Here is a 55,676-nt window from a genome sequence, read left to right on the forward strand (position 1 = left end):
TGCTGACACCCCCCGCGGAAAGCGCAAACATCTTCGCTAAAGCGCGACGCTTTGTGTTGCAGTTCTTGCCGCTGATCCTACCGCTTTTGGCCTATGCGTTCACCGCCATGGGCGAAGCTGTGGTGACAGCAATGTTCGGCGCGGGCCCTGTCATTGGTTTTGGTAAGCGGGTTTTCCTCTTCCTAGCTATCAGAGCGTTTGTCAAAGATATCCTGACCGATCCGTTCCTGCACCTTTTGGGCAAATTCGTTCTGATCCCTGTCGGCGCGCTTTACGCGCTCGGGATTCTTGACCCAGTCATCATTTTGCTTGGCGAAGCACGTGTTAGTATTGGGAATATCGGCTTCAGCGCCTTGGCACTGGTTCGTGGCGTAATCGCCGGATCGCTTTTATTCTGGCTTGGACACTGGTCGAACAGCCAGTCATCCGCGTTTCTGGATCGTCAGGAAATGCGTCCAGCGATCCGCCAACTGACCGTCAAAACCGCCGAATTCGTGATCTTTGGCATCGCATTTTTGCTGCTGATGAACATTATGGGGATCGACCTTGGCACGCTCGCCGTCTTGGGTGGTGCTATTGGTGTTGGTTTGGGTTTCGGCCTGCAAAAGATTGCATCGAATTTCATCTCTGGCGTAATTTTGTTGATCGAAGGTCAGGCGACTGTCGGCGACTATGTTGAACTCGACGGTGGCGAGGCGGGCACCATCATCAAGATGACTGCGCGCGCTACGATTCTTGAAACTTACGACGGCCGCTGGATCGTTGTTCCGAACGAAGATTTCATCACAACCCGCGTCGTCAATTATTCGGATAGCGGATCGGCCAACCGGTTGGAGGTTCCGTTTTCGGTGAGCTACGACACGGACATCAACCGTGTCCCCGACCTGATCGAAGCCGCCGTCGCCGCCCACCCGAACGTCCTGACAGCGCCTGAAAGACCTGATTGTGAATTGCGCGGTTTCGGCGATAGTGGCATCGATTTTGCGGTCGAATTCTGGGTTGAAGGGATTGATGACGGTGTCAACAAATACACCTCGGATGTCCTGTTTGTTGTTTGGAATACCCTGAAGGAAAACGGTATCGAGATCCCTTACCCGCACCGTGTCGTCGAAATCAAAGGTCAGATGCCTGCATGACTACCGCGCTTGTGATCGGGGCCGGACCTGCGGGTCTCATGGCCGCAGATGCGCTGTCGCAAGCGGAAATTGATGTAACGATTTGCGACGCAATGCCGTCGTTCGGACGCAAATTTCTGATGGCGGGAAAGTCGGGCCTGAACCTGACCAAAGACGAACCACTGGACGCATTCATCGCGCGTTTTGGTCCACTACATCCGACCATGGAAGCGGCTTTGCGCCGTTTCGGCCCCGTCGAAGTTATGGCGTGGGCAGAAGATCTTGAGCAATCAATTTTTACAGGGTCCACCGGACGGGTTTTTCCGACAGCCATGAAGGCGTCGCCGTTGTTGCGGGCTTGGCTGGCGCGGCTTCGGGCCGCGAATGTCGTGTTCAATTCCCGCTGGACATGGACCGGATTTCAGGACGGCCATAGTCAATTTGAAACGCCAGATGGGACGAAACCAATTGCCGCAGATATCACAATTCTCGCGATGGGCGGCGCAAGCTGGTCAAAACTTGGTTCAACCGGCGCGTGGGCTGAACACTTTGATGCTGTGGCCCCATTTAAGCCTGCCAATATGGGATTTCAGGTTGCGTGGTCGGATCATATGACCCCCTTCCTTGGAACCCCAATCAAAGCGACGGCGCTACATGCCGGTCGTACATCTAGCCGAGGCGAATGGGTCATATCGCGCAATGGTATCGAAGGCGGTGGCGTCTACGATTTATCGCGGAAAATACGCGATGGCGCACCGCTTCACGTCGATCTTTTCCCTGACCTGAGTCATCAAGATGTGCTCAGCAGGGTCAAAAAACGCCGCAGCAAACAGAGTTTCCCGCAATTTCTGAAGAAAACCGTACGGCTGTCCCCGATAAAAACCGCGCTGTTCTACGAATTCACGAAAGGTGAAGATCTGAATGAAGCGGGCAAAATCGCTGATTTACTCAAGGCTTTGCCCGTCCCGATCCTTGACCCGATGCCAATGGATGCAGCAATTTCGACAGCTGGTGGGCTGCGCATCTCTGCATTGGATTCCCATTTCATGTTGCGCGATCAGCCAGGTCGATTTGCTGCAGGCGAAATGCTGGACTGGGAAGCCCCGACCGGCGGCTATTTGATCAGCGGTTGCCTTGCGACAGGCGAAGCCGCCGCACGAGGCGCGCTTTCTTGGCTGAAATCAATTTAAGCTGATTCAAAGAATCACGGTTGCCCTAACAGATGCCGAGAAACGACGGGTTTGATCAGCCAAGAGATTCGCAAAATCGCGCCGGAATGCGCCTTTTACGGGGAAAAACGCCACTTTCCGACCAAATTTGTGGCATTTTCAGCCGCTTGCCCACGTCCCAATTGCGATAAACTGTTGCGCGACCGCATCGCTTTTTAGCTTTTACAACGGACAGTCGATACCGTTTCAAAACACTCCGACTGTGCGCGCTAACCATTTATTACAAACGTTACAACTCTGATTCACCAATAAAAATAGGCGTTCCAACGTCTGAACTGCTTTGAGTTGCGCCAAATCGGACAGCAAAAAACTAATCCGGACGGTTTTCCGCGCAAAAAGAAACCCTTGGGTCCCGCGCCGAAACCATTTAACCACTTGAGTTACACGAGCACGGTGGATAGAAAACCTGTGATCGTCCACAAAGTGCATTTAATTTGGAGTACCGACATGCGCCTCACAACTACTCTCGCTGCCGCAGCTGCTATCGCTGTTTCTGGTGTTGCTGCAAACGCTGGCGGCCTGGCCCCAGTAATCCCAGAAGCACCAGTTGTCATCGTTGACACACCTGCTCCTGCTGGTTCAATCAACTCTGGCTACATCGTGCTGGGCCTCTTGGCTGCACTCGTAGCAGCATCTGCTTCTTTCTAATCTGACGATTAGATTTGAGTTTAAAGGGCGAGCTACGGCTGGCCCTTTTTCATTTTAATATAGGAATAATGACATGCGCTCTTTGAAAGTTCTCGCCGCTGCTGCGGTTTTGGCAACAACTGCTGTAACAGCTAACGCTGGCGGTTTGGCTCCAGCTCCGGCTCCAACACCTGTTGTGATCCCACAAGCACCAGCACCTGCACCTGCTGGTTCAATCAACTCTGGCTACATCGTATTGGGCCTCTTGGCTGCCTTGGTTGCTGCATCTGCATCTTTCTAAACCTCGCTGTTTAGACTACGTAAAAAGGGCTGGCATTTGCTGGCCCTTTTTTGATTCTACGGGGATATATTTACATGAAACTTCTTAAGACTTCTCTTGCGGCGGCTTGCCTGCTTTCCATGACTGTCAGCACTGCACAGGCTGACAACGCTGCCGTGGTTATCAGCGACCAAATTGGTATTCCTGAAGTTGGCCCCGATGTCGTGACGCTTGCAGGTCTGGCAGCTCTTCTCGCTATTGCGAGCGCTGCATCTGCGACATCCACCACAAACTAATTCAACTGACGGAAACGTACGTTAAGGGCCGTCCAGATTGGGCGGCCCAACCTGTTTTACCGACGTGCCATCATTGCAAGTCGTATCAAAACCCGTTCCATCAATGCCCGGTCTGGCGTCGCGCCCGACGAACGCATTTGCAGATCAGTGTCTGTCAGTGCAGTCAGCGCACGTTCAAGCCGGTCACGCCCCCAATTGCTGGCTTGGCGCACAATCTTATCGCGACGCGGCCCAAAGACAGGTGGACGCAGGCGTCCAGCACCGGCAGCAGCACCGCCCGGGTCAGATGCAGCGGCATGCAATTGCCGAAAGTGGCGCATCGCGCCGATACAAAGGGTCACGGGGGCCACGCCTTGCGCATACAAGTCCCGCAGGATCGGTCCAAGTTTATCCGCCTGCCCAGATGCCACGACCTCAAGCACATCGTCCACATCTACTTCCGCTGATTGCGGCGCGTTCGCCATGACGTCTTCAACACTTATCGGTGTCGCATCACCACGTTTGTACAGGCCGACCTTTTCAATCGTCTGTCGAAAATCACCCGGCTCCAATGATCCGGCGAGCGCAAACAGGGCATCCATCACGTCCCTGCTTTGAACCTCAAGCCCGGCGTCCCGCAACGACTGTTCAATATCATCTCGACTAGGTGGATCGTCATATATCCCGACCGCAACCGCATTTCGGTGACCTTCAAACACCTTTCGCAAAGCAGACTTTGCAGTCAATTGGCCCGCTGTGACGATGACCTGCGCGTCCCCCGGCTGCCAATCCGCAAGTGCTGCATCAATAACTTTCGACACCCCGTCTGTCGCATCTTCCACAAACGCAACGCGATGGCCGGGGAAAAAACCTTGCGCCTTTATCGCATCATTCAGGATCGCAGGATCTTTGCGTAGTTCGGCCCCTGGGATACGGGTCAGCCGCATTTCTTCGTCACCATTCGGCCCGACAAGGGCAGCGATCACCTCTTGCCGTTTCCCCGCAACGCGCATGGGATCTGCGCCAAAAATAAGCAGTCCGGTATGGGTTTTGTCGGGGTTGCGAAAATACCCGTTTGCTGCGGCACCAGCCAGCTTCATCGCGGCACCTCTAACAGAGCCAAGCGTTGACGAATCAGGTCAGCCAATGCGACCGCAAGCCGGGCCTGCGCGTCGCTCTCGACCGCTTGGGTTGCCGCAGTTGATCCGGTCGCGGAGTAGCTTGTGAAAGTTTGCTCTAACCCTCCGCCGATTTTTTCTCCGGCTTGATCGACAAGCGTCCACGTCGCATTTCCTGTCAAATTAAAGCGCGTGCTATCACCATCGACCGCAATCGTTGCCGGAACAGGTTCGATCTGCGGGACCACTCTCAGGCGGTATTGCGCAGCCGTCGCAGAACCAAATGTCGCCTCCAGCCTTTCGGCCAAACGGAATCCAATGACGCTGTCCGGCGCATCAATCACGATAGTGTTCTGCCACCGCGCTGCAGCACCATTGGGAACATGCAAAGGCACCACCGCACAGCCGGCCATCGTGACAATGGCGGCCAGCAAACAGAGGCGACGCCTAGACCACAATGTTCACAATCCGACCTGGCACGACGATCACTTTCTTCGGGGTGGCCCCGTCTAGCGCACGGATTACGGTTTCGTTCGACATGGCAAGCGCTTCAACCGATGCTTTGTCGGCATCTGCCGCCACTGCGATTTCCGCTTTCCGTTTACCGTTTACCTGCACCGGCATCGTCACTGTGTCTTCGACCAACATGCTTTCATCCGCGACCGGCCAAGGGGCCGTTGCAATCAGGCCCTCGCCACCCAGCAGAGACCAGATTTCCTCAGACAAATGCGGTGTCATCGGCGACATCAACTGTGCAAGCGTCAGCGTTGCTTCACGTTTCGCCACTGCACTTGCTTTAGATTTCGCAAGCACGCCAGTAAAACCGTAAAGCTTTGCAATCGCTGCGTTAAAGCCAAAGCTTTCGACGCCGTTGGTTACGTCCATGATTGCTTTGTGCATTGCGCGCAGAAGATCAGCGTCTTGCGCCGTATCACCGCCTTCAAAAGCTGCGACATCATTTGCGATCCGCCAAACGCGGGACAGATGCTTGTGCGTCGCTTCGGCCCCAGACGCGGTCCATTCCACGTCACGCTCTGGCGGACTGTCGGACAACACAAACCACCGTGCCGTATCAGCGCCGTAGGTCGCGAGGATATCATCGGGATCAACCACGTTCTTCTTAGACTTCGACATTTTCGCGGAAGGGATGATTTCAACATCGGTTCCATCAGCGAGCTTGCCGTCGGTCACATCCGTCGGGAAATGATAGACAGGGCGTCCATCAGCGCCTTTGGTTTGGTAAATCTCGTGGGTCACCATGCCTTGCGTAAACAGCGCGTCAAACGGTTCTTCGCTACCTTGTGGCAAGTGGCCGGTCATCCGCATGGCCCGCGCGAAGAAACGGGAATAAAGCAGGTGCAGAATCGCGTGTTCGATACCGCCGATGTATTGATCGACGTTCATCCAATACGCAGCTTCTTCGATATCAACCGGCGTCGCGGCCCCCGGTGAGGTAAAGCGCGCGTAATACCAAGACGAATCGACGAATGTGTCCATGGTGTCAGTTTCGCGCTGCGCATCAGCCCCGCATTTCGGGCACTTACAATCCCGCCATGTTGGATGACGATCAAGCGGGTTGCCCGGAATATCAAAGCTAACATCATCAGGCAGCTTGATCGGCAGGTTTTCTTTCGCCTCGGGCACCGCCCCGCAGGATTCGCAGTGCACGATCGGGATCGGGCAGCCCCAGTAGCGTTGACGAGACAGGCCCCAGTCACGCAAGCGGAACTTGGTGACACCTTGACCCACGCCATTTGCCTCGCAGAAATCGACGGCCGCTTCGACAGCTTCGTCTCCATTCTGTTCGGTCTCGCCAGCAAACCCTTTCAGATAAGTGACTTTATCAGTTTTGCCCGGCACAAATGCCTCGGTCAGTGTGACGTCTTCTTTGCCCGGCTCCGCGAAAACAGGCGTGATCGGCAGGTCGTATTTCGTGGCGAATTCGAAGTCGCGTTGATCGTGGGCGGGACAGCCGAAAATAGCGCCCGTACCGTAATCCATCAGGATGAAGTTCGCGATATATACGGGCAATTCCCATGCGTTATCAAACGGATGACGCACGCGCAGACCAGTGTCATACCCCAGTTTTTCGGCCTTCTCGACCGCTTCGGCAGTGGTGCCGCCTTTACGGCATTCCGCGCAGAACGCTGCGATTTCGGAGTTATCCGCCTCCAGCTGCTTGGCCAGCGGATGATCTGGAGAGATACCAACGAAGGAAGCGCCGTTCAGCGTATCCGGACGGGTCGTGTAAACCTCGACCCGGTCGTGGCCATCAGGGCCGTCGATGACAGAGAAACCAAACTGCAAACCGCGCGATTTGCCGATCCAGTTCGACTGCATCAGTTTGACCTTCGCGGGCCAGTTGTCGAGCGTATCCAGAGCGGACAGCAATTCGTCTGAATAGTCGGAGATCTTAAAGAACCATTGCACCAATTCGCGGCGTTCAACCTCTGCGCCAGACCGCCAGCCTTTGCCGTCGATGACCTGTTCGTTGGCCAGAACTGTCATATCGATTGGGTCCCAGTTCACGACCGCTTTTTTGCGATAGATCAAATCTTTCTCAAGGAAATCAATGAACAAGGCCTGCTGCTGGCCGTAGTATTCAGGATCACATGTCGCAAATTCACGCGACCAATCCAGCGACAGGCCCAGCGGGCGCATCTGGGATTTCATGTGGTCGATGTTGCCGTAGGTGTATTCCTTGGGATGAATGCCCGTGGCCATCGCCGCGTTTTCCGCTGGCATCCCAAAGGCATCCCAGCCCATCGGGTGCAGGACGTTGTGACCTGTCGACAGTTTATAGCGCGCGATCACGTCGCCCATTGTGTAATTGCGGACGTGACCCATGTGCAGGTTCCCCGATGGGTATGGGAACATCTCCAACACGTAGTACTTCGGCTTATCGCCGCTGCGTACCGCCTTGAACGTTTCGGCATCCGTCCACGCGGCCTGCCATTTGGCTTCGATTTCTGAAGGGGAATACGTGGACATATGTCTGGTCTTTCAATGGAAACACGGGCTGTAAGCTTTGCATTTTCATAAAGGCCTATGGGCCGAAAGACTAGTGCGCCCAAAGACGTGTCCACAAAAAGAAAGAGCCGCCCAAAAGGGCGGCTCAATCTCAATTCATGTAAGACAACTTAGAATGTGAAGTCTACAGAAACTGTTACGCCTGGATCGTATTCACCAGCGCCGATTTCGTCGCCTTGGTCGCCATCTTCGTCAGCTGCGTATACGAAAGTAGCAGTTGCACCGCCACCGAGGTCGTATGTTGCGCCAGCGTAGTAGTCAACGTCGTCGCCTTCGTTTTCGTTCAACGCACCAGCAAGAACAGTCAAGCCATTGCCGAGGTCGTAAGAACCTTCAACTTTGTACTTAGTCACGCCTTGGTCGTCCTGGTAGTCAACAGAAGCAGCGATTGGGCCGCTTGTGTAAGCTACGTTCACGCCGAGGTTTGCGTCTGCGTCACCTTCGTCAACGTAGTAACCAGTCGCAACAACTGGACCGATAGGGTATGAAACCTTGATACCAGTGGACTGTGTGTCAGCTGTCATGTTGTCAGCGTATGCAAGTGTGATTGTTGCGTTAGCAACAGTTACAGCTGCAGATACACCCATAACTTCAGCTGCGCTGAAGTCGCCGTTGCCGTCAGCAAAAGTTGTGTCTTCCTGGTAAGCTGCTGTCAAAGTAGCGATACCGAAAGTTGCTGCTGCACCGAATGAAAGCTGCTCAGCTTCACCGTTTGCATCGTCAATGATGTAAGACAAAGACGCGTCAACACCACCGAAAGATACGTCGCCGCGCAGAACTGCGGAGTCTGTACCTGTTGTGAAGGCGTCTGATTCCATGTCGCCAGCTGCTACAAAGCGCTTAGTCGCGGCTGTACCAGTGTCACCAACGAACAAAGACGCTGTGTCTGATTCCAAAGACAGAACGAAGTCGGAAGAAGCAAGTGCTTGCCCGCCGTCTTCGGAAGCTGCATCGTTGTCTTCAGCAACAGTGACTTCGAAGTATGCGCCAGCTGTCAGACCGTTGTCCAAAGCAGCAGTTGCAGTTGTCTTCAGGTTACCTTCCCAGAAGAAACCGTCTTCGCCGATACCATCGACTTCATTGTTGTAACCAAGTGTACCACCCAAAGAGTGGCTTACAGAGGCGTGGCCGTCAGCTGCAGCGGCGCCAGCAAAGGCGACCAGGGCAGTAGAGGTAAGAAGGATGCTTTTCATGGATAATTCCCTCGTGTTTGCATTCCCAAGATGCCAGATCGTCTAGCATTGAGTGTGTAATTGCGCCCAAGTGGCTGCACACTCAAGTAATTTGGGCCAATGTTTGGCGGGTCTATGAAAAATGGTGCATCAAGGACACACACCGGTTTTGGCAGTTTGCGGAATGACAAGCACGCACAAACCCCCTATTTCGTTGCTTAGAACGAATATCAAAACAATAACAGGACCCTGTAATGTCGCTGATGGATATCAAAGAGCGCATCAACCGCGCCGAAACAAAGGCGAACCGGCCAAAAGGTGATGTCACGCTTATTGCGGTTTCTAAAGTGCAATCTAATGCACGCGTTGAGGCGATTCTTTCTGAAGGTCACCGCGTATTTGGCGAAAATAAGGTGCAGGAAGCGGCTGGTAAATGGCCTGCGTTCCGCGAAACATATAATGATGTCGATCTTCACCTGATTGGACCGCTGCAAACCAACAAGGCCCGTCAAGCGATGACACTTGCACAGGCGATCCACACGCTTGACCGACCAAAGCTTGCAACAACAATCGCACGCATCGCTCAAGAGATCGGAAGTTGCCCTGATCTGTTCATTCAGGTGAACACCGGCGAAGAACCGCAGAAAGCAGGTGTATTACCGTCCGATGCCGACACCTTTATCAAAGACGCGATCGCGCTTGATTTGCCGATCAAAGGGCTGATGTGCATTCCACCGGCGGAAGAAGAACCATCCTTACACTTCGCATTGCTCGCCAAAATCGCAGGCCGCAATGGATTGGCAGGCTTATCTATGGGCATGAGCGGAGATTTCGAAAGCGCGATTGCCTTAGGCGCGACACATGTCCGCGTTGGATCAGCTATCTTCGGCGACCGCGTTTATGACTGACACCTACAATCCGCCGCAAGATTCGCTCGTGATTCTGCACGACGACCACGAAGTTGTTCTTGTCAATAAGCCAAGCGGGCTTTTGTCAGTTCCGGGCAAGGGTGAACATCTGGCGGACTGCCTGATCACCCGTGTTCAAGCGGTATACCCACAGGCTTTGCTAGTTCATCGCTTAGATCGGGACACCTCTGGTGTCATGATTTTCGCGTTAACGCCACACGCCCAGCGCCACCTCGGCCTGCAGTTTGAAAAACGTCAGACGAAAAAGACCTATGTGGCCCGTGTTGCGGGACGTATCGCGGAAAAAACCGGTACAGTTGATCTGCCACTTATCGTCGACTGGCCCAATCGCCCAAAACAGATGGTTTGCCATGAAACCGGCAAACAAGCTGTGACGGATTGGCGGGTCATCCGCGGTAACGATGCAGAAACGCGGGTCCGCTTGATGCCCAAAACGGGCCGGTCCCACCAACTACGTGTGCATATGCTGGAGATGGGGCACCCTATTCTTGGTGATCCGTTCTATGCGACAGGCGACGCACTGAACCACCCCAGATTGATGCTGCATTCCGAGACATTCCAGTTTCGGCACCCCGACGGCGGACAAGGCACCCGCATCACGGCCAAAGCACCATTCTAGTTAATTCGGTGACCTGTCGGGGGTGCGCTCTGTCGTGCGCGTCCTTATATATCAATAAGAACCGCATGAAAGGATACCATTATGAGCTTGCGTATTAACGATACCATTCCAAACCTGACCGTCGAAACCGATCAAGGCAGCTTTGCTTTGCACGATTGGATCGGCGATAGCTGGGCGATCCTTTTCTCGCACCCCAAAGACTTTACGCCGGTTTGCACGACCGAATTTGGCGCAGTGGCGCAACTGGCCGACGAATGGGCCAAACGCGGCACAAAGGTGATTGGCGTGTCCGTCGACGGTGTCGAGGACCATAAGAAATGGAAAACTGACATCGAAACCGTTGGCGGCGCTGCAGCAGGTTTTCCAATTATCGCAGACACTGGACTTGAAGTGTCCAAGGCGTTCGACATGCTGCCAGCTGAGGCTTATTTGCCGGATGGCCGCACACCAGCGGACAGCGCAACAGTCCGTTCTGTGTTTATCATCGGCCCAGACAAACAGCTGAAATTGTCGATGACATACCCAATGACCGTCGGGCGCAATTTTGCCGAAGTTCTGCGTGCCCTTGATGGCCTGCAGACATCCACTGGCCGTGGTGTTGCAACACCAGCGAACTGGAATGTTGGGGACGACATCATCATTCCCGCCACATTGAGCGATGAAGACGCGAAAGCCAAATTCGGCGATTTTGAAAAAGTGCTGCCGTACTTGCGCAAGACAAAGCTCTAAACGGCGTTATCGCTGTTCGAACTGAAAGAGCCTCGCAAGTGATTGCGAGGCTCTTTTTCTTAGAAGATATAGACGCGCGTGTTCACAGGCACCTGATCGTAAAGTTCTTCAACATGCGGGTTGATCAACCGTACGCACCCTGACGAAAAGTTCTGACCAATCGTCCAAGGCTGTGGCGTACCATGAATGCGGTAATATGTGTCGCGGCCGCCTTCATATAGGTACAGCGCGCGCGCACCCATCGGGTTTTGCGGGTGACCACCGGGCAAACCACGGCGATAGGGCGCGTATAGCTCTGGTTCGAGGTTGATCATGTTTTGCGTCGGAATCCAGCTGGGCCATTCGGCCTTACGGCGGATCGTCAAAACCCCCGTATAGTTCCGACCCTGATTACCAAGCGCAATGCCGTAGCGACGGGCGCGGCCATTGCCAAGCGTCCAATACAGATAGAAATCTTCCTTAACGACATGAATTTCGCCCGCTGGCAATTCGGGGTTCACGTCTACTTCTTGGGGTCGAAAACGACGCGGAAGCTGGACGACGGTGGGTGTCGCTATCGCGGGCGTCGCGAGGATAGACGCCACTGCGCTTGCAGTGAATTGACGGCGTGTCAGCATTTGGGGTCCTGCTCAGGTCTATTGCTGTCTATTTTGACGCAATCATTAGGCCAAACAGATTACCGAACCAACAAAATGCAAAGTACCGGCCCAATTAGGGCCGGTACTGTAGGGTTCCTGCATCACTTTGTGGTGCTAGGCGTCACGCGGATACAGGTAAACTTTCGAACGCATCGGCGTGCGGTTGTACAGATCTACAACGAATTCATTCGTAAGGCGCGCGCATCCGTTTGATACCGCAGTGCCAATTGTGCGGGGCGCATTTGTACCGTGAATGCGGAGATACGTGTCGCCACGCCCCGGTTCGAATAGATAAAGCGCGCGCGCACCAAGCGGGTTGTCCGGCCCGCCTTCGAGCCCGTCTGCGTATTTTTCATACGCCTCTGGATCACGTTCAATCATTTCCGGTGTCGGCGTCCAGCTAGGCCATTCTTTCTTGGCGCCAACGTAGAAGCTACCCGGTTCGTACAATCCTGGACGACCAACACCGACGGCGTAGCGCATTGCCTGATCGCCACCCAGTGTCAGGTAAAGGCGGAATGTGTTTGGATCCATGTGGATTTCATTGGCGGCGACGGCGCCTGCCAAAGTAACCAAAGTTGGCGCAAGAGGATCAGCAGGTACAACTGGCACTTCTGGCGCTGGCGCGGCCGCCTCTTGTGCAAAAGCAGGGTGAGCGCCAAACGCGGTGATGGCAGCACCCGTGGCAATAAAATGACGTCTTGTCAGCATAAGGTTTTCCCCCGAAGAATCTGCGCTGGTTTGTTCGTATCTAGCGTCATCCCGACCGGAATTCAGATCAAATATGAGTGAACCGGTTTTGGTGATGCAAACCAACAACAGCCTTATCTGCTCACAATTATGCCGAGGAGGGGGAAAAATCACGAAGCGATATCAGAATCGATACCCCAATGAGAAGTTGATGTATGGATAAGCCGCGAAATTGGCCGCGTCAGCGCGGGCTTTTTGCACATCCGGATCGGCATCAATTGCGGCCTGAAGTTCAGCGCTGTCCCCAGTGATTTCGATGTCGAAACCACCCACAAAAACAGCCCCGATTTCACTGCTTAATACCCACTCATCATTAATCGGATAGTCGTACCCAACAGAAACCAATGGGGCGGCAGTTCGATTGAATTCCGCAATACTGGTTGCGGTGCCGCTATCAAAGCTTTGCCCGTCATATTCTATCGGGTTGCTGGCTGAACCTGATATCGTGGTTTCAATGTTCGTTCTGCTGAACACTAGGCCGCCTGAGATTCGCCAGTCCGCATCCATGGGAGAGTAGTCCGCGATCACAGTCATTGCGCCAAGCGCGGCATCGATATCGTAACTGTTCCCGTTTTCCGTTTGTGTTTCATTCAGCTGAAGGCCACCTATCCAGCCAGCCCGTGCGCGCCAATCGGGAGTCATCTGGTATCCCCCTTCGAAGGACAAACCAAATGTGGAAACTCCGCTCCATGCGGTGACATCACCTATGTTTTGGGCTTTCAGCGGCCCCGCCAGAATGCCCAATATCATGAGGATCCAAATTCTTATTCGCATCAAAAGCCCTTTCAAATTTAGGACAAACTAGCGGGAACAAGTAAACAAACAAAAAAGCCCCGATGAACACATCGGGGCTTTTTCAAATCTTTCAGAGAAGGATTACTCTTCAGCAGCTTCTTCTTTTGTGATCTCTTTACCAGTTTCCTGATCAACCATTTTCATAGCCAAACGGACTTTACCGCGATCATCAAAGCCGAGCAGTTTCACCCAAACTTCTTGACCTTCCTTCAGAACGTCAGATGGGTGGTTCAGGCGACGGTTTTCGATCTGAGAGACGTGCACAAGGCCGTCACGCTTACCAAAGAAGTTCACAAACGCGCCGAAATCGACGAGCTTCACAACTTTACCTTTGTAGATCACGCCTTCTTCTGGCTCAGCCACAATGGAATGGATCATGTCGTAGGCCTTTTTGATGGCCTCCGCATCGTTGGACGCCAGTTTGATGATACCGTCGTCGTTGATGTCCACTTTCGCGCCAGATGTCTCAACGATTTCACGGATCACTTTACCACCAGAACCGATCACTTCACGGATCTTGTCGGTTGGGATCTGCATCGTTTCGATCTTTGGTGCGTGTACGCCCAGATCTTTCGCGCCTGTCAGCGCTTTGCCCATCTCACCGAGAATGTGCAAACGGCCAGCTTTCGCCTGTGCCAGCGCCTTGGACATGATTTCCGGCGTGATACCTGCGATTTTAATGTCCATCTGCAAAGATGTGATACCGTTTTCAGTACCCGCCACTTTAAAGTCCATGTCGCCGAGGTGATCTTCATCACCCAAGATGTCGGACAGGATCGCGTAATCGCCATCGTCTTCCATCACCAGACCCATTGCAACACCAGCAACTGGTGCTTTCAATGGAACGCCTGCGTCCATCATGGACAAAGACCCACCACAAACGGACGCCATTGAAGACGACCCGTTGGATTCAGTGATCTCTGACACCAAACGGATAGTGTATGGGAAATCAGTTGCGGACGGCAGAACAGCCTGCAACGCACGCCAAGCCAATTTACCGTGGCCGATTTCACGACGACCCGGGCCACCAACACGACCAACTTCGCCAACAGAATACGGTGGGAAGTTATAATGAAGCATGAAGTTCGACTTATACATACCAGTCAATGAGTCGATCATCTGCTCATCGTCGCCAGTACCAAGCGTCGTCACAACAAGACCCTGTGTTTCACCGCGTGTGAACAAGGCAGAGCCGTGTGTCCGTGGCAGGATGCCTGTCTCGGAAACGATCGGGCGGATCGTGTCGAGAGCACGACCGTCGATGCGCTTGCCGTTTTTGACAACGTCACCGCGCAGAACCGCAGATTCCAGCTTCTTCAGGGCAGCGCCCAGATTGCCGTCTTCTTGCTGCTCTTCAGACAAAGATGCGATGATATCGTCCTTGGCGGCAGAAACTGCACCAGTCCGTTCTTGCTTGTCCGTGATCGCGTAAGCGGCACGCATTTTGTCTTCGCCAGCGGCTTTGACAGCGTTGAACAGGTCTGAATAGTCTTCAGGCTGGAAATCGAATGGCTCTTTTGCACATTCTTCGGCCAGATCGATGATCAGGTCGATAACAGGCTGAATGCTTTCGTGGGCGAATGTCACCGCGCCAAGCATTTCTTCTTCGGTCAATTCGTATGCTTCGGATTCAACCATCATCACGGCGTCTTTTGTGCCGGCAACAACGAGATCCAAACGCTGCTCTGGGTTCAGGCGCAGGTTGTGCATATCGTCGATTTCTGGGTTCAGGATGTATTCACCATCCTCAAAACCGACGCGACACGCAGCAATCGGGCCGCGGAATGGTGCACCGGAAATGGTAAGTGCCGCGGATGCCGCGATCATCGCAACCATGTCCGGGTCGTTAACCAGATCGTGGGACAGCACAGTACACATCACCAGAACTTCGTTTTTGAAGCCGGGGACGAACAACGGGCGAATTGGACGGTCGATCAAGCGGGATGTCAGCGTCTCTTTTTCAGTTGGACGCGCTTCACGCTTGAAGAAGCCACCAGGTACTTTACCGGCAGCATAGTATTTTTCTTGATAATGTACGGTCAGCGGAAAGAAATCCTGACCAGGCTTTTGCTTGCGTGCAAATGTGACGTTCGCCATCACAGATGTTTCGCCAAGCGTCGCAATGACAGAGCCGTCAGCCTGACGCGCAACCTTGCCGGTTTCGAGAGTGAGCGTTTCTTCGCCCCACTGCATCGATTTTTTTACTTCGTTAAACATATATGTTTTCCTTTTGGCCCGATGGGGCCTTTTGCGTAGGGGGCGTATTCCCCCTCAATCCGGTATCTTCTTTTGTCGGCGCTGGACTGCGGGCGCCGGTCTTCCAAGATGGGCGGGCCATACACTGGATTGACCCGATTGGGAAGCATTATGGGTTTTCAGACCATGAAAGAGATGCAACAACCCATCAACACACGCGCCAAACCCGCAAAATTGCCGATGATCTGTCCTTGGACCACATGGCGCTGCCGCGCAAAAATGCAGACACGGACCAGCAGGAACTGTTTTTGCGGCGCGGCGGGCATTGCCATGGTGACAGTAACGTCAAATTCCACCCCAGTGTCCGGCCGCTCGCGCGCGAACACGTCTTCGTCGGTGGGTTGGGGGGCGAAATCGGGCGGGCCTTTCTTTGGCGTGATACCGACACTGCCGATCTAAATGTTTCGACTGAATTGTTGGTAACACGCTTTGGCCTACGCAGGTCCGATAAAGCCGCTGCGGCGCTTAACGCTTGGTTGACGGAGTTCAAGACCGAAATCGGAACGAACGGTTTAGATATTCTAGACCTCGCATACATAGAAAATCGCATGGGACCTTGGGCGAATGTCCAATTCTGCGCGGACCCAACTGTTGTGCGCTAAGCTGCTATGTTCACCTATGAAACCTCGGCGTTGATGCGCGGCCTACCTGCCGACCGGAAACGAAGTGGGACTTTAGGGATCGCTATGATCCAACGGTTGTGGCCGGAGCTAAGCCAGTACCCCTACAATTCCCTCGGCCCAGTGCGCGACATTTGGGTGAAAATTCAACGGGTCATCGCCAATCCAGCCATGGTCGCCAAAAAACTACGACAACTGAAACGCTAAACCCCATAGCTTTGAACAAGTCCCATTGAAAGTAAGCTCCACCCGTCCGCCACAACAAAAAACGACAGTTTAAAGGGAAGCGAAACGATTGCGGGCGGCACCATCATCATCCCCATCGACATCAGAATGGCCGCAACGATGAGATCGATAATCAGGAAGGGCAGAAAGATAATGAACCCGACCAGAAATGCACGCGCAAGTTCGCTCAACATAAACGACGGGATCACGACGGACAGGTTGGACTGAACGATCGGCAACGTCGGGTCAACATCTGGTCGCAGCTCAGCCATACGTTCGAAGGTTTCAGGGTTAATCCGGCCCGCCATAAAAATCTTTAACGGCTCCATTGCGCGGAAAAAGCCGGTCTCAATGTCCATAACACCATCGACGACTGGACCGACCCCCTGTTCCCAAGACGCAATGAAAACGGGCTCCATAACAAAATAGGTCATGAATAACGCAAGGCTGACCATCATCATATTTGGGGGCGACTGCTGCAAACCAATCGCTTGTCGCAAAATGGCGAAGACGGTGACGAAGAATGGAAAGCAGGTCACCATAATTGCGATGCCCGGCACCAAACTGAGCACGGTGATCAAGACTAACAACTGGATCGACCGCGACGCCAGAGAGGTATCGTCGCCCAGTGTTATCGAAAAATCTTGCGCGACTGATGGCGACGCCCAAAAAGCGATACACAGTAACGTAATGCAAAAAAACCGCACGTTATTCCAACTCGTCGTTGTGAACGGCGACCTCTGTCAGCCGCACCGCAAGTTGCCCCGGTTCACCGCCCTCCAGTTCTTGCAGTTCTCCGCGGGCAATCAGTCGATCGCCGATATAAAGCTCTACGGGATCATCAACTTTGCGATCCAGCGGTAAAACCGCATTTTCCGTTAGGTTCATCAGATCAGAGATCAGCGGCGTAGCCTTGCCGACGGAAACCGATATCTCGATTGGGATGCGTTGCAGAGGATGTACCGACGCATGTCCAGTGGTCTGTTTTTCGACAACATCTTCCATCTTATGAAGCTTCCTTCGCTGGGGTAATCAAGATTTTCGAATGATGTTTGATGGCCTCGTGTAAGGCATCAAAATCAATGGACGTTTCGTGCCCGCCACACATGAAAAACGCCGCATGTTCTGTTAAGGCCGGATCAGCTTCAATCACGACTTCGGACAAATCGAGGTCACTAATGACCGCCTGAAACACGTCAATTTGATTCGGTGGCAAGCGAAGGACAAAGGGATGCGTGCTGTCGCGTTCAATTGCGTCCTGCAAGAGTTGGCGCACCTTCAGATTTAAAGCGGGCGCAAGCAACTCAGGCAAAACCTGTTCCAAAATAGCGGTAACGTAGTTCGCTGTGCCATTCGAAAAATGCGATTGCGCCTCTTCGTACCCAAACATGCCATCGACCAGTGATTCTGCGACTTTTGCGCGTAACTGCGATTGTTCGCTCTGATGCGCCAGATTTGCTGCCTCTTGCCCATCCCGGAATCCCTCATCGTAGGTCGCAATATTTTCTGGATGCTCAGTCTGGCTCAGATGCTGTCCATCAAAGCTTTCAAGACTTAAGGATGACACCATTTATGCAGGTTCCTTCCGCTCAGGATCGTCCATCCAATTTTCAAGAATTTGCAGCGTTTCAGTCTCCCGATCCGTGATCATTTCCTGCAATCTTGTGACTGGGTCATCTGCGGCGCGTCCACCCATGTCACCAAAACCTAAACCGTCGTCGCTTGGCCCTTCGATCGACATCATGTCCGGAAAGGCGGACATCATTTGTGGGCCATCGTCTTCAACGAAACTGGTACTTTCTGCCCCTTCATCAGGCGGTGGCAAGGCTGCCATGCCCGACTTTGGTGACAAAATTGGTTTCACGACAAACAACCCGAGGATCAGCGCAACTGCGGCCAAAACCCCGATTTGGATGAGTTGCATCATGTCTAACGAAGAAGACGAAGTACTGTCGGCAAATACTTCTGTCCCTAATTCAGGGATCGGCTCAAATGGCATCGATCGCAAAGTGATTTGGTCACCCCTTGCCTCATCAAAACCGACGGCGGACGTTACCAATTCTTGTAGATCAGCCAATTCTTCGTCCGACCGCGGTTCAACTGTTGTGGTTCCATCAGGGTTCTTGATCACCGCATCATTGATCAATACCGCTACAGTTAGGCGCTTAACCGCTCCCGGCAGTCGCCTGATTTCCCTTTGCGTTTCAGAGACTTCAAAATTTGTGAGCGCGCGTGTTTCGCTATTTTCATTATTGGCGGTTCCGCCGCCGGCGGCGTCACCGTCTGGAAGATTGGATGCAACTGTTACATCCCCACCGCGGGAATCTTCCGATTTTTCAGCGCTTTCCTGAACCTCTGTACTAATCGCTACGCGGCTGTCAGGATCCACCGTGCGCTCGGATATCGTCTCAGAATCAGTGACTGTTTCCATTGTGAGTTCGACAACCGCATTCCCTGCCCCCACCCTCGCCAACAATAGCCTTTCGGCTCGCGCACGAAGAATATCAGCTTGCTCATTATCCGCGGCGGCGCCGGGCAAATCATCGGCACCTGACAGAAGCCCCGCAGTAGCGTCAATAATTGCGACATTTTCAGGAACCAAGCCACTGACAGCAGAGGCAACGAGGTACTGAAGTGCCTTGACTTGATTGGCGGAAATTATCCCTGTGGATGACTGCACAGTCACTGCAGCGCTTGGTGGTTCCGATCGTTGAAATGATCGCGTCGACGCAGAGGAAATATGAACTCTCGCGCTACGGAAGCGCGGGTTCGCAACAATTGTACGCGCAAGTTCCCCTTCTTTTGCCCGCCAGTATGTCGCATCGAACATTTGGGACGTTGTCGAAAACCCGCTGAGATTGTCTAACAATTCGTACCCGTTGACTCCACTGACCGGTAAACCCTGCCCCGCCAGAACAAGTCTAAGCGAATCGCGCGCGGTCGTTTCGACATAGATCGCCCCACCGCGCACTTCGTATATGACACCTTGTTGGTCAAGCGCGGTTAGCACGTCACCTGCCGCGCTTGGTTCTAGGCCCCCGAACAACAGTGACATGTCTCGCGCGCCAGGGGATTGCACAAGAAACAAGACAACCAAGAACACACCGATACTCGAGCCAATCGCCGCGACCCGCTGCCCGATGCTCAACCGATTCCAAACGTCGAGTAAATTTTGCAAATCAGTTCTCCGATCAAACAGAGGCCTTCTGCCTCCAACAATCGATTGATTGCATGCAAACAATTAATAACGAGTTAGGGCTTCTTTGGTTAAATCGCGTCAAGAGACATTTAATGGAGTCGCAACATGACCGACGCTGCCGAACTAGAGGTGCCACCACCGCCCAAAAAAACGAAACTTCCGCTAATCCTAGGGTTTGTACTGTTGCTCGCGGGAGCGGGAGGGGGCTTCACCCTCGTAAAGATCGGCATCATCGGCGGAAAAACAATTGAGGCTGCCGGAGATTCTACAGAAACTTCGGATATTCCGCCCGAAAGCGAAGATGTGGCCTTCGTCCCATTAGACCCCATGGTAATTACACTATCCAGCGGGTCGGACAGGCAATTACTCCGTTTTACCGCCCAGCTAGATGTCAATCCAGCCGCAGTAGAGGAAATCGAGAAAATTAAGCCGCGAATTATCGACATCTTAAACGGTTATTTAAGAGCTTTAGAAGTAGAAGATATCGAAGCACCAGCTGCGCTGATCAAAATTCGCTCGCAGATGTTGCACCGCGTCAGAATCGTTGCCGGCGAAAACCGCGTCAATGACTTACTGGTAATGGAATTTGTACTTAATTAGGGGGCGCCAGAATGGCCTTCATATCAGATATACTATTGTCTGCAGGCGCATTTGGCGTTGCCATTTATTGCATGATCCTATCACGAAGGTTGCGCCGGTTCACAAGCCTTGAAAGCGACATCGGAAAAGCAATAAAAACGATGTCGGTCCAAATTAGTGAACTGAACCTATCGTTACGCCGGGCACAAGAGAATGGAAATCAATCAGTTCGGCGATTAAACGCAGGCAGTCAGAGGGCGGAAGAAGCCGCCAAGCATTTAGAATTACTTGTTGCATCGCTTCACAGTTTGCCATCGGCGGAGAAGCATCAACAAGCGTCAAATCCATTCTTCGCACGGCGCGAACCGCAACCTGCGAGCGACGAATGAGCATTCTAAATCGAAAAAAGCACTATAGTAGTTCGCTTGGCGCACTCGCAACAATACTAATAGTATCCGGAATCGTTCGCTCCTCGGAACAGCAGTTTTTTGCATTTGCTCAAGACGCAGATATTTCCAATTTAGCTGCATCATCTAGCACAACCGAGATCATCGGTATTCCATTTAACAGCGAAGCGATTGAAACAATTCTCGCTGCCTTCGAAGTTCGTGAAGCGGATTTATTGGAACGCGAAGCAGAATTAAGAATACTAAAGGATGATCTAAGCCAATCGGAACTACGTATTTCCGAAAAAATATCAGAACTCACAATCATTGAGCAAAAACTCGCTAGCACCTTAGCACTAGCAGACACAGCTGCCGAAAATGATTTGGCGCGATTAGCGACAGTTTACGAAAACATGAAGCCAAAAGATACTGCCGCCTTGTTTTCAGAAATGGCACCCGGCTTTGCTGCTGGTTTCCTCGGGCTAATGCAAGCCGAAGCCGCGGCGGCCGTAATGACGGAACTAGAACCGGAAAATGCGCACACCATTAGCGTCATGCTTGCAGGCCGAAATGCTAATGCGTTCAATTTTGAATGACTGCCCATAACTGTAATAATGTGAGAATCTTATGATAGGACTAGTTGGCATTGTCATCATTTTCGTAATGGTGTTCGGCGGTTATCTCCTCGCAGGTGGTAAAATGGGCATTATCCTCAAATCCCTGCCATTCGAGATGATAATGATTGTGGGGGCAGCAGTTGGTGCGTTTGTCATCAGCAACGATACAGCTGGCATTAAGCATACAGCGAAAGATGTCGGAAAAGTTTTCAAAGGTCCAACCTGGAAAACAAGCGACTACCGCGATCTTCTTTGCCTTCTATTTGAGCTGCTTCGCATCGCAAGGGCAAACCCAGTTGAACTTGAAGCGCATATTGAAGATCCGACCAGTTCGGAAATTTTTGAACGGTATCCAAAGATCGCAGCTGACAAAGAAGCTATTGGCCTGATCTGCGATACCCTTCGGTCAGGGTCAATGAATTACGACGATCCTCATCAGGTCGAAGAGGTCTTGGAAAAACGCATCGATGCGACCCACCATCACAATATGCATTCGACACATGCATTACAGAGCATCGCTGACGGGCTACCTGCCCTAGGAATTGTCGCTGCTGTTTTGGGAATCATCAAAACAATGGGCTCAATTGATCAACCTCCAGAAGTCCTCGGGAAATTGATCGGTGGGGCACTTGTCGGTACATTTCTAGGTGTTTTTTTAGCCTATGGCTTAGTAGGCCCATTTGCACTTCGCGTTGGTGCGGTCATCGAGGAAGATGCCCACTTCTATCGGTTAATCCGTGAGGTACTGGTCGCAAATCTTCACCGCCATGCGCCAAATATTTGCATTGAAGTCGGGCGCCAGAATACTCCTTCGCACTTCCGTCCGTCCTTTACCGATCTCGAAGAAGCATTGAAATCTCTCAAAAAAGAAGCGTCCTAATGACTAGGTGGGCAACGGTCGCTCTACTTCTGACTGCAAGCAGTGCTTACTCAGAGGTTGTTCCGGTCATATCGGGAGATCAATCAGATTTTCCACGTTTTGTCGCAACCATACCACGTGGAACAGATTGGAAAATTCAGCAAGAACAGGGAAAATCAATAATTGAGCTTCCAGAGGGATTTCGCTTTGAACAGAAGAATCCGGACGCAATAGGCGCTGGGGAGATCTACGCGAAGCTTATTGACCGTGAGCGCCGGAATCAAATTGAGGTTAGTTTCGAGTGTGATTGTCGTATAGATGTATACGTGTACCAAGATGTTTTCTTGATAATTGATATTCTCAATGTGTTCCCCGAGATGATTGTTGAAAAAGCTACGTCAAATGGAGACATTCCAAATGGTGCATGGTGGAGAGATCTTCTGGTTGGGGCTACCCCAAATTACGAAGTTAACCAAGTCGAAGCGCCCCTCATTCAGGAACCTGATAGCGTTTATATACCTGATTTTCTTGCTCGCGAACTATCAACTGCGGCAACGTCGGGTCGTATCGAATTGCACCAGAAAAGTGATGGTGACAGAGAGCCTACCAATGCCACTGCAAACGACATCCAAACCTCAATTTTGTCACTGAACATCGGCATCGACACAACGAGTAGTGACGCGCAGGGTTTAAATCCGATCACCCCCGATACAGCCTGCAATGCCTTTAGGTCAGCAGAACTTTTTGGTTCAACAGTAGAGGAAATAGGCTTCGAGACCCTGATCGCGACACGGAAACTAGTCTTTTCTGAGACGGGAAATCCAAATGATGAAAGGATGGTTTCCCTTGCACTTCAATACCTGGAACTCGGTCTAGAAATTGAGGCGTCTCAAATCCTAGATCAAGTTAGCACCAAGACTGAAGAAGTGGAATTACTCAAGCAGATCGCAAGACTTCTACAAGACCACATTGATACGTCCGATTATTGGCAGCGAATGCAGCGATGCGAAAATTCGAATTACTTATGGTATGCATTGAGCATGAAGGGCGCGTCAGAAAATGACATAAAGAGCGATCTAGTTCTCCTATATTTTAAAGCGCTACCTAGATGGCTAAGGCAGCAGGTCACTGCACGCCTTCATGAGATGCTCATCAGGAATAACGAATACTCTTCTGCCGCTGAAATCCTCTCATTCTCCGATGTTGCCACTGAAGCCAGCGTTGAAAAAACTGACTCTGCACTCCAGAGCATCCCTACTTCCGAAATCAAGATCGCAAATAGAGATCAACCAGAGGTGATGTTAGATATTCTTGCATTTAACGGTCATCACAATGCAACGGGCATTTCAGAGGCCATTCGTTTCGAACACCAAGGTACACCACTATGGTTTGAGTTATTAGAAGCAGAAATTGTTTCGCTACTAAATTCTAAAAACTACTCCGGTGCCATCCGTAAGCTGGAAGAATTTCAACACGAGCCGTCTCAGGACAGGTCTGTAGACGGCATTGCCAACAGGGTATTTGCCGAAATTTCCCAAAATGCGAACGATACTGATTTCCTAGCGGCCTTCTTCCTTCGCGATGACTGGCCGCTAACCGAAGACACTTTAGAATTGCTATCGGACCGTATGGTTGAATTTCAGATACTCGACCAACGTGAAGTAAGCTATCAACCCGCCGCAGGAGAGAGGGAGCAAGCTGATGAACCGATCGAACTCGACCTTGATGCAGCACTAGATCCACCTTCGCCGGAAAGCTTTTCAACACTAAACAGTACGGAAATTCGCGAACTCCTCGATGATACACAAGCTCTTCGATCATCAATTCTGAGCCAACTCTCCTCAATTGACCGCTAGTCGCATTTCCTTATTCGTAGCAATAGGTTCATGATGTCCAAAAACTCATCAAACTCCACAATAGCACTTGCCTTTGTCTTGATGGGCGTCATTTGCATCATGGTTCTTCCAGTGCCGTCATGGGCATTAGACGTGGGATTGGCCGCCTCTTTCGCGCTCGCAATTCTCATGTTTACCGTAACACTTTTCATACAGCGACCGTTAGATTTTTCAGCGTTCCCAACCATCTTGCTTGGTTCGCTCATTCTCAGGCTGTCTCTCAATATCGCTTCGACAAAATTGATCATCGGCAATGGCCATACAGGAACTTCCGCCGCCGGAAATGTCATCGAAGGATTTGCGATGTTCGTAATGGGAGGGAACATCGCGCTGGGTCTGGTCGTATTTTGCGTTTTGTTGATGGTCAATTTCTTGGTTATCAACAAAGGCGCCACACGGATGGCTGAGGTCGGCGCACGATTTGCACTGGACGCCATGCCCGGGAAACAGATGGCTATCGACAGCGACCTTGCATCCGGCGCAATTACTCATGAGCAAGCCAAAGAACGGCGCGAGACCGAACAGGCCGAAACAACGTTTTTCGGATCCCTCGATGGCGCGTCAAAATTTGTAAAAGGCGATGCAATTGCGGGTCTTTTGATCACCGCTTTGAACCTCTTTGTCGGCCTCGCGATTGGCGTCTTTGGTCATCAAATGTCTCTCGCTGACGGGTTTGCGACTTACTCGATCCTAACCGTTGGTGATGGTCTCGTTTCACAGATACCCGCCGTGCTTATCTCGATCGCTTCCGCGCTGCTGCTCGCCCGCGGTGGCGCGACTGGCGCGACCGATACGACGGTACTTGAGCAACTTGGAAAACATCCTGCCGCGCTGATCTCGGTCGCTGTCCTACTTGGCTTTTTCGCACTTATTCCCGGCCTGCCTTTCGTCCCATTTCTGGCTGGTGCCATCGTCCTCGGTTTGGCGGGCGCGTCACGCTTAAAAAGTAAACGTGAAGAGAATGAGCAAATATCCAATGACCAGACAGCACCTGTGCCAGAAGCTCCCAAGCAATCCATTTCAAACCTTTTAGAAACCGATGAAATTCACATCGATTTCGCAAATGACCTCACGCCAATGGCCTTGGATCACATAACTGGCCTGGACATGAGAATAGCAAACATACGAAAACATGTCGCTCGTGAATATGGGATTCTGTTACCGGAAGTTCACCTGACCGATAATCCTATGTTACCGGAAGGTGAATACGTTATCAACTTGCTGGGTGTGCCGCACGGTCGATATCAATTGAGGCCCGATCTTCAAATGGTATTAACATCCAATTCCTATGGATTGCCAATCGTTGGTGAAGAGGTGACTGAACCTGTCTTTAACGCACCCGCGATATGGGTGGAACCAGCAAGCGCAGAAGAGGCGACTCTAAATGGCTTAACCGTTGTTCGACCCGCAGAAATATTGGCGACCCACCTGTTAGAAATTCTTAAAAAGAATTTCTCCAAAATTTTGAGCATGTCCGCCCTCCAAGAACGGCTACACGAGATGACGGTCATCGCGGACGAACGTAGAGCTGCAGCAAATAAGAAGTTTTTAGACACTATGATCCCTGAAAAAGTTTCATTGGAGTTACTCCACGGAACCACACGTTCGCTATTGGACGAAAACATATCCATTAAGAACCTTCAGCTAATCATCGAAGCCATTGCAGAGGGCCAACAATTTAGCAAAAATTGGGATAGCATTTATGAACACGTCAGAAGCCGCTTAGGCTTCCAAATTCTGGACAAGATAAAGGACGACAATGACCACCTCAATGTGGTTCAATTGGCCCAGGAGTGGGAAAAGATTTTTGCCACGTATCAAATTAATGCGGACGCGAACCAAAGAGGTGAAATCGCTCTTCCACCTCCTCTACTACAAGAACTGTTGGACAAAACATCAGAAACAATTGGGGCCGCAAGTGATTCGACGACGCAGACCGCAATTGTAACGACAAGCAAGCGGCGAAAATTTATCAGCAGTATTCTCTCGGCCAAAGGCATTTCCAACCCGGTGCTTTCTTATGATGAGATCGATCAAAACGTATCGTTAAATCTGGTTGGAGTAATCCATCCGTGATCGATCTATCGTTCATCTTCGAACTTATGGACGAAGCTGGCGCGATGAACTTGCTAGCCATTTTCGCTCGAATTTCGGCGATCGTCTTCCTGTTACCTGGTGTTTCCGCATCCTATGTACCCACCCAGTACAAGCTCGGTTTTACGATGATGCTAAGCATAACTATCGCGCCACTTGCCCTCACTGACTTTGCCGCAAGCATGCCTAGCAACGCCGGGGTCGCAGAAATCATCCTGAGCGAGGCGGTTAAGGGGCTCCTTATTGGCTTAACGATCAGGATGAGTGTATTTTCGCTCCAAATTGCCGGCACGATTATCGCTCAATCCAGCTCAATCGCTCAAATTTTTGGCGGATCCGTATCGAACGAGGCACAATCAACCGTTAGCAATATTCTGACCATTTCCGGCATCGCTGTCTTAATGCTATCTGGATTTCTTGATAAGCTAGCAGCTTTTTTCCTGCAATCGTACATGTGGCATCCGGCAAATGTACGTCCGGATGCCGGCAATGCGCTCAACATCTTGGTCCAAGCAGTATCCGAATGTTATGCGTTGGCGTTCCAACTTGCGTTGCCGTTCATGGCACTATCACTTTTTTATAACATGACCTTAGGCGCAATAAACCGCGCCATGCCTCAGTTATTAGTAAGCTTTGTTGGTGCGCCAGGCATCATCGCTGCTTCCATCGGCCTATTGGTCATTTCCGCGCGTCCAATGCTGGAAACATGGCTTGAAAGCGCATACGCTATCGCTGCGATTTCGGGCTTCCAGTGAATGGAGGACTCACACGAAAAGTCGCACCAACCAACGCAGAAAAAGCTGGACGACGCGCGGAAGAAAGGTGAAATCCCTAGATCGCAAGAGGTTGGTGTCGCGCTAACTTATCTGTCGATGATCTTGGTGCTCTTCATTTTTGGCGCAACTATCATGCAGGAAACAACAGCCACGCTCAGTACGTTTTTTTCCCCGGCCTTGCTAGAACAAATAAATGCAACGCAATCGTCCAATCACAGCGTGATTAAAGAGAAGATTCTGAGCGTTCTATCAAGAAATGCGCCATTTATACTGGGGCCACTGATCGTCATTGTTCTTATGATAGCCGTTCAAAGGTCAGCCATCTTCGTGGCGTCAAACATCGCACCGAAGCTTGATCGTATTTCACCTATTGCTGGCTTTAAGAAAAAGTTTGGTGCGAACGGAATTTTTGAGTTCCTAAAAAGCTTCATTAAACTGGTTCTATTTTCAGCGGCACTTACCGCATTGATTTTACCTTTAATAGATCACATCTCAAACTTGTCGCGACTAGGCGACCGGGCAGGCATAAACTTCATCTTCAACAAAGCGCTTATGTTGCTAATTGCGACAGGTATGATTGCGTCCGCAATCGCTGCAATTGATTACGTTTGGCAGGTTTCTCAATTTACGAAGAAGAACATGATGAGCTTTCAGGAGCTCAAAGACGAACATCGCGATGCAGAAGGGGATCCTCACTTCAAAAGTTTGCGTCGACAACGGGCTTTGGACATTGCAACCAACAGAATGATACATGATGTTCCTAACGCTGATGTGGTAATCGTCAACCCGACACATTACGCTGTTGCCCTTGAATGGAATCCAACGAAATCAAACGCACCAATTGTGGTAGCGAAGGGTATCGATGAAATCGCGTTAAAGATCAAACAAGTTGCAGAGTCCGCAGGCGTTCCAGTTCACATCGATATTCCGACAGCTCGACACCTTTCAACCATCGCGCAAATCGGCGACGAGGTGCCCGTTGACTTCTATCAGGCCGTCGCTGCCGCCATTCGTTTCGCGCAATCCGTTAAATATTATTAGATTATGATTATGAGCAAGAACTTAAGAAAAATTCTGGAAATCTCTAGGCTTCAGTATCTTAGCGACCAAAACAAGTTAAGTTTGACCATTCAACGGTGCCAGGACCTACAGGACATGAACAGTCGGCTAGATGATAGCCGTCACCTTGGCGTGCAATCTTCGACAAGCTCGACGATCCAGAACCAAAGCTTCCACTGGGGGCGTTGGATTGATCGCACGCAGGCAACAATTAACATGGAACGTTTCACCCTTACAGGACAAGAGGAAATCGCCCGAAACCGACTGAGTAAGTCCTACGGTCGGTACCTTGCAATCAAGTCCATTGCGAAAGATAATTAATACAAGGCTTATGTTGTTTAAGAGCTTTTAGATTAAGGCACCTGACGAACAACGTCCAAAATCAGAACGTCTGATACCCGACTTCCTGAGATGGATTGGGCGACAAGTAACAATTCCCGACGCAAAGTTTGCATAGTGGAAAATGCGGTGAAATTTCCATCAAATCCACCATTGTTGGCATGATTGAAAAGTGTTTGCAGGAAAGCAGCGCGCAACTTTGGCTCACCAAGCATGACCTCCTGCATCGTCCCTTCCACTACCTCTAGGCCAATTGCCAAAACGACAATGGCGCTGACTTTACCATCGATCAGCAACGGCACAATAAATTGGTTGGTTAGGTCAATATATTCGACGCCCGATACTTCTAAACTCACATCAGCTGGACTTTCTACCGCCGGCTCTTCGACACTATCCGCGCTTTCGTCTGTTGATGCTATTGCGGGTTCAGGTTCGGGGTCCGGCAATAGAAAGATTCCGGCCCCAACTCCGCCGCCTACGCCCAAAACCAAGCAAACGAGTGGTATCAAAAACAGTTTCATGAGTACCTCTTAAAACGGTAGAATAGCTTCTAGTGCCTGCTGACCATAGCGCGGTTGTTGCACGTCGGTAATCTGCCCTCTTCCTCCGTAGGAAATGCGCGCTGAGGCAATCTTGTCATATGTGATTTCATTTTGACGTGTGATGTCAGCTGGACGTACGAACCCCGTCACTAGAAGCTCTCGTAATTCAAAATTCACACGCACTTCTTGATTGCCAACGATGCTCAATACACCATTCGGCAAGACATCCACGACCGCAGCAGCGACTCTCAGCTCTAACTTTTCATTTCGGCTTACGCTTCCGTTGCCGTTTGACGAACTCTGCGAATTCACCGACACGGCACTAGCCAACGAGGCTCCTTCAGGAGCTGCATTATCGATGCGCTGCGGAAGGCCAAAAAGTTGTGGAATCCCCAAATCTTGCGAGGCAGATCTCGCGCGGTCAGATGCATTTGAAATTTCGGCACTTTCGTCGATCTCAATGACCACCGTCAAAATGTCACCGGCTTCGACAGCCCGTCGATCACCCAGCAGCGAACCTCTTTCCCTAGACCAGAGCGATGCCGACGTTACATTTCGCATGGCAGCCGGAGGAAGTCGGTTCGGGCTTGGAAACGCTGCAAACGCCGAACGTTCTTGCGTTGCGTTTGGGTTGGTAAGTGGTGGGGCGCTTGCGATTGGTGTGGATGAACATGCCGCGAAGAGAAAAAATGTGGCAAGGGCGTGCAAAATTGGAATTTTATTGCAAAACATGAGCAACACCCTCTGCATCGACTTTTGCGGTTACTAGAGAGCGCGACGCGAGGTTCATGACACGTACAATATCTCCGGGGCCCGCCCGCCCCATCGCACGGCCGTCGGTCCTAATGACCAACCCACTACGACGAAAAACAAGCTGAACCAGTTGGTTGCGCTCAACAACCGCCGGGACGCCTATATCTGAAGTCAATATCGGGCGCCCCGCGAATAGCGCTTTGCGCGCCTCCATTCCGATGACCAGATTGGGGTCTTGGATGCCGCTAGGCGCGGAAACATCTCGCAATTGTATATCATCGGCCGAAATAACCGCATTTGCAGGGATTACACGAGTAGCAACCAAGACATCTGCACTGGCAATAGAAGCATTAAAGATGAGACAGACCAACATTCTAATCATCGGATCTGCACCGTTGCGCCAAGCATCTGGTCGGCTGCAGATATGACCTTAGAGTTCAGCTCGTACCCCCGCTGGGCCTCAATCAAGTCGGTCACTTCTTTAACTGGATCGACCGAGCTTTCTTCAACGTAGCCTTGCCGGAAAGTGCCAAGACCATCGACACCCGGCGCGGAAATGGTCGGGGGACCAGATGCTGGGCTTTCTAAGAAATTGTTAGACCCGATGGCTTCAAGACCTTTAGGATTTGTGAACCCAGCGAGATTCAACTGGCCTAATTGTTCCGGTTCGACACGATCATTGAAGAATGCGTAAACTTCACCATCGGCATTGATCGAAATCGACTGGGCCTCTTGCGGAATCGTAATATTGGGGACAACCGGATAACCATCCGTTGTCACAATCAGCCCATCACCTGTGCGTTTCAGACCGCCGTCACGCGTATATGCGGCTGTCCCATTCGGGAGCGTGACCTCAAGATATCCGCGCCCCTCGATCGCAACATCTAGATCCCCGCCGGTTTGTGCGACAGTACCTTGCGCCAAGATCATCGAAACGGCTGTTGGTCGCACCCCCAAACCCATTTGAATACCTGTCGGCAGAACAGTTCCGTCCGTCGCGTTTATCGTCCCGGGTCGGGCAACCTGTTGATAATGAAGGTCAGCAAACTCCGCACGCCGCGCGTTGTAGCCAGTCGTATTCATGTTCGCGAGGTTGTTTGAAATCACTTCAACCCGAGTTTGTTGAGCCGCCATACCAGCAGCCGCAATTTGTAGTGCTCGCATCTTAATACTCCTTTAGCGACCTAACGCCTGCATGACGGCGCGGATACGCTCGTCTTCTTTGTCCAAGAAACTTTGGCCCAACTCGTAGGCGCGTTGCACTTCAATCATCCGCGCGATTTCCTGCGTGGGATTCACATTTGATCCTTCAAGAAACCCCTGAACAACTCGCGCCTCTTGTGCGGGATCAAACCCGTCCGGGGCCTCGAAACGTGTGCCGCCTTCGCGGATCAAACCAAGTGGATTCGTAGGCACGACAACACCAATCTGCCCAACCAGCTGACCACCCGCGCTGATAACCCCGTCCGCCCCGATGCCGACCGGGCCAGCACCGGTTGGAACAAACACTGGCGCACCGCCAGCATCCAGCACCGGAAAGCCATCAGCATCCACCAAGTCGCCGTTCGCATTGGGTGTAAAATGACCAGCACGAGTCAGACGTTCACCAGCCGGTGTCTGGACGAGAAAAAAACCTTCGCCTTCGATAGCCAAATCAAATGTCGCATTGCTCTGTTTCAATAGCCCTTGCGCGTCGTTGGTTTCACGAACGCGCGCGCTCGCCATCGATAGGGAGTCGTGATCATTGCTGAGTACGTTGACGTATTCGGAAAAGACTACGCCTTCCGCACGAAAACCTGTCGTAGACGCGTTCGCGATATTATTGGCAACGACACGCAATTCATTCGCCAATCCCGACTGGCGGGTAAGCGCAGCATAGGTCGCATTATCCATCACTAACCTCCGATTATGACGGGCATCAAAGTCGCCTGAAAAAAGCTAACAAGTGTTTCTGACATGAACCCCATCGTCCCCCAAAAGACCGCTACGATTGCGCCAAGTTTCGGCACAAAGGTCAGCGTCATTTCTTGAATTGACGTCAGCGCTTGGAACAGGCCAATGACAAGCCCGACCGTCAACGCAACTGTCAAAATCGGAATTGACACGACAAAGGCAGTCCAAAGGCCAGCTCTCAACGTGTCATAAAACAGGGCTTCGGACATCATCAGATCGGCATCCGCAGCAGTTCTTGATATGCCTCAACAACCTTGTCCCTCACGGCCACGACAGATTGAACGGCAAGTTCCGTCTGCGCCAAGGCCTGTACCAACGAATGGGGGTCCGCACCGGTTGTCATCGCAGAGACCGCCGTCGCTTCGCTTTGTTGCAGCGTAGAGATGAAGTCCTTTGCTGTGTCGAAAACTACGCCTCCTGCCGCAGCGGGGTCAGCGCCTGTAACGGCTTTGGTCGCAGCATAATTCTGAGCGGCGATTGTGTTTCGAATATCCATTCTGACTATTCCTTATCTTCTGAGCAAATCCATGAGTGACGTCGACATTTGTCGAACTTGGTCGAACATTTTGAGGTTCGCCTCGTAGCTGCGTTGCGCTTCACGGGCATCTGCAATTTCAATGAGCAGATTCACATTTGATCCATCGTAAAAGCCATTCTCATCTGCCAAATGATGGTTGGGGTCAAAAACGCGATTGAGGTTGCTTTGGTCGAGGCGGACGTTGCCAATTTCGACAGTTCCTTGATCAGGCCCGCGCAACGTCTCTTCGAACGATACCGTTTTTCGGCGATATCCGGGCGTATCGGTATTCGCGATGTTTTCGGAAACATGGCGCAAACGACTCGCCTGCGCTTTCATGCCACTTGATGCGACGGACATCGCTTCTGAAAAGTCATACGCCATTATCTAGCGCCCTAACGTTGCACGGATGACGGTTAGGCCGTGGCGATAAATAGCGAGCGCGCGTGAATGCTCTCGTGTGACTTCAACAGAGTGGAGCATTTCATCTTCGATCGAAACAGAGTTTCCGTTGGGTGCAGGTTCCGCAGCGGACTCTATCACTCTTGCGACCACCGCCGCTTTAGTGTCGCCGTGCAAATGATTGGATCGCGTCATCTTCATCGCGCCGACGCCGCTGTTTTTGACAGCTTCCGAAAATGACGGGACCTGCAATGCGCGAAATCCCGGCGTGTCTGCATTAGCAATGTTTTGTGCGACGACGGCCTGACGGCTTCCGGCATGTCGCGCCATTGCGCCGGATGTCTGAAATAAGTCTAGATTTTGATACATCGGGGTTCTCCCTCGTGTGACTTCAACGAAGCTTTAACGGTGATTCCTTAAAAAGAAGTTGTCTCAAATCCAAAGGATCACGATGAACAATACATTTCTCGACAACGTCGCTCACGCCATTCAGACGCTGACGCCAACGCATCCCATTGGAAGAATTGCAGAAATTAGCGGATCAGCGGTTCAAGTTTCCGGACTTTCGCAACTTGCGGGGCTTGGCGATCCGATTTCGATATTGTCGGGGGAACGGCGCGTAAATGGCGAAATCATCCGCATGACCAACGGCAAAGTTCACGTTCTCGTCGACGATGACTTAGAAGGCGTCAAATTGGGCGACCGTGTGCAACTCAATCAACCCGTCCGTTTCGCGCCTGACGACAGCTGGATCGGAAGGGTCATCGATCCAGACGGTCACCCTCTGGATGGGCTGCCGCTCGTACAGGGCACGCAAATTGCATCTTTACGTCGTGCTCCACCACCGGCACATGCCCGACGGCAAATGGGCAAACGATTAGAAACGTCGCTCGCGGTTTTTAACACCTTCTTGCCTTTAGTCAGAGGACAAAGGATCGGCCTTTTTGCAGGTTCCGGTGTCGGTAAATCGACGTTGATCGCGGATCTCGCCAGAAGTATTTCTGCTGATCTGATTGTCATCGCGCTCATAGGCGAACGCGGGCGAGAACTTGTACACTTTCTCGAGAATGTTCTTGGGCCCGAGGGGATGAAACGCGCAATCGTCGTCGCTGCGACCTCTGATAGGGCACCTCAGTTGCGGTACCGCTGCGCCCTTTCTGCAATGGCCGTTGCTGAACACTTCAGAGACAAGGGAATGCATGTAGTGCTGTTTGCCGATTCAGTGACCCGGTTTTGCGAAGCACATCGAGAAATTGCCGTTGCTGCCGGAGAACCAACTTCATTAAGAGGCTTCCCCACATCAATGGTCCCGATAGTCGCAAATCTGTGCGAAAGAGCGGGGCCCGGAACAGAAACGTCTGGAGATATTACAGCTATTTTCTCTGTATTGGTCGCCGGATCCGACATGGAAGAACCTATTGCCGATATCTTACGAGGGATTTTAGATGGTCACGTTGTGATGGAGCGAGAAATAGCAGAAAAAGGACGTTTCCCAGCGATTGACGTACTGCGGTCCGTCTCTAGATCCCTGCCCGCGGCTGCGGAACGGCATGAAAATGCCCTGATCGCAAGGGCGCGAGAACACATGAGTAACTACAAGAACGCTGAACTAATGATACAAGCTGGACTCTACGTGAAGGGCTCAGACAAAAAGGTCGATGAAGCGATTGAGTACCATGAAGGCCTCGAAACTTATCTGGCGGTTCGGGACAACCGAGGGGTTTCCCAACATTTCGACGCATTGAACCGCACGATACCCAACATCACGCCTTGAAGGTATCGTTTATTGGTTGCCCAGCAGGGTCAGCGCAATACTTCCGCTTGATATTCCGGCACCGGCACTGACTGACGATCGGATTAAGAACAAGCGTATCATTTTTTCCTGAAGCTCGTCCGAGTTGAACTCATTTACATCATCTGTTCCGAATATGGATTCAGCGCGATCTTTAAATGTCTCAAGTTGTTGATCAATATCTACGCTCGCTATTTCGCTTGGCAGACCTAAAGCAGTTTGAACTACCTCACGTAGGGGCGCATTGCCTAGTAACGAAAACCACTGCGCGTCGGTCGAACTAGCCGAAGATGTTACATCATCGATCGCCTTATCCACATTAAGAACCAATCGGAGCTGGTTATCCTGTTCTCCAACAGCGGCCTCAAAAGATTGCCGCTGATACCTGTCAATAATACTGTCGGAAACAACAGAAGTCGCCGTCAGCGGAATTGAAAAGTCGCCAAAACCAAACGCCCTCGAAAATTCGGCATATCGACTGTCCGATAACTTGTTTGCTAGCGCACCATCGTCAATTGTACCGTCTTCCAATATTTTTTGAATAAAGTACTTATTGTCAAGATCATCGGATAGTCCGAATGCGCCCAAAGCAACTGAAAGTAATTCGCGGTCATTAACTAACTGTTCCGCTGTTTGGACATCAGATATATTTTCTCTAAAATAGTCAGTGGCTCTTTTAACAGGGAAACTTTCATCAAATGTTTCCTGTTGCTGCTCCAAAGTACGTTCTAGGAATAACCATCCTGCGTAACCGCTCGTTGGAACGATAGGTTGAAAAGTCATTGCGGATGCACCGCAAGCAACCGTTCTTCCCTTGGAAGCAACGTGCGCAAGGCCTTCAATCCCCGATAAAAATCATTTTTTCTGATTGCATCTGTGGCCGCAGATAGTTGCTCCCGACTATCAGGGTCTCTCAGAGCCTGGCTAAGTTGTTCTATGCCGTTAAGAATTTGTATTTTCGCCTCGTCCACCGAGGCGTCACCAGACAAAATGAGCTGCGCGACATAACATACCCTTCGAACAGGTGTGTTAACTTCATCCGGCCGTAGCGCGTCACGAAGGCGCAATATATTTGCATTCGGGGTTAGAATTGACAGTCGACTGCGTCTATCGCCATTCTCGATGACCGCGCCGTTCACCAAAACACGTTCCTTAGGGTTAAGTTTTAATACCAGCCCGGACATCTAGTTGCCCTGCCCAATGTTCAACCCGCGCATAATCGAAGTATTGATCTCGACAAGGGCGTCAGCAGTTGCATTACCTCTCAGTACCTTCGCGGTGTGTAAATCTGTAAACTCCGCAAGGTAGTAAATTTGAGCTCTTAGCGTAGGTGTTAAATCGTTCTTCACACCTGCAACATCAGTGGCTAGCAAATTCCACAGCTTCCTATTCTTACTGAGTGCATCAACAAATGCGGGGAAATCACTTTCACGACGAACCGCAGCTAAGCGGAGCTTGGCGGTAATTTTTCCGATGACCTGCGCTTCAATACTACGCTCAGACTTCAATGGATTGTTGGTGGGGGCATAAGCCTGCCGAGCAAGTTCAACTGCGTTCACGGTAGGTCCTTCCGATACGAAACGAAGCGGCAAACGGCGCTACCGTTTCCGACTAATGAAAGGGAGGGGCGACAAATCGCCCCTCCCCGTACCATGCGTTTATCTGAATAGTGACAGAATGGACTGAGGAGCCTGGTTCGCAATTGACAACGATTGAACCGCAAGCTGTTGCTGAACCTGCAGCGCCTGCAAGCGAGCTGACGTCTCCTCCATATTCGCATCGACGAGAGCGCCAATACCCGACTTCAAGCTGTCTGAAAGCGACGAAACGAATTCACTTTGGATTTCAATACGACCTTCGGTCGAACCAAACTGAGCAGCCGCATCGATAGAAGTCTGGACGAGGCTTTCGAAAGCAGCGAGTGAAGCCTTGGCGCCATCCAACGTTGAAACATCGACCTTATCTAGCAATTCAAGCCCGCCGCCAGCTGTACCAGCCGACGTTACAGCACCAACGGCCGTTACTGCGGTCGTGCTGTTATTCGTCAGCGTCAGTGTCGCACCAGAACGAGAGAATTCAATATCCAGGCCGTCAGACTTAGCTTGGAAAGAGGCACGCGCTTCCAGTGCCTTGGCGATGTCCGTCAAGGTATCACCATCGCGCGCTACGTACTCAACATCCTCGCTCGTCCCCAATGAGGCCGCTGTCAGTTGGTAGCTATCACCCGCAAGTACGGCGTTACCACCGCGGGATGCCGCGGTATCGCCGGCAATTGTGATTGTTGCCGTGCCACCGCTTACGGCTGCAGCACCGGAAACGACCATTGCGGTCGCCGCGATATCCGTTCCTGTCCCGAGTGTTAGGGCTTGCGTCCCCAGGTCAGCTTTTTGCGCAGTGATCGTTGAGGATGCAACGCTGCCATCTGCTGACCGATCCAGCGAGGACAAGACATTCACTTCCGAACTGCCAACTTTGGCCAAGGACGTCGCCAAATCGGTGCCACCGTCCTTGTTGCCTAGCAAGTTTAGACCATTGAATTGGGCAGCGCCTGTGATCGAAGTAATCTGATCGCGAAGCGAAGCAAGATCCGCCTGGAGTTTGTCACCGTCGAAGTTTTCTTCGTTAGCGGAAATCACCTTACCTTTAATATCGTTCAGCAAGTCTGTGATTTTTTCCGCACCGTTGCGGGCCACCGCAACAGTAGATTGCCCAAGCGACAGGCTTTCGGATATCGCTTTGAAACCTTTGACGTCGGATTCCATTACTTTGGAAATCGCCCATACGGCCGAGTTGTCTTTCGCACTCGCTACGGATTTACCTGTGGAAATCGCAGATTGAGTATCAGCTAGATTGCTATTGACTGACTTCAGTGTTTGAAGTGCCACCATCGCGCTATTGTTAGTCAAAATACTGGACATATTTTTGGGCCCTTTGTTTGCGCCTTTTGCGCATGATTTAGGATTTCGACCCTATCGGATCGGCTAACTACGCCGTTCTGACGATTTACAATTCGCATTTCGCGGATTGTCCGTTCTGGATTGCAGCTCTTATGCCAACACTATCTTGAACAAGTAATTAACGATCAAAAATACATTCGGTCAAAATTGAATAAAAGTCAGAATTTTTTGGAATTTCGCATTTGCGGTTCGTGTACAACCTGAAGCGATCCAGATTTATTATAGATATTCACTTCCTCCGGACTCACACAACTCTGCTTCAGATGACTACGAGCGGACTGAACACCCTTGATCATTGCAGCAAGGATGGCTTGGTTTCGGCGCAGCTCACTCCCTACCTTTTCAGAATTCTCGCTATTTAGAACTGAAATATCCAATTGGGAGATTTGCAATTCCTTCTGCTTCGCAAAATCCGCCAGCCCGTCGAGATCAACTGTAAGCGCGGCCTGCCTCTCTTTTTCAAGAAGCCCAAGCAGTTCATCAATCTGATTTGAGGTCATCAAAGCGTCCCTTCATTACTTCAAATAGCGTCTCAGACAACCCCAACCCCCCACTTTTTGCCAGCTCAAGCGCCTGCGCATCTCGTAAAAATGAACCGAATTGCTCTTCACCTGCTCCACCGCCAAAATCGCCTCGAGAATCCCCAACACCTGCGGACTTCAACATTTCAGAAATAAATGTAGCTTCAAGCTTTACGACTATGTCTCGAAGATCATTTAATTGACGATTATCGTTCATTGGTGGGCTTCCGCTATGCGAAATTTGAGTATCATTAATCAACATTCGATTCTCCATCATTTCAGGTGAATATTCGCCATTTCGGTAAAGATTTAGTAATCAACTGCTGCAATGAAGAGGCGACCAAGTGTCGGAGAACCGATGACAGATATTGCAAACACTAAACTTCTGACGGATAGCGCAACGAGAGCGGCTGTTATCGTTTCAATTGACGTGGAAGGCGATTCTTCAATCGCTTCGGTCAACTTTGAACAAATTATGGCTGACAATAAGCCTAAACATCCGATGGCATCCGATCACAGAAATATTTTGTCTCAGCGACCTCCAAGCGATGTTCCGGTCTCCCACGAAATCGTTAACAAATTAAGTGAACCGACCTCGACCACACCATTTAATCTGAAAGAATTAGCGGAAATACTACCGACGCAACAGCAACACTCCACCAATCAGCCGATTTCCAAGGCAGCTCACGCTGATACTGGCGTACCGCAGCCCAAGAATATCAAAGAACCGGCTACGTTCAGTCAGAAGCATGATGAGAAAATCAAGGGAAGCGACTATCCTGCAAATCCGACCAGCGCCGCAGAGCGACGCATCGCTGCGTCCATACAAGAAAATCAAAAAATTAGCACCACAGAAACGCTTCAACAAAAGCCAGTCCCGAACGAAGATGGCAAAAGTGTGCGCCCCAATATCCATCCGACCCAACCCAATGCGTTACAGCGCATCGAAACCGCAAAGGCACGACCAGCGGGGCCAGAGCCTCACCAATCTCAGACGAAGACCGATACGCAAAAAGATACGGTCGCGCCGATTCGAATGGTTACTGAAAATACCTCCGACAAGCACCTCTCTAAATACGCCCAAGAACCGGAAAAGCCTGGTCCCGATAAACAATTGGCAGAGATAAACCAACGCAGCGCGACGCTCCAGCGCGTGAGCGTATCGGACACACCAGTCAAAATCGGAATTACCGGAAACCCAAATTCCAGAACCAATCAATCGCCAATCCTTTTGGGCGATGGTGATGGGCCGCAGTTTATGCCTGCAGCAATCGAACCATTTGGATTAGCCGAGACTGGATCACGGCAACATGTCTCGTCACCACCACAAGCTCAGGTAATCCAAAACTTGAATTATTACGAGGCAAAAAGCATTGCACAGCAGCTCGCCGCCCAAATTACAAAACAAAACGACGGATCAACAACGATTCGCCTGAACCCAGAAGAATTGGGCCCTGTCCGGATGTCATTGCGCAATGCGGATGGCGTTATGGCAATGACTATTCTGGCAGAACGCCCAGAAACGGCGGAAATTATGCGCCGACACATCACAGAGCTCGCCCAAGAATTCCGAGCCTTGGGGTATGAATCGATGACCTTCGAGTTCAGCGGCGACGGTCCCGGCCAAGACAATTTTAGAGATCGAGTTGAAGCAGATGGACCGAGTAAGGTCGAACCAACCGGCTTAGCTCAACCGGAACAACGTCATATCGATAGCGCGCCTGACGAGCGTCTCGACCTACGCCTATGAGGACAGAATGGAAATAACAAACACCCAAACCAGTACTGCAGCTCAAAACGTCATCACACCACCGACCGAGTCTGCGAGTGAAATCAGTTCAGATTTTGAAACTTTTTTGAAAATGCTGACTGTGCAAATGCAAAATCAAGATCCTCTCAATCCCGTCGATTCTTCAGACTATGCTGTTCAGCTCGCCACATTTTCGAACGTGGAACAACAGGTCCAAACCAACGATATCCTAAAGGATTTGAAGGCTCAGTTGGGCTTGTCAGGTATCGCACAAATGGCTGATTGGGTTGGCAAAGAGGCGCGCGCAGCCACGGCAGTTCAATTTAGCGGGGCGCCTGTGACGCTGTTTCCTTCGCCTGCAGATAGCGCAACGGAAATGGATGTCGTTGTTAAAGACGCGACAGGCTTTGAAGTTGCACGCTTCACCCAACCAACGTCCGACGAACCCATTGAATGGGCCGGCGTGGACGCAAACGGTGTTCCGTTCGCGTCGGGACTATACAGCTTCGACATCGAAAGCTTCGATGGCGACACCTTAGTCGAAACAACACAAGCCGCCGTCTATGCCACCGTTCGGGAAGTACAAAAAACGCCTGCAGGCGATACGCTTGTCGTTTTCGAAGGCGGGTCAACCGTGCCGGCAAGTGACGTGTCTGCCATCCGCGCAGCAAATACTTAGATCGTTTGCAGTATCCAACCAATGAACGCCGTCCCGCCAACCCCTGCAAGGAAGTACCCGATAGAGGCGCGACGGCGACTTGGTTCCGGTACGTGATCCGGATTGGATTGCCGGATAACCGCCGCTTCGGCCATTGCAGGCAACCGTGAACCGTACCGAGACAAGACTACTGCGGTTTTCATCAAATCCTGCAGAACAGCTTTTGGACCGATGCTGTCTTTGATGTACGCCTCGACAATCGGACGCGCATCTTCCCAGATGTTCATCTTCGGGTTCATGGATCGCGCGACGCCTTCCACCACAACCATTGTGCGCTGTAAGTGGATCAGTTCGGTCCGCGTCTCCATTCCGAAGCGTTCCGTCACTTCGAAAAGATACGACAAAAGCCGCGCCATCGAAATTCTGGTCGCATCCATGCCAAAGATGGGTTCGCCCACCGCACGCAGGGCACGGGCGAATTCATCAACGTCCCGATTGGCTGGCACATATCCCGCCTCAAAATGGACTTCCGCCACACGTTTGTAATCACGACGAATAAACCCGTACAGAATTTCGGCGTAGACGCGGCGCGTGTATTCATCGATACGCCCCATGATTCCGAAATCATATGCGATGATATCGCCGTTCGCTCCAATTTTCAGGTTTCCCTGATGCATGTCGCCGTGGAAATAGCCGTCCCGCAACGCGTGGTTCAGGAACATCTGTAACACCCGAGTCGCAAGTTGTTCGCGACTATGACCAGCGGCGTCGATCCCATCATTGTCACCCGCGTTCACGCCTTCGGCCCAATCAAGCGTCATGACGCGCCGTCCGGATAGATGCCACCGAACACGAGGGACAGAAAAACCAGCGTCTTCGGCCGTGTTGTCGGCGAATTCCGACGCGGCTGAGGATTCCAAACGCAAATCAAGCTCGCCCAGCACGACGCCTTCAAAGTGCGTAATCACCTCCATTGGACGCAGACGCCGCGACGATGGCGACAATATTTCGATGGTTTTGGCCGCAAAATAGAATGCGTCGATGTCTTTGCGGAATGCTTTTTCGATCCCCGGCCGTAGAACCTTGATCGCCACCGCGTCTCCGGTTTCGGCCAAGTGGGCTTTGTGAACCTGCGCCAAAGATGCAGCAGCCACTGGTTCAGAGAACGTCGAAAACAGCTGATCCACTGTTTGGCCAAGTTCCCGTTCGATTTCGTCTTTCGCCTCTTTCATCGAAAACGGCGGCAATTTGTCTTGCAAGACACGCAACTGGATTGCCATGTCATTACCGACAACGTCAGGACGCGTCGACAGGATCTGCCCGAATTTGATGTAAGCTGGCCCCAGCGCCGTCAATGCCCGCGGGACAGGCGGGACGTTCACGTCACCTTTGTACCCAAGCCATTGAAACGGCCAAACAATCGTCCGAAACACCCCTTTCACCAACGGCGGCGCATCGAGTGCTTCAAGCACAACCTTCATTGCGCCTGTACGCTCAAAAGTAGCGCCAGTTCGGATCAAACGAATAATATTGTGTGGACCACGCATCTAGAGCTTCCATCCGGAATGCAGCGCCGCCACGCCAAGCGTCATGTTACGATATTTCGCATTTTCGAACCCGGCAGCGCGCACCATGCCCAAGAAGGTTTCTTGATCAGGAAAATTACGAATAGATTCGACAAGGTATTGATAACTCTCACTATCGTTCGCAATCAGCTTGCCCATTTTGGGGATCACATTGAACGAATAGGCGTCATAGGCAGCCTGCATCATCGGGTTCGGCAACTGCGAAAACTCCAGCACCATCAACCGGCCACCGGGGCGCAAAACGCGGAACGCTTCATTCAGCGCTTCTTGCGGGCGGGTCACGTTCCGGATGCCAAAAGAGATTGTGTAAACATCAAACGTATTGTCTTCGAACGGCAACGCCATCGCGTCACCAACAACCCAATCCAGGCTGTCCGACATATTATCGGCCTCGGCGCGCTTGCGGCCTTCGACCAACATAGGTTCAGTCAGATCAAGCACTGTCGCATGGCCGGAACCCGCGCGTTTTAGAAAACGGAACGAAATGTCGCCAGTACCACCGGCAACATCGAGCAGCTTTTGACCGGGACGTGGGGCAAGCCAATCCATCATCGCATCTTTCCAAATACGGTGGATACCGACCGACATAACATCGTTCATCACATCATATTTTGACGCGACCGAAGAAAACACGCCTTGCACACGCCCTGCTTTTTCTTCTTCACGAACAGTTTCGAACCCAAAATGCGTGGTTTTGTCGTCTGTCATGGGCTTGCCGTCCTCTATTCTTCGCCCCAAGTATAGGACGCCACTCGCGGCATACAACGTCCGCACACCATAAGGAAAGCACGCCATGCCGGAATTACCAGAGGTCGAGACAGTCCGTCGCGGTTTGGCTCCTGTGATGGAAGGTGCCGTGATCGCGCAAGCCGATGTGAACAGGCCTGATTTGCGCTGGCCTTTCCCTGAAAACATGTCCGAACGACTGACGGGTCGGCGGGTGCTCGGCCTGCGCCGACGATCGAAGTACATCCTCGTCGATTTGGACAGTCAGGAAAGCTTGCTGATCCACCTCGGCATGTCTGGGCGCATGCTGATTTCAGGGCATACTGTCGGTGATTTCCATCACGAACACCCTGCCCCAGCCAAACATGACCATGTTGTTCTGCATTTGGATAGCGGCGTACGGATCACATTCAACGACGCACGCCGCTTTGGTGCGATGGATTTGATGCAAACCGACGCACAAGACGATCATTGGCTAATCCGCGACCTAGGCCCCGAACCACTCAGCAACGGTTTTAACGATTCGTATCTTGTCGAGCGCCTCAGCAATCGAAATACGCCGATCAAATCTGCGCTTTTGGACCAAAGAATCGTCTCTGGCCTTGGTAATATTTATGTCTGCGAAGTGCTGTTTCGCGCAGGCATTCACCCTAAACGCAAAGCCGGACAAATCGCGGCAATGCGGGTGGCGGGACTCGTGCCCATTATTCGTGCAGTGCTGGAAGAAGCCATCGCAGCAGGCGGATCATCGTTGAAAGACTACAGGCAGGCAGACGGGGAATTGGGCTATTTTCAGCATGGTTTTCAAGTATATGACCGCGAAAGTGAACGCTGCGTAAACCCTGGTTGTACCAAACACATTGCGCGAATCGTGCAATCGGGACGCTCAAGTTTCTTTTGTCCGCAATGCCAAAGATAGCTTGATCCGCTGTGAAAGTTTCGCCAACAACAGGGGTCTGAGAAACAACTTGGACTGCTTTGCATGGCTTATGAGACGATCAACGTTGATGTGACAGATTACGTCGCCACCATCACGCTGGACCGCCCAGATGCGCTGAACGCGTTGAATCAGAAACTGCTGGGCGAGGTTTGCTCAGCTTTGGAAGACGCGGACAAGAGCGACAAGGTGCGGTGCATCATCATCACAGGATCGCCCAAAGCGTTCGCAGCAGGCGCTGACATCACTGAAATGGCAGATCAGTCCTTCGTTGACATGTTCATGCAAAATTTCTTCACGCCAGAAGCCACGCGTTTCAACAATACACGCAAACCAATCATTGCCGCTGTTGCGGGCTACGCTCTGGGTGGTGGTTGTGAACTTGCTATGATGTGCGATTTTATCATTGCCGCTGATAACGCCAAATTCGGCCAGCCCGAAATTAACCTTGGCGTCATCGCCGGTATCGGTGGGACGCAGCGCCTGACACGGTTCGTAGGTAAATCCAAAGCAATGGATATGCACCTGACAGGGCGTTTCATGGACGCCGAAGAAGCTGAACGTTCAGGCCTTGTCAGCCGTGTTGTGCCTGCCAAAAAGCTGCTGGATGAAGCACGGGCAGCAGCCGTCAAGATCACTGAAAAATCGCAGATCGCGACCATTGCCGCAAAAGACGCCGTCAACCGGTCCTACGAAACGACACTGGCCGAAGGCGTTAACTACGAACGTCGGCTTTTCCAGTCCTTGTTCGCGACAGAAGACCAATCCGAAGGGATGGCCGCCTTCCAAGAAAAGCGCGAAGCACAGTTCCGCGACAAGTAAGAACTCAAGCGGCGTTTAGGGGTTCCTTTCCGAGGGAAATATGCCTATACGCCGCTTCAGAAATGCGTGTGAGGCCCGCTTTGGCCAGAATCAGCCGGTTCTAAAACCCGGTCGGGCTGATTGCGCAGACGATATTCAATTGCCCGATCATAGGGCTTAGACAAAGGTACGCATCATGGCGAATTCACCACAGGCAAAAAAACGCGCCCGTCAGAACGAAGCACGTTTCGCAATCAACAAAATGCGCCGTTCACGCATCCGCACAGAGCTGCGCAAAGTTGAAGAAGCAATCGCATCCGGCGACAAAGCAGCAGCACAAGCAGCACTGAAAATTGCACAGCCAGAACTGATGCGTGGCGTGACAAAAGGCGTTTTCCACAAGAACACAGTGGCACGCAAAATGTCCCGCTTGTCTTCCCGTGTGAAGGCGCTCGGCTAAATCAGCCAGACATCGGCGACGATAGAATCGTTGTCGAAATGTCACCAGCAAGAGCTTATCAAAGGCGCGCCCGTATCGGCGCGCCTTTTCTATTTGAACGTGCAAATCCAGCAATTCCAAAGGCCTTCGCGGGGCGTCATAGATTCTTTTCGGGTCCACTTAGAGTCAAGACCGTTGTTCTGTTGAAATGGCCATGTGTGGATTGGTAACTTGTGCATGCGACTCGGGTCGCACGGGGGGACATGAGAGAAACCCGTCTTTGTTGCAGCGCCAAAACTGCCAATCGTAACAAGGGCCTTTCTCATGCAGCCAAGAAACGATGCTTAGGGCAAACTAAGCACCGAGGTCAGGTTTGTGTCGATGTGAAGCCGCTTGTGCGGTGGAAGTTGTCTGTCTTCAAGAATGTACTGTTCGTGAATCCTGCGCTGCCTGGCGCTTCAAAGATTTCACCGCAGAATGCAAGTTGTTTGCGACGGCTGCTCGATGGCAGCCGCTCCGGAAACGCTTGTCTAAAGAGTAATAAACGCGGGCTGTGGGGGCTCGTGACGACAAAAGACAGTGGGACACCGAATTAAATGACGAACGATACGTGGGCACGTGTACTTGGAACTTTAGAAGAGGTTCTTGGCGCAAACAGCTATTCCAATTGGATCGAACCATTAGAGTTCGGCGGGCTGAATGGTGGCGTCGTAACCTTAAACGCGCCGACGACTTTTATCGGTAACTACGTCAAACAAAATTTCTCTGATCTGATTCTGCATAAGATGCGCGAAGCAGATCAAAGCATCGACCGCCTTAGTTTTGCGGTTGGCGGCGAACGTCGCGCAGCAGCTGTCACAAAAGACGTCCGCACGCCATCAGCAGCACCACGTGCCGAAGCATCCACTGCCGGTCTTGATAAACGGTTTACGTTCGACACATTCGTTGTCGGCAAGCCAAACGAACTTGCCCATGCCGCCGCTCGTCGTGTCGCCGAAGGTGGCCCCGTCAGCTTTAATCCACTGTTCCTTTATGGTGGCGTTGGCCTTGGCAAAACGCACTTGATGCACGCTATCGCACATGAACTGCGCAGTCAGCAGCCGCATCTGAACGTTCTGTACCTGTCCGCCGAACAGTTCATGTATCGTTTCATTACGGCCCTGCGTGATCGCAAAATGATGGATTTTAAGGATTTGTTCCGCTCTGTCGACATTCTGATGGTCGACGACGTTCAGTTTCTTGCAGGCAAAGACAGCACGCAAGAAGAATTCTTCCACACGTTCAACGCGCTCGTCGACGCTGGCAAACAGATCATCATATCTGCTGACCGTGCTCCGGGCGAAATTAAGGACCTAGAAGAGCGGATAAAATCCCGCCTGCAATGTGGTCTTGTCGTTGACCTACACCCGACCGACTATGAACTGCGTCTTGGTGTCCTTCAGGCCAAAGCCGAAGCATACGCGCCGATGTATCAAGGCATCGAAATGGCCGACGGCGTTCTCGAATTCCTTGCTCACCGGATCAGCACAAACGTGCGCGTGCTGGAAGGCGCTTTGACCCGCCTATTCGCATTCGCATCGCTGGTCGGTCGCGAAATCAACCTTGAGCTGACCCAAGACTGCTTGGCTGATGTTCTGAAAGCATCTGATCGCAAGGTCACGGTCGAAGAAATCCAGCGCAAGGTATCTGAGCACTACAACATCCGCCTGTCTGATATGATCGGGCCAAAGCGGGTGCGCACCTTGGCACGTCCGCGGCAAATCGCGATGTATCTTGCGAAAACCATGACAAGCCGGTCCTTGCCAGAAATCGGGCGTCGTTTTGGTGGTCGCGATCATACAACCGTTATGCACGGCGTGAAAAAGATCGAAGAATTGCAAGCAACCGACAGTCAAATGGCTGATGATGTGGAACTTCTACGTCGCGCTTTGTCGGAATAAGCCGCCCACGCCTTGACGCTGCCCCTCAACGCGGCAACAGTCCAACAAAACGCTTGAGCCTGCTGGGATATAGGATAGTTTTCAACTCCCGGCGGCACAAAGCACGCCTAATTGCGGAGCATGGGACATGAAATTCAGTATTGAACGGGCGGCATTGCTGAAGGCCGTGGCACAAGCACAATCCGTCGTTGAACGACGCAACACGATTCCGATCCTTGCGAACGTCTTGATCGAAGCCAATGGCGATGATGTGATGTTCCGCGCGACCGATCTTGATATCGAAGTTGTCGACAAAGCACCTGCCAAGGTCGAACGCGCTGGCGCGACCACGGTTGCCGCCGTCACGCTGAACGAGATCGTACGCAAATTGCCTGACGGTGCCTTGGTCACGCTGACCGAAGATGGCGCATCTGGCCGTTTGACGATTGAAGCAGGTCGGTCGAATTTCTCTTTGGCGACACTGCCAAAAGAAGATTTTCCCGTCATGGCATCATCCGAATACGCCGCGAATTTCTCGGCCCCTGCGCCGACGCTGCGCCGTCTTTTCGACAAAGCCAAGTTCGCGATTTCGACCGAAGAAACACGCTACTACCTAAACGGTGTCTACATGCACGTGTCCGACGCGGACGGCGGTAAGGTGCTGCGCTGCGTTGCAACCGACGGCCACCGCCTTGCGCGGATCGACGCGGAATTGCCTGAAGGTGCGGCAGACATGGCTGGGGTCATCGTACCCCGCAAAACCGTTGGCGAATTGCGCAAGCTGCTTGACGACGACGACATGCAGATCGCCGTGTCCGTATCTGAAACTAAGATCCGGTTCGCGACACCTACGATCACGCTGACCTCGAAGGTCATCGACGGCACCTTCCCAGATTACACGCGTGTTATTCCGACAGGAAACACACGCAAACTCGAAGTCGATGCAGCAGAATTCGCAAAGGCCGTCGATCGTGTGGCAACCGTGTCTTCTGAACGGTCACGCGCTGTGAAACTATCGCTCGATGAAGACCGTCTTGTTCTGTCCGTCAATGCACCAGACAGCGGTGCAGCCGAAGAAGAACTGGCTGTGGCATATGGCGACGAACGGCTCGAAATTGGCTTTAACGCCAAATACTTGCTCGAAATTGCGAGCCAAGTCGACCGTGAAAACGCGGTGTTCATGTTCAACTCATCAGGCGATCCAACGTTGATGCGCGAAGGCAATGACACCACTGCGATTTACGTCGTTATGCCAATGCGCGTGTGACGCGGACACCTTGCCAAGCCATCATCTGCACGTAAGGTTCAGCGATGCTCGCGCTCTCTGAACTCACGTTGTCCCATTTCCGGTCGCACCGCCGTGCGGTACTGGAGGTCGACGCGCGACCTGTGGCCATCTACGGCGCAAACGGGGCTGGAAAGACCAATCTGATCGAAGCCGTTTCGATGCTGTCCCCTGGTCGGGGTCTGCGGCGGGCAGGCATGGACGATCTAATCCGTAGGCCTGAGTCGCTTGGCTGGAAAATCACGGCAGTCCTGCAATCGCTGAACCAGACACACGAAATCAGCACTTTCGCCGAACCCACGCAATCGCGCCAAGTGCGGATTGATGAAAAGACATCACCCCAGACCGCCCTAGGTCGGATCGCACGCATCTTGTGGCTGGTGCCGTCGATGGATCGTCTCTGGATAGAAGGGGCCGAAGGACGCAGGCGTTTTCTGGATCGTGCTACGCTTAGCTTCACACCGTCCCACGCCGAAGCTGTGCTGTCCTATGAAAAGGCCATGCGCGAACGCAACCGGCTGTTAAAGGACATGGTGCGCGACCCGCATTGGTACGTCGCCCTTGAACGGCAGATGGCCGAAGCGGGCGCCGTGATCCACACAAACCGAACAAACACGATCAATGAATTAAACACCGCACAGGCCAACGCCACGACCGCGTTCCCGACTGCGGATCTGTCGCTTACTAATCCTGACGGCGGTTGCGAAACGCCGGGGGATCCAGCCGCGCTTGTCGATGCTTTCGCCCAGAACCGACCGCGTGATTTGGCCGCGGGACGCGCGCTGCATGGTCCACACCGCTCTGATCTGGGTGCGACCTATGCGGAAAAAGGCGTCCTAGCGAAAGACTGTTCAACAGGTGAACAAAAAGCGCTGCTGATTTCGCTCATTTTGGCGAATGGGCGGGCACTGACACGGGATTTCGGCGCACCGCCCATCTTGTTGCTTGATGAGGTCGCAGCGCACCTTGACGCCGGTCGTCGCGCGGCACTTTATGATGAAATCTGCACATTGGGCGCGCAAGCTTGGATGACTGGCACGGGGCCAGAATTATTCGGCGAACTGGGCCACCGTGCGCAATTCATCGAAGTCGGAGACGACACTGGCGCATCAACAGTCACACAAAGGGACGCACCATGACAAAACTTCCGGTACAGCGGGTCAGCCTCATCACGCTTGGCGTCGCAGATCTCGCAGTTTCGCGGAAATTCTACGGGGACCTTGGCTGGACACCCAAAGACGAAGTACCAGGTCAGGTGATTTTCTATCAGTTACATGGTGCAGTTCTGGGGCTATTCGGGATCGAACCGCTCGCTGAAGATCAAGGGCGACCAGAAGCAAAGCTCGGCACAGGCGCGATGACTCTTGCACAAAATTTCCGCAACGAAGCCGAAGTTGACGAAGCCTATGCGCATGCGCTGGCCGCCGGGGCAACTGCACTTAAAGCACCTGAACAGGTCTTTTGGGGCGGCTATTCAGGCTATTACGCTGATCCGGACGGTCATCCGTGGGAAGTTGCGTTTAACCCGTTCTGGAAACTTGATGACGACGGCATTCAAACTTTACCGGACGAGGCACCAACTGCATGACGCTTTCCCCAGCCGACCTGCTGCTTTACGCAGGTGCCTTGTTTGTTCTATTCCTAACGCCCGGTCCTGTTTGGGTCGCACTGATCGCACGCACGCTATCTGGCGGTTTTAACGGGGCGTGGCCACTCGCCCTTGGTGTGGTAATCGGCGACGTCCTTTGGCCCCTTGTCGCGATCTTTGGACTGACTTGGCTTATTTCCCTGTATGGCGGAATACTCCAAGCGATCAGTTGGGTCGCATGCGTCATGTTTATCGCCATGGGTGTGCTGCTTATTCGGCACGCGGACAAGACCATTGCAAGTGATAGCCGTCTCACAAAACCCGGTATGTGGGCTGGATTTATCGCTGGGCTCGCCGTTATCTTGGGAAACCCAAAGGCGGTTTTATTCTATATGGGTATGCTGCCCGGGTTCTTTGATCTGACAGCGGTGACGGGCTATGACATCGCAGCAATCTGCACCCTGTCCTTTATCGTACCACTAATCGGCAACCTGACTTTGGCTCTGTTCATCGGCAAAGCCCGCGCGCTTTTGACGTCGCCAACAGCCCTGAAACGGACTAACATCATCGCTGGTCTTTTGCTGATTGGCGTCGGTCTGATTATCCCTTTCGCATGACACAAAATGTAGCGGCAAACGCGTGACATTGCCCCCGAAAAAGCATATATTTTGGGGGTAAATACACGGGATAATATATATGTCTGACGACCAGCCGAACAACGCTGAATACGGCGCCGATTCCATCAAGGTTCTCAAGGGCTTAGATGCGGTTCGCAAACGGCCAGGCATGTACATTGGTGACACCGACGATGGGTCTGGTTTGCACCACATGGTCTACGAAGCCGTGGACAACGGAATTGACGAAGCGTTGGCAGGGCACGCCGACCACGTTAGCGTCACGATCCACGCCGATAACTCTGTTTCCGTCGGTGATAATGGCCGCGGCATCCCCGTCGATATGCATAAGGAAGAAGGCATTTCAGCGGCCGAAGTCATCATGACCCAGCTGCATGCCGGTGGTAAATTTGACAGCAACTCCTACAAGGTGTCCGGCGGTCTGCACGGCGTGGGTATTTCAGTTGTAAACGCGCTGTCCAATTGGCTGGAACTGCGCATTTGGCGTGACGACAAAGAACATTACTGCCGTTTCGAAGAATCCGTGACCACAAAATCGCTCGAAGTTGTGGGCCCAGCAAACGGCCGCAAAGGGACAGAGGTTCGTTTCCTTGCTTCGACTGACACGTTCTCAAACCTCGACTATTCGTTTGATACGCTCGAAAAACGCTTGCGCGAGCTGGCATTCCTAAACTCTGGCGTGCGTATCATTTTGAAAGACGAACGTCCTGCGGAACCTCTTGAAGCGAATTTGTACTACGACGGTGGCGTAAAAGAGTTTGTGAAATACCTCGACCGCTCAAAAACAGCGGTCATGGAAGAACCCATCTATGTCGTCGGCGAAAAGGACGACATCGGCGTAGAAGTCGCGATGTGGTGGAACGATAGCTACAACGAAATGGTCCTGCCATTCACAAACAACATTCCACAACGCGATGGCGGCACGCACATGGCGGGCTTCCGTGGCGCGCTGACGCGGACAATCAACGCCTACGCGCAGTCATCAGGTATCGCGAAGAAGGAAAAGGTTAGCTTCACCGGGGACGATGCCCGTGAAGGCCTTACATGCGTGTTGTCTGTCAAAGTACCTGATCCTAAATTCTCCTCTCAAACCAAAGATAAACTCGTGTCCTCCGAGGTGCGGCCAGCGGTAGAATCCCTCGTTGGGGAAAAACTGTCAGAATGGTTTGAAGAAAATCCTAACGTAGCCAAGCAAATCGTTGGAAAGATCGTCGAGGCAGCATTGGCGCGTGAAGCGGCCCGCAAGGCCCGCGAACTGACGCGGCGCAAAAATCCGATGGATGTCAATTTCTTAGCGGGTAAGCTCAAGGATTGCTCTGAAAAAGACCCATCCAAAACCGAAGTCTTCTTGGTGGAGGGTGACTCCGCTGGCGGGTCCGCCCAAACGGGTCGTGACCGTCAAACGCAAGCCATCCTACCGCTTAAAGGTAAAATCCTGAACGTCGAACGCGCCCGTTTTGACCGAATGCTCGGCAGTCAGGAAATTGGTAACCTCGTTATGGCGCTCGGAACGGGCATCGGCCGTGACGAGTTCAACATAGATAAACTGCGCTACCACAAGGTCGTCATCATGACCGATGCGGACGTCGACGGGGCGCACATCCGGACGCTGTTGCTGACATTCTTCTTCCGTCAAATGCCGGAACTGATTGAAGGCGGCTACCTCTACATCGCGCAGCCCCCGCTCTACAAAGTGTCGCGCGGTAAGTCTGAAGTTTACCTCAAAGATCAAACCGAAATGGAAGATTACCTGATCGAACAGGGCATCGATGGTGCGATCTTACGGCAAGGAAACGGCGAGGAGATTCTTGGCGCGGACCTGAAACGCGTTGTCGACGAAGCACGTCAACTCAAGCGGGTTTTAGACGCGTTTCCAACGCATTACCCGCGTCACATCCTTGAACAGGCCGCCATCGCAGGCGCGTTTGTACCCGGTGTTGTCGACAGCGATTTGCAGGGTACCGCGGACCGCGTGGCCAAACGCCTCGACCTCATCGCATTGGAATGGGAACGTGGTTGGGCCGGTCGGATCACCCAGGACAAAGGCATGCGTTTGGCCCGCATTTTGCGCGGCGTGGAAGAGGTTCGCACACTGGATGGTACAATGCTGCGTTCGGGCGAAGCACGTCGCACTGGGTCCTTCACCAAATCATTGCAAGACGTCTACAACCTGCCTGCAACACTGGTCCGCAAAGACAGGTCGCAAGCGATCTATGGACCGCTTGATCTGTTGAAAGCTATTCTTGAAGAAGGCGAAAAAGGTCTGTCTTATCAGCGCTATAAGGGATTGGGAGAAATGAACCCAGACCAACTTTGGGAAACCACACTTGATCCGGATGCGCGGACGCTTTTGCAAGTAAAAGTCGAAGATCTGGCCGACGCAGATGACCTGTTTACCAAGCTGATGGGTGACGTGGTGGAACCACGACGCGAGTTCATTCAGAATAACGCCCTAAGCGTCGAAAATCTGGATTTCTAAATCAAAAAGGCCCGCACAGCGCGGGCCTTTTCTTTATTTATTAACGACTTAGAACGCCCATTCGCCTTTGCGCATCACGGGTATTTTTTCGCCAGATAGCGTCACACCATCGATATCAACGGCGTCCGACCCCATCATCCAATCGACGTGGATCAGACTTTGGTTGCCGCCCTTTTGTTGCAACTCTTCGGGTGCCAATTCAGATCCGCCTTCGATCGTGTCTGCATAGCATTGGCCAAGCGCAATGTGGCACGATGCATTTTCGTCAAACAACGTATTGAAAAACAGCACGCCGGACTGCGAAATCGGGCTGGAGTGCGGAACCAAAGCAACCTCGCCAATGCGGCTGGCCCCATCGTCAGTCGCGAGTAATGCGCGAAGCTGATCTTGCCCTTTCGACGCCGTCGCTTCTACGATTTTGCCTGCCTCAAAACGGACGGAAATATCTTCAATAACGTTACCTTGGTGTGCAAGCGGCTTGGTCGCGGACACCGTACCGTCAACCTTATAGGCATGCGGACACGTAAACACTTCCTCAGTCGGGATGTTCGGCTGACACACAACACCATTCAATGCAGGCGATGCCCCACCCTTCCAAATATGACCTTCAGCGAGGCCAAGTTGCAGGTCAGTGCCCGGACCGGTGTAATGCAGGGCGTCAAATTTTTGATCGTTCAGCCATTTCACACGCTTCTTCAGTTCGGCTGTGTGATCTGCCCAATTCGCAACCGGATCGTCGCCGTCCAAACGAGACGCATCGTAAATCGCATCCATCAGCTTACCTTGCGCTTCCTCCACAGTCAGATCTGGAAAGACGCGCGCCGCCCAAGCGGCACCTGGATAGGCGACAATATTCCAGTTCACCTCAAAACCCACAATCGGGTTCATCGCCGGTTTTGCCGCGATTGAAGTGGCTTTTGACAGCCGCGCCACTTTGCTTGGGTCTTGATCAGCCAGCAGCATCGGATCATCGCCTGTAATCGCCATACGCGCGGCGCCACCTTTAAATGCAGCGGCAAGACCTTCGTAGAACCACGCAGGCGCATGGTCGAAACTGCTATCGTCGGCGTTTTCATAACGCGCCAAGGTAACTGCATCGTCGCTAAAGAACGGCATCACAACGCCAGCGCCTGCCTTATAGGCATGCACGGCGATGCGCTGAACCAGCGGCAATGCAGACATCGGGGCCGTGATTACCAGATCCTGGCCCTTCTGAAGATTTACACCTGTACGCACAGCGACTTCGGCAAGCCGGTCGAGTTTCACAGGATCGATATGGTCGGACATGGTGCACCTCAGTTTTGAAAACTGTGCCAACCTACGCCCGACCACCATAAGGTCAACCAGTTAAGAAATGCCTGCGACAGCTTTCACTTCGAGATATTCCCCAAGCCCCCAAACAGATCCTTCGCGCCCGTTTCCGGACTGCTTATACCCGCCAAACGGGGTCACGCCGCCTAAGAAATTGCCGTTAACTTCGACCATTCCCGACCGCATCCCCCGCGCCATTCTCTTAGCCTTTTCAGGGTCTTGGGTCTGTACATAGTTTCCCAAACCGTATGGCGTATCATTTGCGATTGCCAACGCGTCGGCTTCGTCCTTGAATGGAATTATCACCAATACCGGGCCAAAAACTTCTTCGCGCGCGATCTTCATATCATTGTTCACGTCGGCAAAAATCGTGGGCTTCACAAAATAACCAACGTCCATGCCGTCAGGACGCCCTGTGCCACCAGCAACAAGGCGCGCGCCTTCATCAATTCCATCTTGGATCAGACCCTGCACTTTGTGCCAATGAACATCGCTGACCAATGGGCCGATGTGTCGACCGTCTTTTTGCGCGATCCCGACTTCTTGCTTTTCAGCCAGCCCTTTGGCCGTTTCGACAACTTGATCGTAAATGCTTTCTTCAACCAACATACGGGTCGGCGCGTTGCATGACTGGCCCGTGTTTTGGAAACAGTGGCGAACACCACGCGCAACAGCCTTTTCATCGGCATCCGCGAAAATGACATTTGCCCCCTTACCGCCCAGCTCAAGACTGACACGTTTGACGCTATCCGCAGCGGCCTTTGTGATCAAAGCACCCGCACGCGTTGATCCTGTAAAGCTGACCATATCAACGTCAGGATGCACCGACAGCTGCGAACCGACACCGGCACCGTCGCCGTTCACCATGTTAAAGACGCCAACGGGGAAACCCGCTTCATCAATCATTTCGGCCAGAAGGATCGAAGACAGCGGCGCAATCTCTGACGGCTTCAGCACAACAGTGCACCCAACAGCCAGCGCCGGTATCACCTTCAGCGTGACTTGGTTCATGGGCCAGTTCCACGGCGTAATCAAAGCGGCGACGCCGATCGGTTCGTGGTAAATCCAATCATCGCCGCTCTTGCGTTCAAACTCATACGCGCGCGCCGCACGGATTGCTTCCTTGATGTGCCAAGCACCTGCGCCCCACTGAGACGACTCGGACAGCGACTTCGGTGCCCCCATTTCCAGCGACATCGCCTCCGACATCTCTGTCTTTTTCGCCTTATAGATCACCTCAAGCCGTTCCAATGCGGCAAGACGTTCTTCTAAAGGGGTCGCAGACCATGCAGGGAATGCAGCCTTTGCGGCTGCAACAGCGTCGTCGGTATCCGACTGAGAACCAACAGAAATGACGGCACATTGCTGTTCAGTCGATGGGTCAATGACGGCCAGATCAGCCGCAATTGCCGGCGCAACCCATGCGCCATTAATGTAAAAATCACGTTTCTCGATCATGCTGATATCCTCTTGTCAGCGGCACCTCACGGAAGGCGGCGTTGAACCTAATGGTCGATCAACAGGGGCTAGTTGATGCTCGCCTAACTGTTCATCTCCGCGCGGGCTTCGTCCGCTCTGGCCCGCGCAACATTCCGTTTCATGACCAAAGATGCACATATCACACCCCCTGTGACAATCCCGATCATGATTGTTGATAGTGCGTTAATTTCAGGCGTCACACCCAACCGCACCGCCGAAAAGATTTTGATTGGCAACGTCGTAGACGATGGACCCGACGCAAAAGATGCAATCACTAAATCATCAAGCGACAAGGTAAACGCCAGCAGCCAACCCGCGATCACGGACGGTGCGATAATCGGCAATGTCACGGATCGAAACGCATCGAATGGAGTGCAACCAAGATCAAGCGCCGCCTCTTCCAGTGACTTATCAAAACTGATCAAACGCGATGATA

At 52.2% G+C, this 55,676-nt stretch carries 62 protein-coding genes (2 of these 62 only partly in view); 30 read left to right on the plus strand and 32 right to left on the minus strand.

Going from position 1 to position 55,676, the window contains the following annotated elements; genetic code table 11:
• The 5 genes from MWU61_RS07480 to MWU61_RS07500 form a co-directional block, all read left to right on the plus strand.
• Positions 1-1,136: the 3' portion of a mechanosensitive ion channel domain-containing protein gene (locus MWU61_RS07480; RefSeq protein WP_247127662.1), read on the plus strand. 172 nt of this gene lie to the left of the window's left edge; 1,136 of the gene's 1,308 nt are visible here — the last part of the coding sequence; its start codon lies off the left edge, out of view; its stop codon occupies positions 1,134-1,136.
• Positions 1,133-2,305, plus strand: a complete 1,173-nt coding sequence (locus MWU61_RS07485) for a TIGR03862 family flavoprotein (protein ID WP_247127663.1) — start codon at positions 1,133-1,135, stop codon at positions 2,303-2,305. The genes MWU61_RS07480 and MWU61_RS07485 overlap by 4 nt, the downstream gene beginning before the upstream one ends.
• Before the next feature lie 486 nt (positions 2,306-2,791).
• The gene (locus MWU61_RS07490) at positions 2,792-2,992 is read left to right on the plus strand and encodes a hypothetical protein (RefSeq protein ID WP_183523790.1); all 201 of its coding nucleotides are present in this window, start codon (positions 2,792-2,794) and stop codon (positions 2,990-2,992) included.
• Between the two features lie 73 nt (positions 2,993-3,065).
• Complete coding sequence (locus MWU61_RS07495; protein WP_247127664.1) at positions 3,066-3,272, plus strand: hypothetical protein; 207 nt, start codon at positions 3,066-3,068, stop codon at positions 3,270-3,272.
• A gap of 74 nt (positions 3,273-3,346) precedes the next feature.
• Entirely contained in the window at positions 3,347-3,547 is a 201-nt protein-coding gene (locus MWU61_RS07500) for a hypothetical protein (RefSeq protein WP_247127665.1), read from the plus strand.
• A gap of 56 nt (positions 3,548-3,603) precedes the next feature.
• Here the strand turns inward: MWU61_RS07500 and holA are convergent, their stop codons facing one another.
• From holA to MWU61_RS07520, 4 genes are all read right to left on the minus strand, one after another.
• Positions 3,604-4,626 carry a DNA polymerase III subunit delta gene (holA, locus tag MWU61_RS07505; RefSeq protein WP_247127666.1) on the minus strand — a complete coding sequence of 341 codons (1,023 nt, stop codon included), beginning with the start codon at positions 4,624-4,626 and terminating at the stop codon, positions 3,604-3,606.
• On the minus strand, positions 4,623-5,078 hold the full coding sequence (gene lptE / locus MWU61_RS07510; protein ID WP_247127667.1) for an LPS assembly lipoprotein LptE: 456 nt from the start codon (positions 5,076-5,078) through the stop codon (positions 4,623-4,625). The genes holA and lptE overlap by 4 nt, the downstream gene beginning before the upstream one ends.
• 13 nt (positions 5,079-5,091) lie before the next feature.
• Positions 5,092-7,635 (minus strand): leucine--tRNA ligase, encoded by a 2,544-nt coding sequence (gene leuS / locus MWU61_RS07515; RefSeq protein WP_247127668.1) that lies wholly within the window; start codon positions 7,633-7,635, stop codon positions 5,092-5,094.
• 149 nt (positions 7,636-7,784) lie between these two features.
• Positions 7,785-8,867 (minus strand): porin, encoded by a 1,083-nt coding sequence (locus MWU61_RS07520; protein WP_247127669.1) that lies wholly within the window; start codon positions 8,865-8,867, stop codon positions 7,785-7,787.
• A 233-nt stretch (positions 8,868-9,100) separates the two neighbouring features.
• Between MWU61_RS07520 and MWU61_RS07525 the strand changes: the two genes are divergently transcribed.
• The 3 genes from MWU61_RS07525 to MWU61_RS07535 all read left to right on the plus strand — a co-directional run bounded on the left by MWU61_RS07525 (position 9,101) and on the right by MWU61_RS07535 (position 11,123).
• Positions 9,101-9,754: a YggS family pyridoxal phosphate-dependent enzyme gene (locus MWU61_RS07525; protein WP_247127670.1), complete on the plus strand. Its 654-nt coding sequence runs from the start codon at positions 9,101-9,103 to the stop codon at positions 9,752-9,754.
• Positions 9,747-10,394, plus strand: a complete 648-nt coding sequence (locus tag MWU61_RS07530; protein ID WP_247127753.1) for a pseudouridine synthase — start codon at positions 9,747-9,749, stop codon at positions 10,392-10,394. Before MWU61_RS07525 ends, MWU61_RS07530 begins: the two co-directional genes overlap by 8 nt.
• An 81-nt stretch (positions 10,395-10,475) precedes the next feature.
• Positions 10,476-11,123 carry a peroxiredoxin gene (locus MWU61_RS07535; RefSeq protein ID WP_247127671.1) on the plus strand — a complete coding sequence of 216 codons (648 nt, stop codon included), beginning with the start codon at positions 10,476-10,478 and terminating at the stop codon, positions 11,121-11,123.
• 59 nt (positions 11,124-11,182) lie between these two features.
• On the opposite strand, the gene MWU61_RS07540 is transcribed toward MWU61_RS07535, so the two are convergent.
• From MWU61_RS07540 to pnp, 4 genes are all read right to left on the minus strand, one after another.
• Positions 11,183-11,740: a L,D-transpeptidase gene (locus MWU61_RS07540; protein WP_247127672.1), complete on the minus strand. Its 558-nt coding sequence runs from the start codon at positions 11,738-11,740 to the stop codon at positions 11,183-11,185.
• 135 nt (positions 11,741-11,875) lie between these two features.
• Entirely contained in the window at positions 11,876-12,472 is a 597-nt protein-coding gene (locus MWU61_RS07545; RefSeq protein ID WP_247127673.1) for a L,D-transpeptidase, read from the minus strand.
• A 162-nt stretch (positions 12,473-12,634) separates the two neighbouring features.
• Positions 12,635-13,153: a hypothetical protein gene (locus tag MWU61_RS07550; RefSeq protein ID WP_247127674.1), complete on the minus strand. Its 519-nt coding sequence runs from the start codon at positions 13,151-13,153 to the stop codon at positions 12,635-12,637.
• A 234-nt stretch (positions 13,154-13,387) separates the two neighbouring features.
• A complete protein-coding gene (gene pnp / locus MWU61_RS07555) occupies positions 13,388-15,523 on the minus strand; it encodes a polyribonucleotide nucleotidyltransferase (RefSeq protein WP_247127675.1) in 2,136 nt (711 codons plus the stop codon).
• Positions 15,524-15,753: 230 nt separating this feature from the next.
• On the opposite strand from pnp, the gene MWU61_RS07560 reads away from it, so the two are divergent.
• Positions 15,754-16,164, plus strand: coding sequence for a hypothetical protein (locus MWU61_RS07560; protein WP_247127676.1), 411 nt, complete (start codon positions 15,754-15,756; stop codon positions 16,162-16,164).
• A gap of 84 nt (positions 16,165-16,248) precedes the next feature.
• Positions 16,249-16,389, plus strand: coding sequence for a hypothetical protein (locus MWU61_RS07565; protein WP_247127677.1), 141 nt, complete (start codon positions 16,249-16,251; stop codon positions 16,387-16,389).
• Here the strand turns inward: MWU61_RS07565 and MWU61_RS07570 are convergent.
• The 4 genes from MWU61_RS07570 to fliF are packed head-to-tail and all read right to left on the minus strand — an operon-like array spanning position 16,386 to position 19,585.
• Entirely contained in the window at positions 16,386-17,114 is a 729-nt protein-coding gene (locus MWU61_RS07570) for a flagellar type III secretion system pore protein FliP (protein WP_247127678.1), read from the minus strand. The two genes, MWU61_RS07565 and MWU61_RS07570, sit on opposite strands and share 4 nt — an antisense overlap.
• Position 17,115: 1 nt before the next feature.
• Positions 17,116-17,412, minus strand: a complete 297-nt coding sequence (locus tag MWU61_RS07575) for a FliM/FliN family flagellar motor C-terminal domain-containing protein (RefSeq protein WP_247127679.1) — start codon at positions 17,410-17,412, stop codon at positions 17,116-17,118.
• A 1-nt stretch (position 17,413) separates the two neighbouring features.
• Positions 17,414-17,977, minus strand: a complete 564-nt coding sequence (locus MWU61_RS07580) for a hypothetical protein (protein WP_247127680.1) — start codon at positions 17,975-17,977, stop codon at positions 17,414-17,416.
• Positions 17,978-19,585 carry a flagellar basal-body MS-ring/collar protein FliF gene (gene fliF / locus MWU61_RS07585; RefSeq protein WP_247127681.1) on the minus strand — a complete coding sequence of 536 codons (1,608 nt, stop codon included), beginning with the start codon at positions 19,583-19,585 and terminating at the stop codon, positions 17,978-17,980.
• Between the two features lie 126 nt (positions 19,586-19,711).
• Between fliF and MWU61_RS07590 the strand changes: the two genes are divergently transcribed.
• Genes MWU61_RS07590 through MWU61_RS07625 form a run of 8 tightly spaced genes read left to right on the plus strand, consistent with a single transcriptional unit; the run spans position 19,712 to position 27,853 of the window.
• Positions 19,712-20,206, plus strand: coding sequence for a flagellar basal body-associated FliL family protein (locus MWU61_RS07590; RefSeq protein WP_247127682.1), 495 nt, complete (start codon positions 19,712-19,714; stop codon positions 20,204-20,206).
• An 11-nt stretch (positions 20,207-20,217) separates the two neighbouring features.
• Positions 20,218-20,574 (plus strand): hypothetical protein, encoded by a 357-nt coding sequence (locus MWU61_RS07595; RefSeq protein ID WP_247127683.1) that lies wholly within the window; start codon positions 20,218-20,220, stop codon positions 20,572-20,574.
• A complete protein-coding gene (locus MWU61_RS07600) occupies positions 20,571-21,167 on the plus strand; it encodes a hypothetical protein (protein WP_247127684.1) in 597 nt (198 codons plus the stop codon). The genes MWU61_RS07595 and MWU61_RS07600 overlap by 4 nt, the downstream gene beginning before the upstream one ends.
• Positions 21,168-21,198: 31 nt before the next feature.
• Complete coding sequence (motA, locus tag MWU61_RS07605) at positions 21,199-22,068, plus strand: flagellar motor stator protein MotA (RefSeq protein WP_247127685.1); 870 nt, start codon at positions 21,199-21,201, stop codon at positions 22,066-22,068.
• Entirely contained in the window at positions 22,068-23,903 is a 1,836-nt protein-coding gene (locus MWU61_RS07610; protein ID WP_247127686.1) for a hypothetical protein, read from the plus strand. Before motA ends, MWU61_RS07610 begins: the two co-directional genes overlap by 1 nt.
• 30 nt (positions 23,904-23,933) lie before the next feature.
• Positions 23,934-26,018: a flagellar biosynthesis protein FlhA gene (locus tag MWU61_RS07615; RefSeq protein ID WP_247127687.1), complete on the plus strand. Its 2,085-nt coding sequence runs from the start codon at positions 23,934-23,936 to the stop codon at positions 26,016-26,018.
• Positions 26,015-26,791, plus strand: a complete 777-nt coding sequence (locus tag MWU61_RS07620; RefSeq protein WP_247127688.1) for a flagellar biosynthetic protein FliR — start codon at positions 26,015-26,017, stop codon at positions 26,789-26,791. Before MWU61_RS07615 ends, MWU61_RS07620 begins: the two co-directional genes overlap by 4 nt.
• Positions 26,792-27,853, plus strand: a complete 1,062-nt coding sequence (locus MWU61_RS07625; RefSeq protein ID WP_247127689.1) for a flagellar type III secretion system protein FlhB — start codon at positions 26,792-26,794, stop codon at positions 27,851-27,853.
• A gap of 371 nt (positions 27,854-28,224) precedes the next feature.
• On the opposite strand, the gene MWU61_RS07630 is transcribed toward MWU61_RS07625, so the two are convergent.
• The 9 genes from MWU61_RS07630 to MWU61_RS07670 are packed head-to-tail and all read right to left on the minus strand — an operon-like array spanning position 28,225 to position 32,746.
• Positions 28,225-28,731, minus strand: a complete 507-nt coding sequence (locus tag MWU61_RS07630; RefSeq protein ID WP_247127690.1) for a flagellar basal body-associated protein FliL — start codon at positions 28,729-28,731, stop codon at positions 28,225-28,227.
• Positions 28,732-28,740: 9 nt separating this feature from the next.
• Positions 28,741-29,484, minus strand: a complete 744-nt coding sequence (gene flgH / locus MWU61_RS07635) for a flagellar basal body L-ring protein FlgH (protein WP_247127691.1) — start codon at positions 29,482-29,484, stop codon at positions 28,741-28,743.
• Complete coding sequence (gene flgA, locus MWU61_RS07640; RefSeq protein WP_348645575.1) at positions 29,471-29,887, minus strand: flagellar basal body P-ring formation chaperone FlgA; 417 nt, start codon at positions 29,885-29,887, stop codon at positions 29,471-29,473. Before flgA ends, flgH begins: the two co-directional genes overlap by 14 nt.
• Entirely contained in the window at positions 29,884-30,669 is a 786-nt protein-coding gene (flgG, locus tag MWU61_RS07645; protein WP_247127692.1) for a flagellar basal-body rod protein FlgG, read from the minus strand. Before flgG ends, flgA begins: the two co-directional genes overlap by 4 nt.
• A gap of 12 nt (positions 30,670-30,681) precedes the next feature.
• Positions 30,682-31,398: a flagellar hook-basal body complex protein gene (locus MWU61_RS07650; protein WP_247127693.1), complete on the minus strand. Its 717-nt coding sequence runs from the start codon at positions 31,396-31,398 to the stop codon at positions 30,682-30,684.
• 2 nt (positions 31,399-31,400) lie between these two features.
• Positions 31,401-31,670 (minus strand): flagellar biosynthetic protein FliQ, encoded by a 270-nt coding sequence (locus tag MWU61_RS07655; RefSeq protein ID WP_247127694.1) that lies wholly within the window; start codon positions 31,668-31,670, stop codon positions 31,401-31,403.
• The gene (gene fliE, locus MWU61_RS07660; protein ID WP_247127695.1) at positions 31,670-31,954 is read right to left on the minus strand and encodes a flagellar hook-basal body complex protein FliE; all 285 of its coding nucleotides are present in this window, start codon (positions 31,952-31,954) and stop codon (positions 31,670-31,672) included. Before fliE ends, MWU61_RS07655 begins: the two co-directional genes overlap by 1 nt.
• 12 nt (positions 31,955-31,966) lie before the next feature.
• Positions 31,967-32,359 carry a flagellar basal body rod protein FlgC gene (flgC, locus tag MWU61_RS07665; protein WP_247127696.1) on the minus strand — a complete coding sequence of 131 codons (393 nt, stop codon included), beginning with the start codon at positions 32,357-32,359 and terminating at the stop codon, positions 31,967-31,969.
• A 3-nt stretch (positions 32,360-32,362) separates the two neighbouring features.
• Positions 32,363-32,746, minus strand: coding sequence for a FlgB family protein (locus tag MWU61_RS07670; RefSeq protein ID WP_247127697.1), 384 nt, complete (start codon positions 32,744-32,746; stop codon positions 32,363-32,365).
• An 82-nt stretch (positions 32,747-32,828) separates the two neighbouring features.
• On the opposite strand from MWU61_RS07670, the gene MWU61_RS07675 reads away from it, so the two are divergent.
• Positions 32,829-34,151: a FliI/YscN family ATPase gene (locus MWU61_RS07675; protein ID WP_247127698.1), complete on the plus strand. Its 1,323-nt coding sequence runs from the start codon at positions 32,829-32,831 to the stop codon at positions 34,149-34,151.
• A gap of 9 nt (positions 34,152-34,160) precedes the next feature.
• Here the strand turns inward: MWU61_RS07675 and MWU61_RS07680 are convergent, their stop codons facing one another.
• From MWU61_RS07680 to MWU61_RS07705, 6 genes are all read right to left on the minus strand, one after another.
• Positions 34,161-34,952 (minus strand): DUF1217 domain-containing protein, encoded by a 792-nt coding sequence (locus MWU61_RS07680; RefSeq protein WP_247127699.1) that lies wholly within the window; start codon positions 34,950-34,952, stop codon positions 34,161-34,163.
• Positions 34,949-35,353, minus strand: a complete 405-nt coding sequence (flbT, locus tag MWU61_RS07685; protein ID WP_247127700.1) for a flagellar biosynthesis repressor FlbT — start codon at positions 35,351-35,353, stop codon at positions 34,949-34,951. The genes MWU61_RS07680 and flbT overlap by 4 nt, the downstream gene beginning before the upstream one ends.
• The gene (gene flaF, locus MWU61_RS07690) at positions 35,354-35,728 is read right to left on the minus strand and encodes a flagellar biosynthesis regulator FlaF (protein ID WP_247127701.1); all 375 of its coding nucleotides are present in this window, start codon (positions 35,726-35,728) and stop codon (positions 35,354-35,356) included.
• A gap of 99 nt (positions 35,729-35,827) precedes the next feature.
• Positions 35,828-37,087, minus strand: coding sequence for a flagellin (locus MWU61_RS07695; protein ID WP_247127702.1), 1,260 nt, complete (start codon positions 37,085-37,087; stop codon positions 35,828-35,830).
• 197 nt (positions 37,088-37,284) lie between these two features.
• Positions 37,285-37,626 carry a hypothetical protein gene (locus tag MWU61_RS07700; protein WP_247127703.1) on the minus strand — a complete coding sequence of 114 codons (342 nt, stop codon included), beginning with the start codon at positions 37,624-37,626 and terminating at the stop codon, positions 37,285-37,287.
• Positions 37,607-37,909, minus strand: coding sequence for a rod-binding protein (locus tag MWU61_RS07705; RefSeq protein WP_348645576.1), 303 nt, complete (start codon positions 37,907-37,909; stop codon positions 37,607-37,609). Before MWU61_RS07705 ends, MWU61_RS07700 begins: the two co-directional genes overlap by 20 nt.
• Before the next feature lie 96 nt (positions 37,910-38,005).
• Between MWU61_RS07705 and MWU61_RS07710 the strand changes: the two genes are divergently transcribed.
• Both MWU61_RS07710 and MWU61_RS07715 read left to right on the plus strand, forming a co-directional pair.
• On the plus strand, positions 38,006-39,397 hold the full coding sequence (locus tag MWU61_RS07710) for a flagellar hook-length control protein FliK (protein WP_247127704.1): 1,392 nt from the start codon (positions 38,006-38,008) through the stop codon (positions 39,395-39,397).
• Between the two features lie 7 nt (positions 39,398-39,404).
• Positions 39,405-40,076, plus strand: coding sequence for a flagellar hook capping FlgD N-terminal domain-containing protein (locus tag MWU61_RS07715; RefSeq protein WP_247127705.1), 672 nt, complete (start codon positions 39,405-39,407; stop codon positions 40,074-40,076).
• Here the strand turns inward: MWU61_RS07715 and ubiB are convergent.
• Positions 40,073-41,602, minus strand: a complete 1,530-nt coding sequence (gene ubiB / locus MWU61_RS07720; RefSeq protein ID WP_247127706.1) for a 2-polyprenylphenol 6-hydroxylase — start codon at positions 41,600-41,602, stop codon at positions 40,073-40,075. The genes MWU61_RS07715 and ubiB overlap by 4 nt on opposite strands.
• A complete protein-coding gene (gene ubiE / locus MWU61_RS07725) occupies positions 41,603-42,349 on the minus strand; it encodes a bifunctional demethylmenaquinone methyltransferase/2-methoxy-6-polyprenyl-1,4-benzoquinol methylase UbiE (RefSeq protein ID WP_247127707.1) in 747 nt (248 codons plus the stop codon).
• An 85-nt stretch (positions 42,350-42,434) separates the two neighbouring features.
• Here ubiE and mutM point away from each other — a divergent pair, with 85 nt between their 5' ends.
• The 9 genes from mutM to gyrB all read left to right on the plus strand — a co-directional run bounded on the left by mutM (position 42,435) and on the right by gyrB (position 52,450).
• Complete coding sequence (gene mutM / locus MWU61_RS07730) at positions 42,435-43,286, plus strand: bifunctional DNA-formamidopyrimidine glycosylase/DNA-(apurinic or apyrimidinic site) lyase (protein ID WP_247127708.1); 852 nt, start codon at positions 42,435-42,437, stop codon at positions 43,284-43,286.
• A gap of 63 nt (positions 43,287-43,349) precedes the next feature.
• The gene (locus tag MWU61_RS07735; RefSeq protein ID WP_247127709.1) at positions 43,350-44,126 is read left to right on the plus strand and encodes an enoyl-CoA hydratase; all 777 of its coding nucleotides are present in this window, start codon (positions 43,350-43,352) and stop codon (positions 44,124-44,126) included.
• A gap of 175 nt (positions 44,127-44,301) precedes the next feature.
• Entirely contained in the window at positions 44,302-44,565 is a 264-nt protein-coding gene (gene rpsT, locus MWU61_RS07740; RefSeq protein ID WP_247127710.1) for a 30S ribosomal protein S20, read from the plus strand.
• A gap of 575 nt (positions 44,566-45,140) precedes the next feature.
• A complete protein-coding gene (dnaA, locus tag MWU61_RS07745; RefSeq protein WP_247127711.1) occupies positions 45,141-46,484 on the plus strand; it encodes a chromosomal replication initiator protein DnaA in 1,344 nt (447 codons plus the stop codon).
• Between the two features lie 127 nt (positions 46,485-46,611).
• Positions 46,612-47,730 (plus strand): DNA polymerase III subunit beta, encoded by a 1,119-nt coding sequence (gene dnaN, locus MWU61_RS07750; RefSeq protein WP_247127712.1) that lies wholly within the window; start codon positions 46,612-46,614, stop codon positions 47,728-47,730.
• Positions 47,731-47,774: 44 nt separating this feature from the next.
• Positions 47,775-48,887, plus strand: a complete 1,113-nt coding sequence (gene recF, locus MWU61_RS07755; RefSeq protein ID WP_247127713.1) for a DNA replication/repair protein RecF — start codon at positions 47,775-47,777, stop codon at positions 48,885-48,887.
• Entirely contained in the window at positions 48,884-49,336 is a 453-nt protein-coding gene (locus MWU61_RS07760) for a VOC family protein (protein WP_247127714.1), read from the plus strand. Before recF ends, MWU61_RS07760 begins: the two co-directional genes overlap by 4 nt.
• Positions 49,333-49,953, plus strand: a complete 621-nt coding sequence (locus MWU61_RS07765) for a LysE family translocator (protein ID WP_247127715.1) — start codon at positions 49,333-49,335, stop codon at positions 49,951-49,953. The genes MWU61_RS07760 and MWU61_RS07765 overlap by 4 nt, the downstream gene beginning before the upstream one ends.
• 79 nt (positions 49,954-50,032) lie before the next feature.
• On the plus strand, positions 50,033-52,450 hold the full coding sequence (gyrB, locus tag MWU61_RS07770; RefSeq protein WP_247127716.1) for a DNA topoisomerase (ATP-hydrolyzing) subunit B: 2,418 nt from the start codon (positions 50,033-50,035) through the stop codon (positions 52,448-52,450).
• Positions 52,451-52,498: 48 nt separating this feature from the next.
• Here the strand turns inward: gyrB and MWU61_RS07775 are convergent, their stop codons facing one another.
• The 3 genes from MWU61_RS07775 to MWU61_RS07785 form a co-directional block, all read right to left on the minus strand.
• Positions 52,499-53,737, minus strand: coding sequence for an aminopeptidase (locus MWU61_RS07775; RefSeq protein ID WP_247127717.1), 1,239 nt, complete (start codon positions 53,735-53,737; stop codon positions 52,499-52,501).
• A 60-nt stretch (positions 53,738-53,797) separates the two neighbouring features.
• A complete protein-coding gene (locus MWU61_RS07780) occupies positions 53,798-55,219 on the minus strand; it encodes an aldehyde dehydrogenase family protein (RefSeq protein ID WP_247127718.1) in 1,422 nt (473 codons plus the stop codon).
• An 83-nt stretch (positions 55,220-55,302) separates the two neighbouring features.
• Positions 55,303-55,676, minus strand: partial view of an ABC transporter permease subunit gene (locus tag MWU61_RS07785; RefSeq protein ID WP_247127719.1) — the 3' portion only. It continues 445 nt past the right edge of the window; 374 of the gene's 819 nt are visible here — the last part of the coding sequence; the start codon falls outside the window, past its right edge; it ends in the stop codon at positions 55,303-55,305.

It is taken from the genome of Loktanella sp. F6476L, assembly GCF_023015725.1.
Lineage (GTDB): Bacteria > Pseudomonadota > Alphaproteobacteria > Rhodobacterales > Rhodobacteraceae > Yoonia.

What these genes read in the sequence shown, in the direction of transcription:
- MWU61_RS07485 (WP_247127663.1), top strand. Translation starts at nt 1,133, where the DNA reads ATGACTACCGCGCTTGTGATCGGGGCCGGACCTGCGGGTCTCATGGCC.
- MWU61_RS07490 (WP_183523790.1), top strand. Translation starts at nt 2,792, where the DNA reads ATGCGCCTCACAACTACTCTCGCTGCCGCAGCTGCTATCGCTGTTTCT.
- MWU61_RS07495 (WP_247127664.1), top strand. Translation starts at nt 3,066, where the DNA reads ATGCGCTCTTTGAAAGTTCTCGCCGCTGCTGCGGTTTTGGCAACAACT.
- MWU61_RS07500 (WP_247127665.1), top strand. Translation starts at nt 3,347, where the DNA reads ATGAAACTTCTTAAGACTTCTCTTGCGGCGGCTTGCCTGCTTTCCATG.
- holA (WP_247127666.1), bottom strand. Translation starts at nt 4,626, where the DNA reads ATGAAGCTGGCTGGTGCCGCAGCAAACGGGTATTTTCGCAACCCCGAC.
- leuS (WP_247127668.1), bottom strand. Translation starts at nt 7,635, where the DNA reads ATGTCCACGTATTCCCCTTCAGAAATCGAAGCCAAATGGCAGGCCGCG.
- MWU61_RS07520 (WP_247127669.1), bottom strand. Translation starts at nt 8,867, where the DNA reads ATGAAAAGCATCCTTCTTACCTCTACTGCCCTGGTCGCCTTTGCTGGC.
- MWU61_RS07525 (WP_247127670.1), top strand. Translation starts at nt 9,101, where the DNA reads ATGTCGCTGATGGATATCAAAGAGCGCATCAACCGCGCCGAAACAAAG.
- MWU61_RS07530 (WP_247127753.1), top strand. Translation starts at nt 9,747, where the DNA reads ATGACTGACACCTACAATCCGCCGCAAGATTCGCTCGTGATTCTGCAC.
- MWU61_RS07535 (WP_247127671.1), top strand. Translation starts at nt 10,476, where the DNA reads ATGAGCTTGCGTATTAACGATACCATTCCAAACCTGACCGTCGAAACC.
- MWU61_RS07540 (WP_247127672.1), bottom strand. Translation starts at nt 11,740, where the DNA reads ATGCTGACACGCCGTCAATTCACTGCAAGCGCAGTGGCGTCTATCCTC.
- MWU61_RS07545 (WP_247127673.1), bottom strand. Translation starts at nt 12,472, where the DNA reads ATGCTGACAAGACGTCATTTTATTGCCACGGGTGCTGCCATCACCGCG.
- MWU61_RS07550 (WP_247127674.1), bottom strand. Translation starts at nt 13,153, where the DNA reads ATGACTCCCGATTGGCGCGCACGGGCTGGCTGGATAGGTGGCCTTCAG.
- pnp (WP_247127675.1), bottom strand. Translation starts at nt 15,523, where the DNA reads ATGTTTAACGAAGTAAAAAAATCGATGCAGTGGGGCGAAGAAACGCTC.
- MWU61_RS07565 (WP_247127677.1), top strand. Translation starts at nt 16,249, where the DNA reads ATGATCCAACGGTTGTGGCCGGAGCTAAGCCAGTACCCCTACAATTCC.
- MWU61_RS07575 (WP_247127679.1), bottom strand. Translation starts at nt 17,412, where the DNA reads ATGGAAGATGTTGTCGAAAAACAGACCACTGGACATGCGTCGGTACAT.
- MWU61_RS07580 (WP_247127680.1), bottom strand. Translation starts at nt 17,977, where the DNA reads ATGGTGTCATCCTTAAGTCTTGAAAGCTTTGATGGACAGCATCTGAGC.
- MWU61_RS07590 (WP_247127682.1), top strand. Translation starts at nt 19,712, where the DNA reads ATGACCGACGCTGCCGAACTAGAGGTGCCACCACCGCCCAAAAAAACG.
- MWU61_RS07595 (WP_247127683.1), top strand. Translation starts at nt 20,218, where the DNA reads ATGGCCTTCATATCAGATATACTATTGTCTGCAGGCGCATTTGGCGTT.
- MWU61_RS07600 (WP_247127684.1), top strand. Translation starts at nt 20,571, where the DNA reads ATGAGCATTCTAAATCGAAAAAAGCACTATAGTAGTTCGCTTGGCGCA.
- motA (WP_247127685.1), top strand. Translation starts at nt 21,199, where the DNA reads ATGATAGGACTAGTTGGCATTGTCATCATTTTCGTAATGGTGTTCGGC.
- MWU61_RS07610 (WP_247127686.1), top strand. Translation starts at nt 22,068, where the DNA reads ATGACTAGGTGGGCAACGGTCGCTCTACTTCTGACTGCAAGCAGTGCT.
- MWU61_RS07615 (WP_247127687.1), top strand. Translation starts at nt 23,934, where the DNA reads ATGATGTCCAAAAACTCATCAAACTCCACAATAGCACTTGCCTTTGTC.
- MWU61_RS07625 (WP_247127689.1), top strand. Translation starts at nt 26,792, where the DNA reads ATGGAGGACTCACACGAAAAGTCGCACCAACCAACGCAGAAAAAGCTG.
- MWU61_RS07630 (WP_247127690.1), bottom strand. Translation starts at nt 28,731, where the DNA reads ATGAAACTGTTTTTGATACCACTCGTTTGCTTGGTTTTGGGCGTAGGC.
- flgH (WP_247127691.1), bottom strand. Translation starts at nt 29,484, where the DNA reads ATGTTTTGCAATAAAATTCCAATTTTGCACGCCCTTGCCACATTTTTT.
- flgA (WP_348645575.1), bottom strand. Translation starts at nt 29,887, where the DNA reads ATGATTAGAATGTTGGTCTGTCTCATCTTTAATGCTTCTATTGCCAGT.
- flgG (WP_247127692.1), bottom strand. Translation starts at nt 30,669, where the DNA reads ATGCGAGCACTACAAATTGCGGCTGCTGGTATGGCGGCTCAACAAACT.
- MWU61_RS07650 (WP_247127693.1), bottom strand. Translation starts at nt 31,398, where the DNA reads ATGGATAATGCGACCTATGCTGCGCTTACCCGCCAGTCGGGATTGGCG.
- MWU61_RS07655 (WP_247127694.1), bottom strand. Translation starts at nt 31,670, where the DNA reads ATGATGTCCGAAGCCCTGTTTTATGACACGTTGAGAGCTGGCCTTTGG.
- fliE (WP_247127695.1), bottom strand. Translation starts at nt 31,954, where the DNA reads ATGGATATTCGAAACACAATCGCCGCTCAGAATTATGCTGCGACCAAA.
- flgC (WP_247127696.1), bottom strand. Translation starts at nt 32,359, where the DNA reads ATGGCGTATGACTTTTCAGAAGCGATGTCCGTCGCATCAAGTGGCATG.
- MWU61_RS07670 (WP_247127697.1), bottom strand. Translation starts at nt 32,746, where the DNA reads ATGTATCAAAATCTAGACTTATTTCAGACATCCGGCGCAATGGCGCGA.
- MWU61_RS07675 (WP_247127698.1), top strand. Translation starts at nt 32,829, where the DNA reads ATGAACAATACATTTCTCGACAACGTCGCTCACGCCATTCAGACGCTG.
- MWU61_RS07680 (WP_247127699.1), bottom strand. Translation starts at nt 34,952, where the DNA reads ATGACTTTTCAACCTATCGTTCCAACGAGCGGTTACGCAGGATGGTTA.
- flbT (WP_247127700.1), bottom strand. Translation starts at nt 35,353, where the DNA reads ATGTCCGGGCTGGTATTAAAACTTAACCCTAAGGAACGTGTTTTGGTG.
- MWU61_RS07695 (WP_247127702.1), bottom strand. Translation starts at nt 37,087, where the DNA reads ATGTCCAGTATTTTGACTAACAATAGCGCGATGGTGGCACTTCAAACA.
- MWU61_RS07700 (WP_247127703.1), bottom strand. Translation starts at nt 37,626, where the DNA reads ATGACCTCAAATCAGATTGATGAACTGCTTGGGCTTCTTGAAAAAGAG.
- MWU61_RS07705 (WP_348645576.1), bottom strand. Translation starts at nt 37,909, where the DNA reads ATGTTGATTAATGATACTCAAATTTCGCATAGCGGAAGCCCACCAATG.
- MWU61_RS07710 (WP_247127704.1), top strand. Translation starts at nt 38,006, where the DNA reads ATGACAGATATTGCAAACACTAAACTTCTGACGGATAGCGCAACGAGA.
- MWU61_RS07715 (WP_247127705.1), top strand. Translation starts at nt 39,405, where the DNA reads ATGGAAATAACAAACACCCAAACCAGTACTGCAGCTCAAAACGTCATC.
- ubiB (WP_247127706.1), bottom strand. Translation starts at nt 41,602, where the DNA reads ATGCGTGGTCCACACAATATTATTCGTTTGATCCGAACTGGCGCTACT.
- ubiE (WP_247127707.1), bottom strand. Translation starts at nt 42,349, where the DNA reads ATGACAGACGACAAAACCACGCATTTTGGGTTCGAAACTGTTCGTGAA.
- mutM (WP_247127708.1), top strand. Translation starts at nt 42,435, where the DNA reads ATGCCGGAATTACCAGAGGTCGAGACAGTCCGTCGCGGTTTGGCTCCT.
- MWU61_RS07735 (WP_247127709.1), top strand. Translation starts at nt 43,350, where the DNA reads ATGGCTTATGAGACGATCAACGTTGATGTGACAGATTACGTCGCCACC.
- rpsT (WP_247127710.1), top strand. Translation starts at nt 44,302, where the DNA reads ATGGCGAATTCACCACAGGCAAAAAAACGCGCCCGTCAGAACGAAGCA.
- dnaA (WP_247127711.1), top strand. Translation starts at nt 45,141, where the DNA reads ATGACGAACGATACGTGGGCACGTGTACTTGGAACTTTAGAAGAGGTT.
- dnaN (WP_247127712.1), top strand. Translation starts at nt 46,612, where the DNA reads ATGAAATTCAGTATTGAACGGGCGGCATTGCTGAAGGCCGTGGCACAA.
- recF (WP_247127713.1), top strand. Translation starts at nt 47,775, where the DNA reads ATGCTCGCGCTCTCTGAACTCACGTTGTCCCATTTCCGGTCGCACCGC.
- MWU61_RS07760 (WP_247127714.1), top strand. Translation starts at nt 48,884, where the DNA reads ATGACAAAACTTCCGGTACAGCGGGTCAGCCTCATCACGCTTGGCGTC.
- MWU61_RS07765 (WP_247127715.1), top strand. Translation starts at nt 49,333, where the DNA reads ATGACGCTTTCCCCAGCCGACCTGCTGCTTTACGCAGGTGCCTTGTTT.
- gyrB (WP_247127716.1), top strand. Translation starts at nt 50,033, where the DNA reads ATGTCTGACGACCAGCCGAACAACGCTGAATACGGCGCCGATTCCATC.
- MWU61_RS07775 (WP_247127717.1), bottom strand. Translation starts at nt 53,737, where the DNA reads ATGTCCGACCATATCGATCCTGTGAAACTCGACCGGCTTGCCGAAGTC.
- MWU61_RS07780 (WP_247127718.1), bottom strand. Translation starts at nt 55,219, where the DNA reads ATGATCGAGAAACGTGATTTTTACATTAATGGCGCATGGGTTGCGCCG.